This is a genomic window from Paenarthrobacter sp. NPDC057981, assembly GCF_042886835.1.
Classification (GTDB): domain Bacteria; phylum Actinomycetota; class Actinomycetes; order Actinomycetales; family Micrococcaceae; genus Arthrobacter.
Window position 1 is genome coordinate 57,479 of record NZ_JBHVQI010000015.1, and the last position, 54,641, is coordinate 112,119.

A 54,641-nucleotide genomic window follows, 5' to 3' on the forward strand; every position below is an offset into this window, starting at 1 on the left:
CACCCAACACCAGGAAGGACAACGGCACACCGGTCACTCCCGTTACGCCGAAAGTGGTGGTGACTCCCCCAGCCAGAACGGTCAGCGGCGCAGAGGCCGCGATAATCATGAAGGTCACAGCCGGTACGCCCAGCCGCCGCTTGGTGCTGACGGTGCCGGTGGTCCTGCCTTTGACGGGGTTGTCCACGCTCATAGTGTGCTCCTGCTCCTGCCTCGGTGCCGCGGGAGAAGGGCGCGGCACGTAGTGTTTCCGCAATCTTCCACCGCCGGAACACTGCGTGACTTGTCTCACACGGCAGGGTAGTTGTCAGAGCACGCACGCCGTTTCCGACAGGGACGACCGGTGTAGAATCGTGGGCAAGCTCACGAAGGGAGTCCGATGACCGTCACAGCTCACACGGACCCCGCAACCGTTCAAACCATCGTCGCGGAGTCGTTCCAGGAATGGAGCCGGGCCATCTCTGCGTCCTTCGTACCGTTGGCGGCAACCGGCCCCAGGGACTTGTCCTTCCACGGCGTCATGCGTGCCCGCGTGCTGGGCCAGATCTCCGTGGTGGAAGTTACCGCCGGACCGCATACTGTCCTGCGCACTCCGGAGTTGATCGCCGGATCCGCGGGCCGCTTCTTCAAGCTCAGCATCCAACTGGCGGGATCGGGCCGACTGGTCCAGGACGAACGGGAGGCGGTGCTTCGCCCGGGCGATCTGTCCATCTACGACACATCCCGCCCCTACCAGCTAACCTTCGACGACGACTTCCGCACACTGGTGCTGATGTTCCCCCACGTGCTGCTGGACTTACCGGCAGAGGCCATGGGACACGTTACGGCGCTTCGGATACCGGGCGATCAAGGCCTGGGTGAACTCATCAGCCCGTTCCTGGTGAAGCTCGCTGACAACCTTGAAGCCCTGTCCGGAACCAATGGCCTGCGACTGGTTCATAACGCCCTGGACCTGGTTACCACCCTTTTCAACGGCGAACTCGACCAGCTCATCGAAACAGGGCGTGACCCACATCTTTTGCTGCTGGGCCGTATCCACGACTACATCGAAGCCAACCTCGGCGATCCCGAACTCTCCCCGGGGACCATCGCCGCTGCACACTACATCTCCACGCGGCACCTGCACGACCTCTTCCAGGAAATAGGGACCACCGTGGCATCGTCCATCCGGCAGCGGCGCCTTGAACGGTGCCGGCGCGACCTGAGGGACCCGGTGCTGGCGGACCGTCCCGTCACCGCCATCGCCGCACGTTGGGGCTTCACTGATGCCGCCCATTTCAGCAGGATCTTCCGCGCAGCGTTCGGCAACTCCCCCACCGGCTACCGGAACAGCGCTTAACTTCAGTGGACTTCCCGGTTGGTGAGTGCGGCTACGCCTGGGGCCGGCCCTTCATGACCAGCCAGGTGATGGCGCCCAGCAGCAGAAGACCACCGGCTGCGCCCATGGATACCGAGAAGGCCGCTCCTGCCCCTTGGGTCTGAGCGAGTTGGCCCGCCAGGTAGGACCCCAGTGCGGTGCCCGCCACGATCCCGCTGGCCAGTGCTGTCATAACCGTCGCCATTCGACCGACAGGCGCCACCACACCGCCGATGCTGAAAACCGTGACCATCACCGGCCCCACCGGGATTCCGAGGAGCAGCAGAACGAAGACCATCGGCCAGATGCCGGACGGGAGGAACAGCAGCACTGACAGGCCCGTCATGGCCAGCGCGGCGGCAACCCATCGTGACGCCAGGCTGAAGCGCTGTGGCCAGAAGGCCACGGACAAGGCCGCGACAGCTGAGCTAAGGCCCATCACTGCATAAAGGAGTCCGGCGATCTCGGCCGTCGCGTACTGGGCGGAGTAGGCGCTGAGCGCATTCTGGGTGGCACCAAAAAAGGTGCCCATGCAAACCATCGCCACTACGGGTACCGCCACCACGGCCCCGGACCAGCGGTTGCGGCGCGTTGCTGCTGTTGTCTGTTCTGCGGAACTTTCCACGCCGGCACCCGGCACCCGCGGTGCCGGCACCACGGCCAGCTGGCTGGGGTGCACTGCAAAGGCCGGAACCAGTGCAATGGTCATGACGGCCGCCAAGGCGAGCGGCAACCACGGCGCCACGAGGCTTGCGAGCAAACCCACCAAAGCCGGACCCAAGACAAAGGTGATTTCATCAGCGGTGCCCTCGTAGGACAGTGCCGTGTCCAGATCGGCCCTGTTGGAGGCCACGCTCTTGCTGCCACCGCTCGAGGCATGCGAAAGGTTTCTGGTAGTCAACGCCATCCACCGGACACGGGCCATGGGGCCCACCTGCGGGCAGCTGGCACCGGCCAGGAAGGCAGCGATGAGAACTCCCACGGCATCAGACGCCGAGCCGTAGACCGGGGTGAGATAGGCGGTGGTCAAGAGAGCGGCGACGGCGAGGGTGTTGACCACTGCTGCGACAAGAAGCACAATCCGCTGCCCGGCGCGGTCAGCCAGGGAACCAAGGACCGGCGCTCCAAGAGCCGATCCGATGCCGACAGCTCCGGCGGCCGTGCCACCGATGGCATAGGAGTGACTTACTGCCGTGACAAGGGTCAGGGTGCCCACGGTCAGCATGGCAAGTGGCAGGCGGGCAAACAGCCCCAACGGCAGGAATCCAGGTCCGGCCAGTTCGGGGAGCCGGGCAAATCGGCCTGGCAAGCGGGAGGGACGGGGAGCCACGTGTGAATCGGGCTGGGTGGCCACTGTAGATTTTTCCATTAATCCGGGTTCGCTAAAGTGTGCGCATCGTCCCTCCTCCCGATGCGCGAGACCCGGTGTAACGGAACAAGTCTATCGGATGAGGCTCAGACCGGAACAGCTTCCGCGAACCGTATGCTGGAACCGTTGCGCCCCTTGACCACCTGAAGCTGGGAGGTGATGCGCTGCTTCATCTCCGCAACGTGGCTGACCAGGCCAACCACCCTGCCGCCGTCGCGCAGTCCCTCCAAGGCGTCCATCACCTGTTCCAGCGCCTGCTCGTCGAGGCTACCGAAACCTTCGTCCACGAACAGGGTCTCGATGTCCACGCCACCGGCCTCCTGCTGCACCACGTCCGCCAATCCCAGCGCCAACGCCAACGAGGCCATGAAGGACTCCCCTCCGGAGAGGGTGGAGGTGTCACGACGCTGACCGGTCCATTCATCCACGACTTCCAGCCCCAGGCCTGACTTCGCACCCCGGGCAGCTTTGGCATCTGTGTGCTGCAGCGTGTAGCGGCCACCGCTCATGGATACCAGACGTTCGGAGGCCGCGAGGGCGACTTGCTCGAGTCGTGCAGCCAGGACGTAGGTATTCAAGCTCATCCGGTAACCGTTATCTCCCGAACCCCGGGCAGTGTCGGCGAGGCCGGCCAACATCAGGGCGCGCATCCGGGGTTCATTCCCGGCTTCGGCGAGCGCCTCATAGGTGGTACGCAATCGGCGGATGGTTTCGGCCGACTTGGCCGCAAGGCCAGCTGCCAGAGCCGCAGCCTGGGAATCCCCGGCCGCGACTGAGGCCCTACGTTGCGCCTGGTCGAGTTCAGCTGCGGGCAGGGGAAGCTCGCCGATACTTATTTCTTTGGCTGCCAGGACGATGTCCTCGTTGGCAAACAGCTCATCCAGCCGGGCGGTTTCGGCGTCGAAATCTGAAATGTCCTTCTCAAGACCCACCACGTCGGCGGCTGGGAGGATGTCGTGGCGGGCTTCGTCGGCAGACGAGAACCCCGCTGCCAAGAGCGCTTTCTTCAACGACTCCACTGCGTCGAGCCTGGCTTCTGTGGCACGGGTTAGTTCGGATCCGGCATCTGTGGCTTCCTGAAGCAGCGCGCAATCCGCCGACACAGCGTCCAAGCGAGCGCGCAAGCTGCGGTAACCGGACCGCAGCGTCGAAAGCCCAGCCTCGAGGACTTCATGTTGCTCCTGAAGCAGCAGTACGGTCGATGATGCCTGCCCTTCGGCCTGCAAGCACTCTGCTTGTTCCTGTTGCGCAGTGAGAAGCCGCTGGGTGATGCGATCTTGGCGGGCCTTCAGTTCCTCCAGCAGAGTGGCGGCCCGCTGGGCGGCAGAGGCAGCGGCCTCAGCCTTGGACAAACGATCGTCCGCCTCGGCCGGCTCCGTTGCTCCGCCTTGTGCTTGAAGCCCGGCAACCGTTTGGGCAGCCGCAGAGAGCTTTTCTCCCAGCTTCCCCAACGTTTCCTCGCTGGCTTCCAAACGGGCCTTTGCTTCTTCCTCTTCCTGGGCAAGGGAAAGAGCAGTGCGGACAGCCGACGCAGGATTCGGGTGCTCCGTGCTTCCGCAGACGGCGCACGGTTCTCCGCTTTCCAACGCTGCGGCCAGTTCGCCGGCCGCATTGGCGAGCCGCTGTTCCCGCACGTCAAGCCACTGCTCTTTGAAATCCTGGGCGGCGACCCGGGCCTGGAGGTGCCTTTCAGTGAGGTCCTCCAGCTCAGCCGCGGCCACTGTGTGGCGGGAGACGACGGCCACCAGTTCGGCCGCTGCTGTCGCCTCGCGTTCCGCCGCCGCTACGTCGGCGGCAACGGACACCAAGGGTTCCATGCGGGTTTCAAGCTGTGTGGCTTCGTCGCGCAGTTGCGTCAGGGCAGCAGCGACGGACTCGGCCGCAGCCCGCTGACGGGCGACTTCCTTGCGCTCTGCGTCGAGCCTCAGGGCAACTTGCTCGAGGCGTTGCTCATCGGGAACTCTCGCTTCAATGACGGCCATGGAGGCCTTGACACTCTCCAGTGCGGAAGCAGGGTTCTCCGAATTTAGGCCCGATGCTGACAACTTCTCCCGGAGCTGTTGCATCCGGGTCTCCGCAGACGTGTATTTGCGTTCGGCAGCATCGACGGCGTCCAGTTGTCCGCTCAGGACAGCAGCGCGGCGGTGCTTTCCGAGCAGTTCCTTGTTCTCCAGGGCGCGCGGGGCGGCCAGTTCAAGGAGAACTTTTCTTTGGGTCGCTGAGCGCAGCCGTTCGTGCCGTTGCGTTTTCTCCTGCTCCGCGCGGAGTTCGCCGCTCATACGGGTAACCAGGGAATCAGCCACTGCGGCTTCTTCCTGCCGCCGTTTCACTTCGTCGTCCACCTGTGCCTGGACTTCAGCGAGCCACAGGCCGGGATCGGGAGCGGCACTGGTGGGAGTGTCTTCGCCGTCAACCCCGGCTTCCTCCAGCCCAAGCTGATCCAGCTCGGAAGCTGCCTTGTCCAGGAGCATTTTGAGCTCTGAGGCATTCTCCTCCACGGCCTTGGCAGCGTCTGCGGCCTGACGGGCGAGTTCCTGCTCGACGGCCTCGAAGCGCTGGGTACCGAAGAGTTTCTGAAGGAGGTCCAAGCGGTCACCCGCCTTGGATCTCAGGAATGCGGCGAAGTCGCCCTGCGGCAGCATGACTACCCGGGTGAATTGGTCCCTGTCCATACCAAGGACATCGGAAAGCTCAGCGCCGACTTCGTCGTTCCTGGATGATTTTTCTTCCCAATGCCCAGCCACTTTCTCCCGCAAGAGCGTCTTGGCTTGCTGCGTGGTGAAGCCCTTGCGACCACGGGCGCTGGGTCGATCCCATGCCGGGGACCGAGTCACCTCAAAACGCCTGCCGCGCGCGGAAAATTCGCAGACCACGCGAGGCTCGGCGCCGGGAAGGGCATGATCACTGCGCAGCCGTTTGCCTTCCTGCCTGGCCCCGGGCACCGAGCCGTAGAGGGCGAAGCAGATCGCGTCCAGGATGCTCGTTTTGCCTGCACCGGTCGCGCCGTTGAGAAGGAACAGCCCCTGGGCACTCAACAGGTCAAAATCGATGCGCTGCGGGGTGGCAAAGGGACCGAACGCTTCAATGTCCAGCCGATGGATCCTCATAGTTCCGCTTCCTCCAGACGGACAGCCTCAAGGGCTTCGCGAAGGGCAACTACCTCGGACTCAGCGGGGCCCCGATCCCGGACATGTTCGAGGAAGCCGCAACAAACATCCAGATCGTTTTCGGCCTCTGCGAGGCGGTTGCTGTAACTTGTCTGCGGCTTGGATTCGGCGCCTTCCGGGTCAAAGGCAAGAACCAGTGTTTCGGGAAAGCGCGTACGCAACTTCTCCATGGCCTGGGCTGGACGTTCCGCATCCGTCAGGGTGACCTGGCAGTAGGCGTTCTCTGCCCAGGCGTACTCCTGCGAGGCCAACAAATGATCCAGTTTTCCCCTCAGGACCGCGAGCGCTTTGGGCGGCTCCCAGAGGACTTCCTCAACACTGGCGGCTCCGTCGGTTCCAATCTCCAGCAACCACGCGCCCTTGTGGTGCTTGGCCTCGGAGAAGGAGTAGGCCAACGGAGAACCTGAGTATCGGACGTTGGGTGCCAGCTCCTGACGCCCATGAAGGTGGCCCAGTGCCGTGTACGTGAAGCCTTCAAACAGGTCCAGCGGTACCGCCCCCAGGCCGCCAATGCTGATATCCCGCTCGCTTTCGGAGGTGATGCCTCCGCTGGCGAACGTATGCGCCAGGACAACCGGGTGGACGGGGCCGGATTCGCGGCGGCGCTCAACGTCGCGCCGGATCCGTTCAGTCGCCTCCTTCGTGACATCGAAATGGTTGGCGTTACCGACGCCCAGGCGTTCGGCCACCAGTCGGGGCTCAAGGTAGGGGATTCCGTAAATGGCGACCTCTGCGGATGTATCCCCTCCCGGGTCCAGCGGTAAGAGGACCGGCAGGTCCAATTCCTCCACGCGTGTCCGGACATGGACTCCGCCGCGTTCCAGGAGCCGGGACGCAAAGCCCAACCTGATGGCGGAATCGTGATTGCCGCTGGTCGCAACGACGGCCGCGCCAGCCTGGGTCAGACGGACCAAGGCGTCATCGAGCAGCTTCACTACGTCCAGACCGGGCAGCGCGCGGTCGTAGACGTCTCCGGCAATCAACACCACGTCCACTGATTGGGCCTGGACAAAAGCCACGAGCTGGTCCACGAAGCTGCGCTGGGCTTCCAGCATGCCTACACCGTGGAATGACCGGCCCAAATGCCAATCCGATGTATGGAGTAACCGCATATTTCCAAACTAACCGCGGGCACCGACAAAAAAGCGCAGACAAGCCGTCCGCCGTCGTCCCTTAAGGTTCGCTAGCCTTTCTTGCCGTCGAAAAAGTCCCGGGCGTCATCGTGTGCCGGCTTGCTTGGAAGCGGCTGCGGAGCGGCGTCCGTTTCGGAGTCCGACGCCTCCTCAGCAGTGCCGGCGTCGAAGTCGTCATTGATGGCGTCAGAACCGGACTGGGGTTCGGCAGCTGCGTCAGAGCCAGCGGACAAGCCCTGGAAGCCACGGAAAGCCAGCCCCGCCAGCACCGCGCCCATGAGCGGAGCCACCCAGAACAGCCACAGGCCGTCGAGTGCCCACGAGGGGCTGAAGAATGCCTGGGCGGTTGCGCGTGCGGGGTTGAACGGGAGGTTGCCAAGAACCTGGCCGAGCTGCAGCAGCACGGCTACCGAAAGGCCCACTGCGAACGGGGCCAAGGACGGAAGAGCCCGGCGCCCGGCCGTGGCGCCGAGGAACACGGCCACAAGAAGGGCAGAACCAACTACTTCCACCAACAACACGCCGGCCAGCTGGGTTTGTGCCGCTGCGTGCTCGCCGTAGCCGGCTGCGGTGGATCCGAACGCGGCCCGCGCATCCGTGAGTACGGGCACCATGGTGACCACGATGTAGACCAGGGCGGCGCCAATGACGCTGCCAACGATCTGTGCTGCGATGTACGCTACCGCGGCCACAGCCCGGATGCGACCGGCAATGAGGTTGCCCAAAGTGATCACCGGGTTGAAGTGGCCACCGGAGATGTAGCCGAAGGCCACCATGGACACGGTAACTGCCAGGCCGGTCGCCAAAGCGGCAGGCAGCGGCGCACCGGAAGGGTTCGAGAAAATCGAAACGCCCACCGCCACGAGCACAACGAAAAACGATCCCAAGGCTTCGGTCCCCAACCTGGCCAGGAGTCCCGGCTGGGGGTCGGTAGCGGCCTGAACAGAAGAGGTCATGGGGAACGGGTCCTTACGATCGGGGTGGTAGGTGTACGGGTGCCCAAGCAGGGAGGTTCGCTCTGCGCGCGGTGTGAACGCGCCCGGGATCCTTGAGCATTTTGCCAGCCGAATCTGGACAGTTGCTGGGTTAAGGCTGAAGGTGCTGGGACAGGGCTAAGGACGCGAACCTACCCTTGAGCTTATCCGCCCAACGCGATGGCCGCGATCGCGGCTGCGCCCAGTCCCAGGACGGCCAGCGTGCTTGCCAGAATCAGCCTCGCCGAGGACGCTGCGATCCCGGCCTGCAGCTGCCTCGACCGGACCCAGACAACGGAAGCGAGAACAACCGTGGCTGCGGCGGCCATGAGGGCGCAGATTCCTTGATAGTCGAGCCCCGGCAGGCCGTTGATGGTACTGACCGACGATGGCTCGGATGTCAGCCAGCTGCGCCAAATGAACAGATCCACCACCACCAGGGAGATCAAGGTTCTGCGCCACGCCAGAGTGGTTCGTTCCGGCTGCAGCCCGGGATCCCGGGCGGCTTCCGGACCAGGGCTGGTCACAGGTCTTTCCCGCTCACCGGGCCACCAGGATCAGCACCGCGAAGGCGAAAGCCGCCACAGCCACAACGATGGTCATGAACAACATCACGCGGGAGAACGGCAGGGCCTCGTCGTTGCGCATGGCTGCTTCCATACGTCCCCATCTGCGGTAGGACAGGGCCGCAAGGCCGGCCCCCACGAGGGCGAGCAACACGCACAAAACCAGGCGGACCGGCGTCGGAGCGATATTCGGCGCCAACTGATCGACGGCGACCGCGCCGGCAAGCAAGGCAAGCGAGGTGCGGATCCAGGCCAGGAAGGTACGTTCGTTGGCCAGCGAAAACCGGTAGTCAGGAGTCTTGCCCGTTTGTCGCCAAGCAGGTTCACGCACGATGTCTCTCCAGGTTTCTCAGCGACGGACAGCTTCCCCACCATATCAGCGGGGGCGTCCTGGGCACGGTAAGTTACTGGCATGAGTGCTGAAGCTACCTCCCCTGCCGCGCCTTCCTTCACCTCCCGCGTCTACGGCTCCCTGCTGGGTGGCGCCCTGGGCGATTCCCTGGGTTATGCCGTGGAGTTCGACTCCATTGCCGCAATCCGCGCGCACTACGGATCAGAGGGTCTGACCTCATTTGGACAGCTCGACGGCGACAGCCACTTTTCGGACGATACCCAGATGACGCTCTATACGGTGGATGGCCTGGTGGAGGCGCTTGAATGGGCAAACGACGGAGTAGCCGCCGATGAAACCGCCTGCCTCTGGCTCGCCTACCTGCGGTGGCTTGCTACGCAGGACGCGGAAGTTTCCTCCGCTGCGCCCGTCCCGCAGCCCCGGTGGATCGACGCCCAGGACGTACTCCGGCACCGGCGGGCACCAGGCAATGCCTGCCTGAGCGGGCTCGCTTCGGGCGAGATGGGAACAGTGGCGCGTCCGGTCAACCCCGACTCCAAAGGGTGCGGCACGGTCATGCGCTCAGCGCCGTTCGGACTGATCCCCCACATTTCACCGGATGCGGTCTACAAGCTCAGCTCGGATGCGGCTTCACTGACGCACGGTCATCCCTCGGCGCGACTGAGCGCCGCGGCATTCAGCCTGCTGATCCACAACATCGTCGCGGGAAGGAGCATCCGCGAGGCAGCGCAGGAGGCGCTGGCCTACATCGAAGGTGCCGCCACGCAGGCGCCCGAACTTCGTGAGCGGTTGCAGGTGGCTTTGCAGTTGTCACTTCAGCCCGCCCGGCTGGACCCCGAGGAACTCATCACGACGCTGGGTGAAGGGTGGGTAGCCGAAGAAGCCCTCGCCGTCGCCCTTTACGCTGTCCTGTCCACCACGGACGCTGACCCTGCGGAGCATTTCCGCAGGGCGATTGCAGTTGCCATCAACCACAGCGGTGACAGCGACTCCACCGGATCCATCGCCGGAAACATCCTGGGAGCCTACTACGGTGAGGAGTGCCTTCCCACGGACTGGCTCGCCGCGCTGGAAGCACCCGACGTGATCCGCGGTATGGCGGACCGGCTGATTGCCGTCACTGCGGGCTGAGGGTCCCTACGAGCGGCGAAGCGTGATGTTGTTGCAGGCCTCGCAGATGTCCTCGGGAATCAGTCCGCGTCGTTGCAGGAGGCCAAAGATCGCGCAGCCAAGGCAGTAGCCGACGAAAGACTCCAGCGATGCAGCGACGATCAGCAAGGCCAGCACAGCCCAGGCAGCCGGCTGGAAGCCGGTGAAATACAGCACGACGGCGGCGCTCGTCATTGCGGCCCCCATCCCTTGGGCGAAACGCTTGGGAGGACCGGCAACGAGCTTGACGTGTCCAATGCGGGGCGCCAGGACTTTGACCGACAGCAGGGCAAACGGCGAAATGCGCGGACCAAACAGCACGCGGAGCCAGAATCCAACCGCCAGGACCACCAGGCCCCAACCCCAGCCCGTCAGAAGGGTCGCGACAGCCAGCAGCACCACCAGGCCGGCCGTGATACGGGCGGCATACTCGTTGACGGGGTTGGGGAACGCGAAGACAGCCCGCCAATCAATCCCGCTATTCACGCGCGCCCCCGTCTGGCGCACTGGCGTTACAGGAAGGGTTGGCTTTGTCATGCCCCTAGGCTAGGAGCGTCGCCCCGGCTGCCGAAAGCATTGTTGCGGACTATGACCCCAACGCTCTCCCACTTCCCCCGTCCTTTCCCCCAACCGTCAATCACATCCCACCCGCTTGAACCAAGCGCTCGCTCAGCCGGCCGGTAGCAGATCTGCCAACCTTCGATCCGGTATCGCGCCGCCTCCTGACGTTCCCACCCAACCCGGGGGATGTGACGGAGCGTTCCGGGGCGCCCCTAAGCGCCGCCGACCATTTGCAGGAACTCGCCCTCTGACACCACTTCGATCTGCTGGCCCTTGGCGTGCAGCTCCAGAACGCGCTTTGCTTTGCCTGTGAGCCGTCCGGCGCGAAGGTCGCCTGCGACGAATCCGTCGCCAACGATCAAAACAGTGGTCCGTGCCGTAACGCGGCTTTCGGGACGGGCTCCCATGTCAGCGGCCCGCGATTTCGCCTCAGGCCGGGTGATGGCGAGATCGCCCGTGAACACTACAGTCTGTCCAAAGAGCGGATGTCCGGGCTCGGCAGCCGGGTTCGGCAAGGGGTTGGGGCCTTCTTCGGGCCACGCCGACCAGCCCGGGGCTTCCGCAATCCGTGCAGAGCCCGTTGTGAACGCGCTGCCGGTCCGGGCAGCGAGGGCGGACATGGTGGCCTTCGACAACCCGTGAGCGGGATCAAATGCCGGCTGATTGGGCAGGCTCAGGCCTAGGGACAGATAGAGTTCGGCGATGCTGTTGGCGTTGTTCCGCCGAGCGATGTCCACCAGGATTCCGGCACAGGCACGGGCATCCTCCGCCGCATCGTGGTGGTTCACCAGCGGCACGCCCGCTTCCTCGGCGGCATAAGGTAGCGAGTTGGACACCAGCGAATAGCAGCGCCGGGACAACATCACGGTACAGACGTAGTCATAGGCCGGACCGGGAAGCCCTGAGACTTCCAAACCGGACCTGATGACGCCAAGATCAAACGCGGCGTTGTGTGCTGCGAGGATGTCGTCGCCGATGAAGGCGCCGATTTCCGGGAAAATCTCCCCAAACCGGGGCTGTCCAGCGACGTCCTCAGCCCGGATCCCGTGAATGCGGGTGTTGTGGAACTCAAAGTGATCGTGGTTCTTCGGCGGACGCATAAGCCACGAGGCTTCCTCCACGACGACTCCCCCGCGGACCTTGCTCAGCCCCACGGAGCACGGGGAGCCCCTGAAGCCGTTGGCTGTTTCAAAGTCGATCGCCGTAAAGTCCAATGCCACTGCACAAGATTACAGCCGGGAAGGGCCGCGCCTGGCCGATTTCGACGGCGGGGCGGCCCTTCCGGCCTGCATTGTGGGCAACGCTACATTTCCGATATCACGGCGTTGCCCGTCGCAACGTTGCATAGGAGCCGGCCGCGAGCACCACGCAGAGCAAAGCCATCCACCCGCTGATGCTGAGGGGCGTTTGCAGGGCGGCCCAGCTTCCCACCGCACCCCACCAGTCCAGCAGCGTCACCAAGGCAGCAAGACCAATCAGGACAATGCCTGTTCCGAGGGTCGAGACCAACGTTCCGCTGGTGCCCCAGCGCTTGAAGATCGTGGCGAACCAGAATCCGATGATGAACATGAACATCATCACCACGAAGAAGAATGAAGCAGTCGAATACCACGGGCCATCCGTTACCCAGGGGACCTTGAAGTAGTAGCCGTATACGCCCCAACCGTTAGTGGCTCCTTCGATTGCACCGCCCAGCAAATAGAGCGCCGTCATGCCCAGGGCAATCAGGGAGAACAGTCCCAGCGTGCCAAGGTAGAAGGCTTTGCGGCTGATGCTCAGGCCCTGCGAAAACGGGAATACCAGAGTCATGCTTTGGATTCCCAGAATCAGGAAGTACCACATGGGCGCCTGGCTTCCGCCGCCATATTTGCCCTCGTTGACGGGGATGAGCGCGAAAATCGCGAGCGACATCAGGAAGGATGCCGCCAGGATGGTCAAAGGCCACCCGATATAAGTCCACTTGTTGATCAGTTGCATCCGGGCAACTGCTACCGTTCTGCTCATCGCCTTGCCTCCATCGTGTCATCGGCGACGTCCGCACTGCCAGTTCCAATGGCGCCCGACCCGGCCATGGTCTTGCGGACCACCAACTGCTGAAGGGACACGGGCGACAATTCGAGTCCCAGCTCCTGGGCCTCGGACCGCTCCCTGCCGGTGAGTACCTCGTCCACCGTCACCGAGGCCAGCGAACCAAGCGTTTCCCGATGCAGGATCCTGCGGCCCGCCAGGAAGGTGTCCACCTTGTCGGCGGAACCGGAAACGGTTACCGCCGAACCCCGGATGTCCTCCGCATCCGCGTCCATGATGATCCGGCCGCGATCAATGACCACCACGTGCTCCAGAAGGTTGGCAACCTCATCGATCAGGTGCGAGGAGAGGATGATGGTTCGCGGGTGCTCGGCATAGTCCTCCACAAGACGGTCGTAGAACAGCTGGCGGGCCACGGCGTCGAGACCCAGATACGGCTCATCGAAGAACGTCAGTTCCGCCCGTGACGCGAGGCCGATGATGACTCCGACGGCGGACAACTGGCCTCGGGAGAGTTTCTTGATCCGTCGTTTGACGGGAAGCTGGAAGTCTCCTGCCAGCCGGTCCGCGAACCCTTGGTCCCAGTTCTTGTAAAAGAGCGCGGCGGACCGGAAGGCGTGCTGCGGCTGGAAGTCATCCGGATACTTCTGGGATTCACGGATGAAACACATCCGGGACAGCACCGACTCATTCTCGTAGGCGCTGGCACCGAAGACGAGGGCCTCGCCCGAGCAGGCGAAAGCTTGCGCGGTGAGGATGGACATCAATGTCGTCTTGCCTGCGCCGTTACGTCCAAGCAGGCCGTAGATGCGGTTGGCCGACAGGCTCAGGTTGACGTTGTCCAGCGCGGTGAGGTCTTTGTAATGCTTGAACAGGGTACGGGCCTCGACGATGGTGTCGTTCACAGGGCCGCGCTCCTTTCCTTGTCTGTTCCGGACTCCGGCGCGAGTGCGGAACTGCGTTCGATCATGGTGTTCAGCTGCTCCGCCGAGATACCCAGCTTCCGGGCCTCCAGAGTCAGCGGCTTGACATACTGTTCGAAGAATTCCTCGGTGCGGCGCGCGATGACCTGGGCGCGGGCCCCTGTGGCGACGAACATGCCTATCCCCCTGCGTTTGTAGAGAATTCCTGAATCCACCAGCACGTTGACGCCCTTGGCGGCAGTTGCCGGGTTGATGCGATGGAAGGCTGCGAACTCGTTAGTGGAAGGAACTTGCGACTCTTCGGCCATGGTGCCCTCGACTATTCCGTTCTCTATGAGTTCAGCGATCTGCATGAAGATCGGCTTGCTGTCATCGATCATGAGCACCACCGCCTTATTGGTTCATTACTCATGTAACTAACCATATAACCTCTATTACTTCAGTCAAGAGCCCGGCATAGGATTTACGACGGCGGCGGTCCAGTAGGCTTGTTGGGTGATCTTTTCTGCGATGAGCGACCTTGCCGTATCCACTTTCGGCGGCGCAGGCCCCGTGCAGCCGGCCATGGCGTCGTTCCTGCCGGACTGGCTGAACCCCGATGTCTTCCTCCGCGACTCACCGCTGGGACCGTGGGTGGTCCTCCTGGTGTGCGCCATCGTCTTCGCAGAGACCGGGTTGCTGGTGGGGTTCTTCCTGCCTGGCGACTCGATGCTCTTTACTGCCGGGCTGCTGGTCTCCACGGGGGCCATTGAGTTCAACTTGTGGGCCATGTGCGGCCTGATCATCGTCGCGGCCATCCTGGGTAACCAGACCGGCTACCTTATCGGGTCCAAGGCCGGACCTGCGATCTTCAACAAGCCCGATTCCCGCCTCTTCAAGCGGGAAAACGTCGAAAGCGCGCACGCCTTCTTCGAGAAGCATGGCGGCAAGGCGCTGATCCTGGCGCGCTTCGTTCCGATTATCCGCACGTTCGTGCCGGTGATCGTCGGTGTTGCACAGATGGACAAGCGCAAGTTCTTCCTCTACAACGTCATCGGCGCTGTCCTGTGGGGCGGCGGCGTCACCCTTCTGGGTGCCTGGCTCGGCCAGTTTGAGTGGGTGGGCAAGAACATCGACATCATCTTCATCGTGATCGTCCTGATCTCCGTCATTCCGATTCTGGTCGAGGTCGCCCGAGGTTTCGTGGCGAAGCGGAAGGCCGCAGCCGAAGGCACCGACCCTGTGGAGGAATTCATCGACGAACACGAAACCGGAAAACACGGAGAACGCTAGGAAGTACCGAAGCTAAAAGGCACCCCCGCTGTGCGGGGGTGCCTTTTCCTTTGTCGTTGCCTGCCGGGCTAGGACTGACCTGAACCGTTCCCGGATAGCGCCGAAACGATGGCCGGGAGCAAAGCCCTGAACGCTTGTCCGCGGTGGCTGATGGCGTTCTTCTCCTCGGAACTCAACTCCGCACAGCTGCGGTCCATCCCAGCCGGCTGCAGCACGGGGTCGTAGCCGAAACCACCTTCACCCCGGGGCTCACGCAGAAGCGTTCCTTCAAGTTGGCCGTACTCCACGGTCTCGTGGGCAACGCCATCAGGTCCCGGTACCGCCAAGGCCGCGGCACACACGAAGGCTGCCCCGCGGAAGCCGTCCGGCACATCGGAAAGCTGGGCCAGCAGCAGGTTCAGGTTTGCTTCGTCGTCGCCATGCCGGCCGGACCAGCGGGCTGAGAAAATACCCGGTGCGCCGCCCAGAACATCCACCGCCAGCCCGGAATCGTCGGCAATGGCCAACAAGCCGGTCGCCTCTGCTACGGCGCGTGCTTTGAGGAGCGAGTTCTCGGCAAACGTGACTCCGGTTTCCGCAACGTCCGGGGCACCCGCCGCAGCGGCGTCAACCACTTGGGTGTCGACGTCGAGACCTGGCACCTGCCCACGCAGCAGTTCGCGGAGCTCCTTCAATTTGCCCTTGTTGTGGGTAGCGAGAACCAGCAGTGGCGCACCAGCTACGGTTTCGGCGCTCACGGGGCTTCCGCCAGCGTTTCGCGCTGGATGGCAGCGAGCTGGGTGGTGCCCAGGAGGGCGAGGTCCAGCAGGGCGTTCAGTTCGTCACGGTCGAAGGGTGCGCCTTCAGCTGTGCCCTGTACCTCAACAAACTTGCCCGAGCCTGTCACCACGACGTTCATGTCTGTCTCCGCCCGGACGTCTTCGACGTACGGCAGGTCAAGCATCGGAACGCCATCAATGATTCCCACGGAGACTGCCGCAATGGTGTCAACCAGGGGCTCGGCGTTGCGGGCGATGAGCTTGTTCTCGCGGGCAAAGCGGATGGCCTCGGCCAGGGCCACGTAGGCACCGGTAATGGCAGCGGTGCGCGTACCGCCGTCGGCCTGGAGGACATCGCAGTCCAGGACGATGGTGTTCTCGCCGAGCGCTTTGGTGTCGATGATCGAGCGGAGGGAACGGCCGATGAGGCGCGAAATTTCGTGGGTGCGTCCGCCGATCTTGCCCTTCACGGACTCACGGTCCGAGCGGGTGTTCGTCGCGCGGGGAAGCATCGCGTACTCGGCAGTTACCCAGCCGCGGCCCTCGCCCTTGAGCCAGCGGGGCACACCCTCAGTCAGGGAAGCGGTGCACAGAACCCTGGTGTTTCCGAACTCGATCAATGCCGAGCCCTCTGCCTGCTTGGACCAGCCACGGGTGATGCTGATGGGTCGCAGTTGCTCGGGGGTCCGGCCGTCGGCGCGGATGACGGGTGTTGCTGTAGCTTCAGAAGTCATGCTCCAAGCTTAGCGACGATGGCCACCAAGCCCGTGCCGGAGTCCGTTAGATGGTGTAGTGAACTCCCGCTACAGCTACTGCAACGTCCCCCGTGAAAACGGGCTTGGCCTCGGACATCACTTTCGTCTGGGAAGTCCAGACGGGGATGTGGGTCAGCAGCAGCCGCTTGGCGCCGGCGTTCACTGCTGCCTCCGCGGCGCGCTTGCCGGTAAGGTGAACGTCCTTGATGGCGTCATCGCGGCCTTCCTCGAAGGCCGCTTCGCAGAGGAAAAGGTCTGCCCCCTGTGCGGCGTCTTCCAAGCCCTGGCAGGAATCGGTGTCCCCGGAATATGTCAGCACCCGGGTTACCGGCGTACCGTCTTTGCCCGGCTCGGTCGCGGTGACGCGCAAGGCGTAGCACTCCTCCACCGGATGGTTGACGCCATAAGGGGTAACGGTGAACGGTCCCACTGTCACGGGCTTCTGTTCCGCCCAGTTGGTGAAGTCGAACTCCTCATGCATCCCTGGGTCCAGGTCCAGCCCGTAGGCGGTGGCCATGCGGTCCGCAGTGGCTGCGGGACCCCACACCGGAATCCGGTCGCGTCCCCAGCCGCCAGGCTTCCACCGCACAGCTACGTGGAGGCCACAGAGATCCATGCAGTGGTCCGGGTGCAGGTGGGTGAGGAAAATCGCGTCGATGTCCTCAAGATCCGTATACCGCTGGATCGCGCCCAGGGCGCCGCTTCCAAGGTCCATGACGATCTTCCACTCGCGTTCGCCGTCATGGGCTGTCACCAGATAGCACGACGCCGGCGAACCCGGCCCCGGGAATGAACCCGTACACCCCACGATGGTCAGCTTCACAAGCCACGCCCCAAGGCGGCTTCGGCGGGGTTGACGAAGTAGGAGCGACGCGCCAGGCCTGCCCCTGATTTTGCTGCTTCGAGCATTTCGGGGGTGATCCGTGCGAGGCTTCCGGTTGGATACTGCGCTGCCACATGGTCCACGTGCTTCACGGACAGCACTTCAGGTCCCAGGAACCGGCGGGCCAGCGTTTCGAACTGGGCGGCATCACCTGTGGCGATGAATTCGTGGCTGGGAGCAGATGCGCCGGTCCGCTGGATGCCGTGGGTGGCCAGCGCCCGGTAGACGTCCTTGGCTGTTTCTTCGGCGCTGGAGACCAGAGTGACATCTTCACCCATGACGAAGGAAATAACGCCGGTCAGCAGTGGATAGTGCGTGCATCCAAGGACAACGGTGTCCACACCGGCCTCCTTGAGCGGGGCCAAGTACTCGTTGGCGGCTGCCAAAAGTTCAGGGCCGGTGGTAACGCCGGCTTCGACGAAACTGACGAACGCAGGGCAGGCAACGGACGTGATGGTGAGGTCCGGGGCTGCGGCAAAGGTGTCTTCGTAGGCCCGTGAACCCACCGTGGCAGAGGTTCCAATGACCCCGATCCTGCCGGACCGCGTCGCGGAAACGGCACGTCGGACAGCGGGTTGAATGACCTCGATCACCGGTATCCCGTACCTGGCTGTGTATCTTTCCCGGGCGTCGCGGAGCACAGCAGCCGACGCCGAGTTGCAGGCTATGGTCAGCAGCTTGACGCCGGAGTCCACCAGTTCGTCCATCACGCCGAGGGCATTGGCGCGCACTTCGGCGATGGGGAGGGGACCGTACGGGCCGTTGGCGGTGTCGCCTACATACAGGATCGACTCGTTGGGTAGTTGGTCGATGATGGCCCGCGCCACTGTCAATCCGCCTACGCCGGAGTCGAAAATACCGATCGGGCGCGTTCCCACGATCTCCCCCGTGCTGATGGGGGCGCCACTGCCCGGAGCGCCGCTTGGTGAACCCGATGCTGATGTCATGATTATTCGAGAATAAGGCTTCCCAGGGGGTGCGGCCATCAGGTGTGTCCTCCGCCTCGTGTCTTATGTGTCACAGGGGCGGGGCGGCACAGGGCCTCCACGATCAGGATTTCGCCTGTCGGGCAGAGATCATTGCCTGGACCAGGGACTCCTGAAGCCACGTGGTGAAGTTGTAGACCAACGCCAAATAGCTCTCCACGTCTTCGGCCTGGCTCCAGTCCTGCATGCTGTGAATGTGCTCGGCATCCGCCTCATCCCGGATGTCCAAGCGTTCCGCGAGAACCAACCTGACATCATTGAGCGCCATGGACCAGCGCGCAGCCTCTTCCGGTGTCAGGACCAGATCCTGCCTGTCCAAGCCCAATGCCGTGGCCCGCAGCGCCCCGATCTTGTTCTCCCGGACAGAGCGTTCGGTGAGCTGCCGGAACTCGAGCGAGCCGCCGTCGTCGTCCTTCAAAACGTTCGGCAACAACCGCAGCAGGGCCCGGTCGCTTGGCTGCTTGACGTCCATATCCAAGCCGATGAGGGCCGCCAGGGGGTCTTCATCTTCCCGGACTTCGGGGTCGAGCATCGAGATGACGTCATCCAGCAAACCGCGCAGGAGGTCACGCTCGGCCGGCTCAAGGAACCCCGTAATGCCTTTGAGTCCGTATTTGAATGCCTTAGCCACGCTGGCGGCCGCCCTTTCCGGGTGTTTCGTTGCCGCTTGCGGCCTTCTCCACAGTGGCCCACAGGCCAAAACCGTGCATGGCCACAGCGTGCTGCTCCACTTGTTCCTTGCTTCCGAACGCCACGACGGAACGGCCTTTCTTGTGGACCTCCATCATCAACTTGTGTGCCTTCGACTCCGAATAGCCGAAATAGCTCTGGAAAACGTAGCTCACATAGCTCATCAGGTTGACGGGATCGTTCCAGATCACCAGGTTCCAAGGGACATCGGGGGCTGTCAGGACATCGGTGGACGTCTGCTCTGCAGCTTCCGTCCGCTCGTCGATGTCCGTGCCAAACGCAACGCTAGGGCTCATCTGTCCATTCTATGGCGGCTCGCACTAGAGTGAATTCGTGAGTAGAGCCGCGTCGTGGGACCATCCCGCAACTTCCTTGTACACAGACCACTACGAACTGACCATGCTGCAGGCAGCCCTGCACTCGGGCGCCGCGCACCGGCGTTCGGTGTTTGAAGCCTTCGCCCGCCGGCTCCCGGACGGACGCCGGTACGGAGTGGTGGGCGGCACGGGACGCCTGCTTGAAGGTATCGCGGACTTCAGGTTTGGTGACGCCGAACTCGCCTTCCTGGAACAGAACAAGGTGGTCAACAGGGAAACGCTGGACTACCTGGCGGACTACAAGTTCAGCGGCGACATCTGGGGCTACGCAGAAGGGGATGCCTACTTCCCCAACTCCCCCATCCTGATTGTTGAGTCGACGTTCGCTGAGGCCTGCATCCTTGAGACGTTCATCCTCTCTGTCCTCAATCACGACAGCGCCATAGCTTCGGCAGCGTCCCGCATGACCTCGGCGGCCGGAAGCCGTCCTTGCATCGAGATGGGCTCCCGGCGCACCCAGGAGGAATCGGCGACGGCGGCAGCACGCGCCGCTGTCATCGCCGGCTTTGCCAGCACCTCCAACCTTGAGGCCGGCCGGCGCTACGGGATCAAGACGGTCGGCACAGCGGCACACTCCTTCACCCTTCTGCACGACACCGAACGTGAAGCCTTCGAAGCCCAGATCGCAGCCTTCGGCCCTGGGACTTCCCTGTTGGTGGACACCTACGACGTCGAAACGGCGGTGCGGACCGCCGTCGAACTCGCCGGAGACAAACTCGGCGCCGTACGCCTGGACTCCGGCGACCTCGTGGCGCAGGCCCAATGGGTCCGCCAGCTGCTCGATGACCTTGGCAACGTCAACACCCGCATCGTGGTGACATCTGACCTTGACGAGTTCGCCATCGCAGCCCTGCAGTCCGCGCCCGTGGATTCCTACGGGGTGGGGACATCGCTGGTCACAGGCTCGGGGGCCCCAACAGCCAGCATGGTCTACAAGCTCGTCAGCCGCACCAACGACGCCGGCGAATTCATTTCCGTCGCCAAGGCAGCCAAGAACAAAGCAAGTGTTGGTGGCCGCAAGTATGCCCTGCGCAAGCTCAATGAGCGCGGCCGGGCCACCCACGAAGTGGTGGGCATCGGACACCGCCCCGAGGATGACGGCAATGACCGCCCCCTGCTCCACCAGTTCGTCAAGAACGGCGAGGTCCTGCCGGGGTGGACGGGCCCTGAAGGTGTTGTCCGGGCGAAGGAACGCCACGCGGCAACCATGGCCGAGCTACCCCCTGTTGTGAACCGTTTGCAGCGCGGCGAGGCCGCCATCCCCACCGTTTACGAGGAGAACTGATGTCCAGGGCCCTGATCATCGTTGATGTCCAGAACGATTTCTGCGAGGGCGGCACCTTGGCGGTCCAGGGAGGTGCCGATGTTGCCGGCGCCATCACCGAATACGTTGATGCCAACCAGCAGCATTTCGACCACATCGTGGCAACACAGGATTGGCACATTGAGCCGGGCGACCATTTCTCAGACAACCCGGACATGGTGGATTCATGGCCACCGCACTGCCGGGCACGCACCAAAGGTGCCGAGCTTCATGAGGACCTGGACCCCGAGTACATCCAGGCCTACTTCCGCAAGGGACAGTACACGGCTGCCTACTCGGGTTTCGAAGGCGTCCTTGCGCCGGAAGACGATGTTCCTTCAGGAGACCTGAAAGCCGGCGCCACGGTAGCCGAAGTGATCGATGAGGACGCGATTGGACTCGACGACTGGCTCCAGAGCCATGATGTCGAAGATGTGGTGATCGTAGGCATTGCCACCGACTACTGCGTCAAGGCCACCGCATTGGATGCCGTCCAGGCCGGGTACAACACCACCGTGATTGCCGATCTCACGGCCGGGATCTCCGAGGACCTCAGCGACGTCTTCGAGGACTTGGAAGCCGCCGGCGTCGAGGTCGACCACGGCTGAGCCACAAGGCACACAAGGCCACAGGGCGCCGCAACTGCGGCGCCCTGTGGCGTATGAGCTGACATCCGAGCCGGCTACTTCCGGCCGATGAACCAATCCTGGAGCTTCCGGAGGCGTGCCTGCAGTTGCTCCTCATTGGCCTGGGCCACGGCTGGACCACCGCAGACCTCGCGCAGCTTGGTGTGGACCACCCCGTGCGGAGTTCCTGTACGGGCAGCCCACGCGGCAACGTTCTTGGCGAGCTCGTTGCGCAGATCCATGAGCATGCGGTGGTCCGGAACTGCAGGAGACGCCGCGGCGGCCAAGGGCGATTGGCGTTTCTTGCGGGACTGCTGCTCGTGTTGTCGCTGCCGGAGCAGTGTACCCACCTGCTCGGCATCCAGAAGGCCGGGAATGCCAAGGAAGTCCAGTTCCTCGTCCGAGCCGATGTCAGCCCCGGTACCGAACTCACCGCCGTCGAACAGGACACGGTCAAAGGAGGCCTGGGAGTCCAACGCCTCGAACTTGCCCTTGGTGAGCTCGTCAGAAGCTTTGTCTTCCCGGTTGGCCTCGGCCATCAGGTTTTCCTCCGGGCTGAACAGCCCGTCGTCGTCCTTTTCCGGGCGGTCCAGCGCGTGGTCGCGTTCGGCTTCCATGGTGTTGGCGAGGATCATCAACGGCGGTACCGACGGCAGGAAGACCGACGCCGTTTCTCCCCTTTTGCGCGCACGGACAAAACGGCCTACAGCCTGGGCAAAGAACAAGGGAGTGGAGGTGGACGTGGCATAGACACCCACCGACAGGCGGGGAACGTCGACACCTTCGGACACCATGCGCACGGCCACCATCCAGCGCTTGTCCCCTGCCGAGAACTCCTCGATTTTGCTGGAGGCTTTTGAGTCGTCGGAGAGAATCACCGTGGGCGACTGGCCTGTGATTTTCTTCAACTGGCCGGCGTAAGCACGCGCGTCATCGTGGTCGGTAGCGATCACCAGGCCACCGGCGTCCGGAACCGTCCGACGCACCTCGCTGAGGCGCTTGTCCGCAGCTGCCAGAACCGCTGGGATCCACTCGCCGGTGGGATTGAGCGCCGTCCGCCAAGCCTGGGAGGTGATGTCCTTGGTCACGGCGGCTTCGCCCAGGGAGGCCGCCATTTCGTCACCTGCACTGGTGCGCCACCGCATCTGGCCGGAGTACGCCATGAACAGCACAGGCCGGACTACATGGTCCCGCAGCGCGTTGCCATAGCCGTAGGTGTAGTCGGCCTTGGACCTGCGGATCCCGTCCCGGTCCTCAGCGTATTCAACAAACGGGATGGGCGAAGTGTCCGAGCGGAACGGCGTTCCTGTCAGGGAGAGGCGGCGGGCAGCAGGATCAAAAGCCTCGCGCAGCCCATCACCCCAGGACAGCGCTTCACCGCCGTGGTGGATCTCGTCAAGGATCACCAGGGTCCGGGCCGCTTCGGTCTTGGCCCGGTGCAGCATCGGCTTGCTGGCCACCTGAGCGTAGGTGACAGCGACGCCGACGAAGCCTCTGCCGTGCTGGCCGTCGGAGTTCTTGAAGTTGGGATCGATGGCGATCCCTACCCTGGCCGCGGCGTCAGCCCACTGCCTTTTGAGGTGGTCGGTTGGTGCCACGATGGTGACGCGGTTGACCACCCCGCTGTCCAGCAGCGTGGTGGCAATACGCAGGGCGAAGGTGGTCTTACCGGCGCCGGGCGTTGCCACAGCGAGGAAGTCCTTCGGGTTGCGGGTCATGTAGAGGTCAAGTGCCTCCTGCTGCCAGGCACGCAGCTTGGGGGCCGTACCCCAGGCAGCGCGTTCCGGGTATGCGGGAGGCAGGGAGGGACCACCGAAAAGTGTTTCTGTCATGCTGACTCCCCCGGCCTGATGGCAGTTGCAGTTACGGCACTGTCTTCGGGCACGCCAAAGCGGACCGCACAGCGGTGTCGTTCAGAAGGGGCCTGTGTTCTCTTCCCACCCACTACTTGGAGTTGCCCGGACCGTCGCCGTTTCCACCGTCGTTGCCGGGGCGGAGGCCCTCATAGATCTCTTTGCACTCCGGGCAGACCGGGAACTTCTGGGGATCCCGGCCCGGGGTCCAGACTTTTCCGCACAAAGCAATGACGGGTTCGCCGGTCATTGCCGATTCCATGATCTTTTCCTTGCGGACGTAGTGCGCAAACCGCTCACGGTCGCCGGGTTCCACTTCCTGGCGTGTTTCTTCACGCTCGATGGTGGAGGTGGACGTTCCGGCTCCGGAAAGTTCGCGCATGGGGTCGTTTTCGAATGGATCCGGAGGAAGCGTAGTCATGCCAAACATCTTACCGTCTACAGACCCTGCCACTTCGGCTTGTTGTCGTAGGTGTGCCGGTAGTAGTCGGCCAGCTTCAGCGACGACGCGGCGGCTTCATCCACCAGGATGGTGGCGTGGGGGTGCATCTGGAGGATGGACGCGGCGCAGATGGCCGCCACGGGCCCTTCCACGAAGTCCCGGACCGCCTGGGCCTTCTGGGCTCCCGTCGCCACAAGCACCACATGCTTTGCATCCATGATGGTACCCAGCCCCTGGGTCACCACATGGTGCGGAACGTCGTCAATGCTGTCAAAGAAGCGTGCGTTGTCCTTGCGGGTTTGCTCAATCAGGGTTTTGATCCGCGTCCGGGAAGCCAGCGAGGAACCCGGTTCGTTGAAACCGATGTGCCCATCCGTTCCCACGCCCAGGATCTGGAGGTCCACGCCGCCAACGGCCTTGATGGCGTCCTCGTAGGCCTGGCACGCTGCTTCGAGGTCGTCAGCAGCGCCGTCCGGACCATGGACATTTTCGGGCTTGATGTTGACCCGGTTGGTGAATTCCCGTCGGATGACTTCGCGGTAGGACTCCGGGTGCCCGGCCTCCAAGCCAACGTACTCATCCAGGGCGAAGCCGTGGGCCTGGCTGAAGTCCAGGTCCCCGGCTTCGTAGCGGCTCGCCAATTCATCGTAGATGGGCAGGGGTGAAGAGCCCGTGGCGAGGCCCAGCACAGCATTCGGCTTGCGCCGCACCAATGCCTCGATGGCATCGGCAGCCAGCGCACCAATCTGCTTGGTGCCAGGGAGAATGACAACTTCCATCGTCACGGCCTTTCTTTCTGAGGATCATCTACTGTCACAGAGGTTATCCCATGTCCCACCTATAGGGCCACGGTAATCACACTTGTTACGGGACTAGCGGTTGACACTGAGCTGGGCGAACATCTCCGGGCCACGCGCGTCCAGCCACTTACCCCCAAGTCGAACGCCGACGATAAAGAGGATCCCGCCAAGCAGTGGACCGACCACCAGGTTGATCCATCCTGCTTCCGGACCGCCGCTAACGGCCTGGACAACCATCAAAGCAAGTTCCGGAACCAACAGCAGAGCCAGCACCACCATTCCGACTCCCTGCACGGCGAGCGTTTGGGCTACGTTTCCCGGTGGCTTCTTGAACGGGCTGTCGCCGGGCAGCGGTACGGCAATGTTATACCGGGCCGAGATCACAGAGGACAGGCCCAGTCCGGTGAAGAGAGTTCCGAGAGACAAGCCCAAAAGATTGGGAAGCCACTGCCATTCCCCGGTGAGGAACAACGGCGCCACAGTGAAGACCAGGACCACGGGAAGCGATATCGCCAGGCAGGCCAAGGCGCGCCCCAAGCGGTCATCCACACCCCGGACACCGGCGGCCAGGTGGAGCGCAAAGGCTGTGTTGTCGTAGGAAACATCGGCACAGATGGACCACGCCATAACGAATGCGGTGAGCGGCCCCAGGATCATGAAGAGCCCGTGGCTGCCACTTTGTGAACTGCCGAAGAAGAAGAGCACAGGGAACAGTGGGACGATGACCAAGGACGCTGCATAGCGCGGATCCTTCATCCAGTAGACCAGCGCCCGAGCCATGACGGCTCCGGCCGGCGTCCCGGGAAGGCGGCCAAAAAGGCCAAGCTTTCCGCCCTTCCTCGCCGAGGCGCCGGAATAAGTGGGCGTCACCAAGGCGCGCCGCAGGAGTAGGTGCCAGCACAACAGCAGCGCACCAATCGTAGCTGCCGCAATCAGGAACTTCAGACCGGCGGCGGCTGCCTGGCCAGATTCCAGGTCCCCACCCAGCGACCACGCCGCTCCGAGGGGCGTCCAGGACAAAGTACGTGCCAGCCCGGGAAGGTAGTCGGCGCTGTTGCGGACCCCCTCCACGATCCCCATCATGATGGGCCCCAGCAGGACCAGGGGGATGAAGACAACGATGCTGCTTACATCCTTGAACCGCCGGGACGCGGCAAGGCCGGCAGTCGCCGTCGTGACAACCTTGGACAACACGACGCAGGTCAGCGTCCCCAGGACGGCACCGAGCAATGCGCCAAGAGCCGACGGAACACTCCGCCACCAAGTGCCAACGGTTCCCAAGGCCGCAATCAGCGTCGCAAGGCCGGGAATTCCGATCAGCCCGGCAAGCGCCAGACCAGCGAGCAGTTGCTTCGGCGGGATCGCGAACGTGGTGAAACGTGCAGGATCCAGCGTCATGTCCGCCGCCGAAGCTACCAGGGGGATGACCGCCCACCCCAGAACAGTGGCCACTCCACCCAATACCACCACGGTGTGGGAGATCTCGGGATCTGCCCACCGCAGTGCTATGAGGCCTCCAACAAGGAGGACCAGCATTCCCAGGGCGTAGAGCAATCCCAACGCCATGCCAACCAATTGCCACGGACTGCGCTTGAAGCCGTTAAGAAGCAGCTGCCACTTCAGGCCTAGAAGGTGCGCAACCATTCCAGCCCCTCCGTCCGGTGTCCGCCGCCCACCAACTGCACGAAGCGCTCTTCGAGGGTGGAACCGTTGCGTACCTCGTCCACAGAGCCCGCTGCCAGGACCCGGCCGCCGGCAACGACAGCTACGTGGCTGCACATGCGCTGTACGAGATCCATGACGTGGCTGGAAACAATAACCGTTCCTCCGGATGCCACATAGCTCTCCAGGATGCCCCGGATATTTGCTGCCGATACCGGGTCCACCGACTCAAAAGGCTCATCCAGGACAAGGAGCCGGGGCGCATGGATCAGGGCAGATGCCAAGGCTATTTTCTTGGTCATGCCGGCCGAATAGTCGACCACCAGGGATCCGGCATCACCTTCGAGGTCAAGGGCGGCCAGCAGCTCCGACACCCGCGTACCTACAACATCCCTGTCCATGCCGCGCAACAGGCCGGAGTAGGTGACCAGTTGCTCGCCCGTCAGCCGGTCGAACAGGCGGACGCCATCGGGCAGCACGCCCATGAGTTTCTTGGCCGCCAGCGGCTGTGCCCAGACGTCGACTCCATGGACCACGGCGGTTCCGAAGTCAGGACGCAGCAGGCCGGTCGCCATGGACAGCGTTGTAGTCTTGCCGGCACCGTTGGGTCCCACCATCCCGTAAAAGGAGCCGGCAGGTACTTCCAGGTTGATTCCGTCGACCGCGATCTTGTCGCCAAAACGCTTTGCCAGGCCCCGGATGGACAGCGCAGACAAGGGGGCTTCTGCCGGGGGTGCCGGCTGCGGTGCCTCTTGCGGTGTTTGGCTGGCACCCGTAGCGGTCGACGGCGGGGACTCGGACGCCGGGGCAGGGGTGGATAAGGGCAAGGATTCATGGCGTGGTTCCGTCATGGAACCAGCCTAGCCTCGCGGGCGCGGGCTGGCTGGGGTTCTAGAAACCGTGGCGGGGCACAGCGCGCTGATACTGCGGAACCCACGGCAGATTGTGCCCAAGCTCGTAGGCTGCGCGCAGCCACCAGTGTGGATCGCGCAGGGCGGCCCGCGCCATGAACACGGCGTCAGCACGGCCGTTGGCCACGATGTCCTCAACCTGGGCGGGACTGGTCAGCAGTCCCACAGCGGCGGTGGGGACACCGGCGTCGCGCTTTACCTGCTCGGCGAAGCCGGCCTGGTAACCGGGCACCGCGTTGATCTTCTGATGGGCCACAGCACCACCGCTGGAGACATCTACCAAATCGACGCCGAGGCCGGCGGCAGCGCGCGCCAACCTGGCCGAGGCGTCCACGTCCACACCTCGTTCTGCCCAGTCGGAGGCCGAGATCCGAAGCAGCAGCGGCATGGAGTCGGGGATGACCGCCCTGACCGCCTCCACTACCGTGAGCATGAGCCGGTTCCTGCCTTCCTCGCTCCCGCCCCAGCCGTCCGTGCGCGTATTGATCAGAGGGCTCTGGAACTGGTGCAGGAGGTACCCGTGCGCACCGTGGATCTCCACAGTGTCAAAGCCGACATCTACGGCACGGGAAGCAGCGGCGGCGAAATCTGCCACAACGGCCTGGATGTCCTCTTCGCTCATGGCCGCTGGCGCCGCGTAGCCGTCGAAGGGCTCCTGCGTCGGGCCAACGGTGGGCCAACCGCCATCGGACTCCGGAACCGAACCTGAGTGGTCGGCAAAAGGCCAGTAGGTGGAGGCCTTCCGCCCCGCATGTGCCAGTTGGGCGCCGATCCTGCAATCCACTGCGCCGTGCCGGTGCACGAAATGGACTATGCGTTCCCAAGCGGCAGCCTGTTCATCGGTGTAGAGTCCTGCGTCCCGCGGGCTGATCCGGCCCACCGGGTTCACCGCCGCAGCCTCACTCATGATCAGCGCGGCACCCCCGGCGGCGAAGGAACCCAAATGCATCAGGTGCCAGTCGTTCGGGACGCCCTCCCCCGCGTCCGGATGGCAACTGTACTGGCACATCGGCGAGACCCAACCCCGATGCGGAATCGTGAGCGAACGAAGCTTGAGCGGGGAAAAGAGCGCCGACGTCACTAGAAGAGAACCCTTGCCAAGCCCTGCCGGGCCTTGGCCACACGCTCGTCCTTGATGCCCACGACTTCGAAGAGCTCAAGGAGACGCACGCGGGCCGTCTCCCGCTCGGGACCGAAGTTCCTGCCAATGAAGCCGATGATCCGGTTGAAGGCATCGTCAATGTGGCCGCCCGAGACATCGAGGTCGGCGACGCCCAATTGTGCCCGGAGATTGTCGGGTTCCCTGGCAGCGAGGTCGCGGAGAGCCTCGGCTTCGGGGGCGGTGAGCTTTTCCAGCCTGGCCATCAATTCAACCTGGGCGAGGCCTGCTTTGGCTTCAGCATCCGCGGGCTGCTCCAGAAGGGCCTGCTTGTAAGCGGCCACCGCAGCGTCGTAGTCGCCGGCCTCGATGGCATCCACGGCGGCCTGGTGCAGCGGCGGCAATGGTGCGGGTTCGGCGTTGTCTGCCTGTCCGGCATCGCCAATGCTTCCGGTGACGCCATTGGCGGCGGCTACCTTCAGGAGTTCCTCGATAAGGTTACGTATCTGCGCGTCGTCGGCCGGGCCTTGGAACAGCGGCACGGGCTGGCCTTTGATCACGGCGACGGCGGTGGGGACGGCCTCCACTTGGAAGGCCTGGGCCAATTGCGGGAAGGCATCCACGTCCGCTGCGGCGAGCACCAGGCGGCCACCGTAGCTTTCAACAACGCGCTGTGCGGTATCAAGGACGCCGGGCGATTCTGCCGCATATCGCGACCAGAGCAGGAACAGCACGGGAATCTGGGCGGACAACTGCACCAGATCCTGGAAGTTTGTTTCCGTGGCATCCACGCGAAGAGGGGCATTGCCTGTGCCACCGCTTTGGGGTGCCTCTCCATCCGCGGACACCGGAGCCGGTGGCCCCTGCGGTGGAGTGGGGCGGCGCAACGACGAGAGGTCGACGGCGCCGCGCAGGTTGAGCTGGCTGGCAGCGGCTGGAGTGGGTCGGTATCCGGGCGAACTCATACCGTCCACTCTAGCCGCTGCCTGCCTGCCGGTCGGGCTACTTGAAGCTGGCTCCAACCAAACCGCGGGTGGCAGCCACCAGCTTCATGGGATCGGATGATCCCGCCGGTGGGATGTACACGGCAACCGATTCAGCGAAGTTCAACACCATGCCGGTGGTTGTCTCCTTACCGCCGGCAAAGACAGCGGAGTCGTCCTCCAGGATCAGCTTGTCACCTGCTGCCTTTGGAGTTCCCTCAAAGGAGAAGTCCAGGCGTCCCACTACCAACGCTCCGCCGTCGGCTGTCTTCAACACAACGGTCTGGTTGGTGACGGGCGTGTGGGTGAACTTGAAGTTGGCGCTGCTTCCGTTCTTCACGGTATCGGCTTGGTAAGCGAGCGCGCCTGCGATGTACGGGGACGATTGGCCGTCTGCGAGCTTGCTCCGGTTGGGCGAATCCGGGTTGGTGAGCATTTCACTCAGGATCTCCAACGCCTGGTTGCCGCTGTAGGCCAAGCCGTCCTTGTCGCTGGCAGGAACAGGCGTGGTGCCCTTGCGCGGTACCGGGAACGACGGGAAGTTGGTGCCGGGCTGCAGAGGCGCAGTGCCCCACAGCTTGTAGTTTTCGCGCGGCGACAGCTGCACAAGTGTCAGGACCTGCGGGACAACATTTCCCTCACCCTGCGTCAGGGCGTACACCGTCCTCGGCCAGTCCTTCTTGGTGCTGATGACGCTGCTCTGGAGCTTGGTGGCCCGGACCGGCATGCGTGGCTCGTATGCCGAGACAGTGGACCGGATCTTGTAGTTCTGCGTCCGGATTTGAAGTTCCATCTTGTCCACGCGCGGGGCAAGCTTGGCAGCATCCTTCGCGGCATCGGCCGCGTCAACGGTGCTGGCGACCTGCTCGAGGATGCGCTGAAGCTGGGATTCGAGCATGACCGGGGTTCCGCCGTCGCCACCGGCAGCCGGGGTCGACGACGCCGAGGGGGTGGCATCCGGGGACGACGTCGCCTGGGCGGCCACCGCCGTCCCGCCTACCATGACAGCTGCAAGGGCGGCAGCTACGGCAGTGACACGCAGTGCGGGGCCTTCGGCACCTCCGGTACGACGCCGGCCCTCATCACCTGCGGGCGACTGGACGGGCAGCGTTGTGGTTGCCTCGCCGTCGTGCGGGCCATCGCCCTCGCCGTTGTTACGGCGGCTGCTCAATGCTTTGGCGATGAACGGCAGGGCCGCTCCCACCAGGATGATGATGATGCCGAGAACGATCAGCGGCACAGCCCAGGGCGTGGTTGCTTTGTTCGGGAAGGTCATCGAGATGGCTGTCGGTGCGGGCTTCGTGCCGTCGGCTGCCACCAGGAGCGACCATTCGCCGTCAGCGGGAGCGTTCCAGGTGTATTCGAAGTCGCCGCTTGCATCCTCCGTGCTCACCCAGAGATCGGATCCGGCCGGGGACGGCGCTGTTGCTTCGCCGTCTGCGGAGGTCACTTCAAGCGACTTCTGGTCTGCGGAGACACCAGTCAGCGTGGTGTGGGCTGTTTTCCCAACCCAGGCGTCAACATCGTCCGGGCGGCCGGTGGCAATGGTGTAGTTGCCCTCGCCCTGGATCTTGATCTTCACGGGTCCGTCGTGGAGGTCGATCAGCTTTTGATCGATCACGGTCAGAGGGGAAGCTTTGGTATCGCCGGGAACCGAAGCCGTCACGGTTTCAGCGGGGGCCCAGAAAGTCAGCTGGCCAATGCCGGCCAGCATCGTCAGCAGGCCCAGCAGCACCAGCAAGGCTGCAGTCTTCAAACGCACAGGATCACCTATCATCAGCGGTCGTTGAACTTCAAGGGTAACCGTTTTGTTATCAATGAGTCAGATCGGGGTGACGCCGATGACACCCTGAAAAGCCTGCCGTGGCGCCGCAGCAGCCCGATTCCGCGCTCCTGATAGTGTGGCGATGATCATGATATCCGGGCAGTAGATAGCCTGAATTGACCCTGCACCACCAATGAAAAGGCTGTACAACCCCGTGAAAGACCACATGGAGTCCCGTCCCGTCGATGAGCCAGCGTCAGCTGCGGGCTCGGCTGCGGTGGATGCCTCGTCCGAAGGGTCTGCCGCCGCTGTTCCAGTCCGGACCGGACGGCTTGCCGCCATCAGCCGCCGACTCAGGCAACCCATCCCCGGCGCCCGCAACCGCGTCCGCTTCGAGATGCCGCCGGAAGATGTCAGCGAAGGCGAGCGGGAGGGCTTCCGACCCGAGGACGATCATGGTTTCGGCGCTCCCGGCCCCCGGATGTCATCACAGCACCCGCTCTATGTCGGCTTCATGGGAACCGCCGGCGTGGGAGTGGCCCTTGCCGTGTTCTACATTGCCAGCAACACGACCCAGCTGATCCTGTGGATTGTGGCCGCCCTCTTTATTGCCCTTGGACTTGATCCCGTCGTCCGTTGGCTGGAGGCGCACAGGGTCCCGCGACCAGCCGGCATCCTGATCTCCGTCTCCGCACTGGTATTGGCGGTGGCGGGCTTCTTCGCAACCCTGATTCCTACGATCGTTGAACAGGTATCGGAGATCGTCCGGCAGGCTCCGGACTGGATCCGCAACTTCCTCGACTCGGACTTCTTCCGCACCGTGGACAGCCAATTCGGCGTGCGCGACCGGATCACCACAGAGCTGGACAAGTTCGTCAAGGATCCCGAAACCATGGGAGGCATCTTTGGCGGTGTCGTCGGATTCGGCTCCACCGTTGCCAACGGCTTGTTCGGATCTCTGATCGTCCTTGTCCTCAGCCTCTATTTCCTGGCAGCGCTGCCGTCCATGAAGAAGTGGGCTTACCGCCTCGCTCCCCGTTCACGCCGCCTCAGGGTTGAAGCCCTGTCCGAGGCCATTACCGATTCCGTGGGCAACTACGTGATCGGCCAGGCATGTGTCGCCCTGCTGAACGCTGTCTTCGCCTTCATCGTCATGACCATCCTGGGCATCCCGTTCAGCGTCCTGCTGGCCTTCGTCGTAGCTCTGTTGGCCTTTATCCCCTTGGTGGGCGGAATGATCGCGGCGGTGGTCGTCATCCTGGTAGCCCTCACAGCAGGCTGGCAGACCGCCGTCATCTACGCGATCGCCTACTTCGCCTATCTCCAATTCGAGGCCTACTTCATATCTCCCCGCATCATGCAGCGGGCCGTGGCCGTGCCCGGCGCCGTTGCGGTCATCTCCGTCATTGCCGGCGGCAGCCTCCTGGGCGTGCTGGGAGCGCTCATTGCCATTCCAACCGCCGCGGCCATCATGTTGCTGATCAAGGAAGTCTTCATCGTCCGACAGGACAGACACTGACCTGCCCTCCCCCTCCTCCCCGGGGTGCGGGTTGGGCAGTGGCTACCGGTCAGGCACCCGCTACCGGTCAGGCACTCGCTACCGGCCCCGCCCACCGGCGCGGCAGGCCGTCGACGCCGGCACCTGCGGGAGTTACGTCGTCGACGATTTCGTCCAGGACCCGCGCTGCGTACTTCTCCCCCACCCACAGGTGCTTCGCACCGTCGACGCCGACAACCCGCGCCTGCGGGACCAGGCTGAACCGCCGGGAGGCTTCCTCAGGCTGCAGGTAATCGTCCTGTTCGGGCACCAAAACCGTTAGCGGCTTGCCGGAGCCGGCCCATTCCTTGAGGTGGACGTCCGTAGCCCGGTGCAGCGGCGGTGACAGGAGAACTGCTCCTTCAATCTGGCTTGCCACAGGCTCCACAGCGCCATACATCAACGCAAGTTCCGTTCCGAAAGACCATCCCACCAGCCAGCGGTTGGGCAGGCCACGTTCAACAGCGAAGCGCACAGCTGCCTCAACGTCGTAGCGCTCACCGATGCCCTCTTCGAAGTGCCCATCGCTGGTCCCGCGAGGAGATGACGTGCCCCTGGTATTGAAACGAAGGACAGCGACGCCGGAGAGTGCGGGGAGCCTGTAGGACGCCTTCCGGTACACGTGGGAGTCCATGAATCCGCCGTGGGTCGGCAGAGGGTGGAGGGTGATCAGGGTTGCCGTGACCTCACCCGACTCGGGAAGCGCAAGCTCGCCCAGCAGGACCTTGCCGTCCTCCGTGATGATCTCCACATTCTCGCGTTTGGCCGGGAGCACCGTTGAGGCACGGATCTCCGAGGGCGCGTCCTGTGGGGTGAAAACGAACGAGGCGGGGTCGAAAGTCATGCTTCCTAGCCTAAGCGCTTCAGCGGTACCGGTACGTCCGCGATGTCCAGCAGTTGGTGTGCCAATGGCGACGCTCGGCCAATCCGGCAGCCGGCCCAAACAGGTGGTTGTCGGACCACACCACCAGATGCGCGATGCCCGGCAGGATGGCCGTCGAGCAACCCGGGCAGATGTATTGTTTCTCGGCCTTCTTGGCCGTCATGGTCCGGACCATCCAGTCGCCGTCCGGAGCGCTCTCCCGGCGGGCAATTCCTGCACGGGTCCGTTCCAGGTCAAGCTCGGGCACCGGTTCTGTCCATTTGCCGCCAGCGTTGCCTGAGCGTGCGCTGGACGCATTGCGGCGAGGACGGTTGGAGCGGGGCATACCTCCATTCTGCCCCAAACCACCGCGCCCAGACGGTAATGTGGGGCGGGTGCGACTCGTGATAGCCCGTTGTTCTGTTGATTATGTAGGCCGGCTCAAGGCCCACCTCCCCCTCGCCACCAGGCTGCTGCTGGTCAAAGCGGACGGCTCGGTGCTGGTGCACTCCGATGGCGGCTCATACAAGCCGTTGAACTGGATGAGCCCGCCTGCCACCTTGCGGGTGACCACCCCCGAAGAGACCGACGTCGAAGAGGGCGTGGTGGAACAGTGGACAGTCCAATCGGCGAAGACCGATGACCGCCTCATTATCAACATCTACGAACAACTCCACGACACCTCCCATGATCTCGGCGTCGACCCCGGACTGATCAAGGATGGAGTGGAAGCGGACCTTCAGCGCCTCCTGGCCGAGCAAATCGAGACCCTCGGAGCGGGCTACTCCCTGATCCGCCGCGAGTACTTCACAGCCATCGGCCCCGTGGATATCCTGGCCCGTGACGCCAGCGGCGCCACTGTCGCCGTCGAGCTCAAGCGCCGTGGTGACATCGACGGCGTTGAACAACTCACCCGTTACCTGGAGTTGTTGAACCGTGACCCCCTGCTGGCGCCGGTACGGGGTATTTTCGCAGCACAGCAGATCAAGCCTCAGGCCAAGGTCCTGGCAAATGACCGCGGAATCGATTGCGTCACCCTGGATTATGACGCCATGCGCGGAGTGGATGACAGCGAGTCCCGCCTCTTCTGAGGCTACCGGCGGCCAGTGTGCCGCAGGCCACTAGAATCAGAAACATGACTGCCCCAACCCGTTTCGCTTCCTCGTCCGCGCCAAGCCATCAGATCATCAAAGGAACGCTTGTCACCGACGGCGAGGTGGTGGAAGACGGACTGCTGGCCATCGACGGCGACCGGATTGCCTACGCGGGTCCTGCCGAGGACTTCGACCTCGACGCCTTCGACGACTTCGAGGGGGCAATCCGTCTCGGGGTGCCGAGCGGGAGCTACTTGATCCCAGGGCTGGTGGACGTGCACTGCCACGGCGGCAATGGAGGCGACTTCCCCGGTGGTGAAGAGGCCTCCGCGCGCAAGGCCGTCGAGTTCCTGCACCGCTCCGGCACCACCACCTTCCTCGCCAGCATGGTCACCGCTCCCCGGGAAGACCTCCTCCGAGGCATAGAGCTTTACGTGAAGCTGGTGGAAGAAGGACTCGTAGCCGGAATCCATCTTGAGGGCCCGTTCCTCTCCCATGCCCGCTGCGGGGCGCAGAATCCGGAGTACCTGCTGGAGCCGGATCTGGACCTCATGACCGAATTGGTCGGCGCCGCCGGGGGCAAGCTGGCCACCATGACGTACGCACCCGAACTCCCGGGCGCCGCTGCCCTGGTGGACCTCATGACCTCCCATGGCGTGACGCCCTCGTTGGGCCACACCGATTGCGATGACGCCACGGCGGCCGCGTCGCTGGCTGCCGCTCGCGAAGGACTTGAGTCAGCGGGGTTCGACGGCGTGAGCTCACTTCCTACGGTCACCCACCTTTTCAATGGGATGCCTCCGATGCACCACCGCTCGCCCGGGCCTGTCGCCGCCTGCTTGCGCATGGCGCAGGAAGGCAAAGCGGTAGTGGAACTCATTGCGGATGGAACCCATTTGGCACCCAGCACGGTCGCCACCGTCTTCCAGTTGGTCGGAGCAAGCAACATCGTCCTGGTGACCGATTCCATGGCCGCGGCCGGCTTGTCTGACGGCAACTACATGCTGGGTCCTTCTCCCGTGACCGTGAGCAATGGTGTAGCCACACTGGACGCCACAGGTTCGATCGCAGGCGGTACCGATACCCTCCTGGACGTTGTCCGCAAAACGGTAGCTGCCGGCGTCGCACTTCCCGACGTCGTTTGCTCGGCTACAGCGGTTCCCGCAGCCGTTCTTGGCCTTTCCGACGAAATAGGCGGACTGCGGCGCGGACTTCGCGCCGACCTCGTTGTTACCAATGAAGACCTGGAGCTCACCGGCGTGATGCGCAATGGGCAATGGCTGTCCTAGGCATGCACTTGCGCAATTGGGGGCAGCGCCGCGTTACCTTCTTTTTACCTAAATTTTTCTCGAATTGCCCAAAACACCGTTGACCTCCGGCAGAGCACATGAAAGTGTTGTAGCAGTCTTTGTGTAGGTGGTTTTCATGCTCGCAAGACGAGTTGCGAGCGTGAAGCTCCTGCGAATCCAACCAGGTCAACTGGAAGGGAATTCAGGTCTTCTCGCGGAGTAACAAGGCCGGTACGAAGTGTATCGGACTGAAGTTCCATAATGAGGAGATATACATGGCACTGGGAACCGTAAAGTGGTTCAACGCTGAAAAGGGCTTCGGCTTCATTACCCCGGACGACTCGGATGGGGACGTCTTCGTTCACTACTCCGAAATCCAGACCGGTGGCTTCAAGACCCTCGATGAGAACCAGCGCGTTCAGTTCGAGATCGGCCAGGGTGCCAAGGGCCCCCAGGCCACCGGCGTTACCGTCGTCTAGTCTTACCCGTTGATTCTGCGTTGATTCGAGTTGGCGCAGAAGCCACAAACACCTTGACCCCGGCTTCCCAGCCGGGGTCAAGGTGTTTAAGGCCGAGAAGATCGTTTATGCCGTTGATTCTGTCATATCCAGATTGTGACTGTTACTAAACGTGAAGAAATGCATGCTCATAAAAGCATTGACAATTCAACCAACCAAAGTCCGAAGCAGCCTGGCGGAATGACGAACTGACAGCCCCGGGAGGTATGCGCGACTGAGAGCGCGTCCCATTGCCGGAAGATGCAGGGGATCCTGGTAATACATGTACAGCGTCCGGTACTCGGGTTGGAAGCGCGACTTAAAGGACGCCAAGGACCTAAAACCATAAACGGGTTCCAAGGCCTGGCCCACGACATCGAGCAACCCCGCCAAGCCCTTGGCTTGCTGTTCGATCTCACCCTTCTCCTGGGCCAACGGCGAACCCGATAACGAGATGACCTCCACGGATTCCCGCAGATGAAGAACAGCCGAGGCGATCAGGAACTCCATCACCCCGGGGAACCCATCCCCACGCCGCCGCATGAAGTCCAGGGTCCAGCTGACCACCTTGCCGTCTTCGAAGACCGGGAGCCAGCTGGTCACGCCATGGACAAAGCCGGCATCATCGACTGCTACACCGCACAACACCTCGTCGTCGTCGAGTTCGTCCAGGCCGCCGAGAGTAAAGCCCATCTCCGGAATCGTTTTCTGCGCTGCCCATTCTTCCGAGACCTCACTGATCTGGGCACGTATTCCATGCGGCAGCCCGGAGAACGTGCCCCATCGTGCCCTCACGCCCAGCTTTGCCGCACGGTTCAGGGACGTTCTGACGTTCTGCCATTCCTTGCCCCTGAATTCCAGGCCGCGGATGCGTAGGCGGGTCTCCTGGGCTACTGCCACGCGGCGGAATCCCCGCCCGTGCAGCATTGGCCACAGTTCATCCGTGCAGGAGTACAAACACGGGATCAGCGCATGTTCGGAGCAATACCCAAGGAATCCGGCGGCTGTTGCCACGTGATGATCAGCCGGCCCGAAAGGACCCGCCATTGTCAGTGCTACATGCCCGTGCTGCTGGTATGCCACTGCTCCGGCGTGATCCGGGGCGAACCAGTACTTGTTCGGCTCCCACAGCGCCATCCAGGATAAAGAGTCGCCTCCGGACTTCACCAGGCCGCGGGCGCGCTCACGCGCTTGGTGATCCCTGCCTCCTGTGTGGTGCCCGCGGATGAAAAGTACCCATACGCCCACCAATGCCACCAGCCAGAACACCGTTCCGGAGTAGGAGAAGAGGAAGCCTTCAAGAACATCGCGCTCTGCAAAGACCTTCCGGTACGAGCCCGGAAGCGGAACAGGGAGGTACTGCCGGGCAAGTTCCGCAGCGAGGCCGAGCAGGCCGCCGTCCCTCGACATTCCACCGGAGGAGAACCAGACAATGCAGTAGGCGAGGCCAAGGCTTAAACCCGTCAGGCCAACAAGCCAAAACACCCTTCGGCGAAGACGGTCCGAAGAGACAACCCGGAAATGCCCCCGGTAGACAAAGAGCAGTACCGCCAGGACCAGGGGAACCAGCACCAGTGGAATGAGGTGGACCACGGCCGAGTTCATCATCCCCTCGTGGGAACGCCCCTGCGGCCTGGGGATGTTGGCAAAAAGGCCAAGGTAGATGGCCGAGAGAGCGACCACCACCAGCTGCACACCAATGGCGATCCCCAGAGCGAGCCGACGCCCCCTCCGCATTCCATCGGCGCAGATCAGGAGAAGTACCACCGGCACCACGGCAAGAGCCAGGCCGAACGGACCGGTGTACCCCTGTCGTCCGACCTCCAGGCATGAGACATCAATGCTGCCGCCGCAGTTGCTCTCAAGCTGGCCCAACGTGGGAATTGGATTCAGAATGACGTCCCGCAGCAAAGCGAGCGGACCGGACGGGCTCTTCGCAGCGGCCGTAACGATCGGGCCCACCGCGAAAATCGCCATGGTTAGGGACAACAGATTCCGCACTTCCCTGCCTGTGGACCTGTGCAGGCGGAGATGGCCCTGGCTGCTTTGTGTCCACCAACCGGCCGCCAAGCCGATCAATGCCCCAAGGAAGCCCACCACCGTCTCCGCGTGGCCCACGTACAGCAGCAAGAGCAGGGAGACCGACAACGCCACTGTGCGCAGTCGGCGTTGCCACAGCGTAGGCAGGAGCGCGCTGGCCGCCAGGCACGTCGAGAGGATGGCGGCGTACGGCCCAATCAGGCGGGTATCGCCCATGCGGGCCAGCCAGCCGTCGTCGGACGTTTGCGCTACCTGGGTGACCAACAGGAATGCCGAGACTGCGGCGAACTGGCTGCCAAAGAATACGGCGGCTGTCCTCAGGGAGCCGAAGCGCCGTTCGGCCAGGCCCAGAAGAAACAGGATCATCAGCACGGCGGTGACATAGGCCAAAGGGTTGGTGGTAAAGAACAGCGATGTCCAAATGGACCACCAGTCGCCGGACTTCAGACCGGACAGGCTCACACCAGCCACCCGCAGCCATCCATCTGGAGGCCCGGCGACAAAACTGCCGGAGATGATGGACAGGGCAACGAACAAAACAAGAATGCCGGCCGTGAAGGGGGTGGACCGCACGTGTTGTCCGGTTTGCCTCAAGGCGGGCAGGACAACACCCTTTACGGCAAGGCTCATTTCGGAAGCCCCCATCGACCGGCAAGGAAATCGAGGCCTTCCGGCATGCCCTTCACCACGGCATCCCAGGAATGCCCGGCCTTCCGGATCGTGTGCTCTTCGGTCTGGAAGCCGGCGTTCTTGGCGGCTTCGCCGAGCTCGTGCATGTAATTAATGAATTCGTTGTCCGTCTCGCCGGCGGCGAAGTAGACGCCACTGCCTGCGAAATCGCGGTCCCGCATCAACACCAACGGCGTTCTTGATTCGAAGGCTGCGACGTCGCCGTCGAACGAGTCCCCAATGGTTTTGTTCCTGTCCTTGGCCAAGGCAGGTTCGCGCTCTGCGGAAAAGGCCAGCACCGAGGGAAAGATGTCGGGGTGCGCGGTTCCCATCTGCAGCGCACACGTACCACCAAAGGAGAAGCCACCCACAGCCCATTGCTTGTGATCGGTGGAGACGTCCAGGGTGTCCGAGATCCACGCTGGGACGTCTTGGGAAAGATAGGTGTCGGCCGGGGCGATCCGGCTGTCCATGCACAAGGTATTGGCGTTGCCGGATCCGTTCGGATCCACTACCACCGTGACTGGCGCAATACCGCCATGGGCCTCTGCGAAACGGTCGAGTTGGGCGCGGAGTCTTCCTCCGGTCAACCAGTCGGCTGGTGCTCCGGGTTGCCCTGCAAAAAGCACCAACACCGGCAAGCTGGGCCGGAGCTCAGTCTGATATGCCGGCGGGAAGTAGATGAACGCATCCCGGGAAGTGAAACCGGAGACGGTCCCGGGGATCGTGGCTTTTCGCAGAATGCCATATTGCGGCATGGAATCTGGCGCTTTCCACGCCGACGGCAGTGGAGCCGGCGCGGCCTTAGCAGAGCGCTTGAGGCTCTGCTCAAGCGGCTGGATTCGTGCCACAGCGGTCCCTAGAAGGTCAGCAACCGTGTTGTTCAATCCGAAATACAGGTTCACTTGGACCATGCAGAGCAGGATCACTCCCAGCATGGACGTCACGCTCAGCACGCGCCCTTTGGCGGAATTGCGGGGAATACGTGCAGCGCTGAGCACAATGGCGGCTACTGCCGGCACGGTCCACGCCACCGTCTCGAACGGCAGGTTCTCCGAGAAGACGGCCATGAGATCCACCAGGATCCAGTGCACCAAGGCGACAACGGCGATGGCTATCAGCAAGGAGCCCACAACCACCAGCAACCAGGACAGTCGTCGTCGCCAGAGCAGGTAGGCTCCCCCAACGATCCCGCAGGCAATGCTGAACCAGAGGAACGGCCCAGACACAAGACTGACGTCCGAAAGGAAGTCCATGACGCCTAACGCCAGGTACCGACGCCGATAACCGGGCCGGCCTCCAGCCAGGAGGAGAGCCCTGCATAGGCATCGAAGTTCATGGCCAGCATGAACTTCCTGCCTTCGTACTGCAGTTCAACCACCACGACGCCGGGCTGCACCCGGACCAGCTCTTCCTCTGTCGGTTGGCGGCGGCCCAGCAATTCCAGCGAGCTGCGTTTGAACTTGTGCTTGGGAACAACGCTCAGCGACATCAAGCGGAACCACTCAAGATCATTGTCCTGATAACGACAAACCCCCATCTGCCAGCTGTTCCCAGCCGTGCAAATGGAGGCGTCGATCGTGCCAAGGGCGCGCCGCAGATTGAAGCGGCGCACCCCCAGAAGGCACAGTGAAATGATCAGCAACGTGAACGCTGTTGCCAAGGCGATGAACGGAATAAGGGAATCGTCCATCAAGGTCGTGCTATCGGATCCCCGCTGTAGCCGCTTCGCCCAATTTGGCGTTGTCAGCAACAATGACCACGCGATCGTTGTCCACGGAGAAGAACCCGCCGTCAACAACTACTGCAATCCGGTCACCGGAAACCGGCTGGATTGCCAGCTCGCCCCCAGCCATGATGGCCAGAAGGGGCGAGTGGCCCGGCAGGATTCCGATTTCACCATCGCTGGTGCGGGCCTTCACCATCTTGGCCGCTCCGGACCACACGAAGTGGTCCGCCGCGACAATCTCAACCTCGAGCTCAGCCATACTACTTGGTCTGTTCCTGGATCTTGGCCCAGTTGCGCTCGACGTCATCCAGGCCGCCGACGTTGAAGAACGCCTGCTCTGCGATGTGGTCCAGCTCGCCGTCGCAGATAGCGGTGAAGCCTTCGACGGTGTCCTTGATGGACACGGTGGAGCCTTCGACGCCGGTGAACTGCTTTGCGGTGTAGGTGTTCTGGGAGAGGAACTGCTGGATACGACGTGCACGCGACACGACGATCTTGTCTTCTTCAGAGAGTTCATCGACACCGAGGATGGCGATGATGTCCTGGAGTTCCTTGTTCTTCTGCAGGATCTGCTTAACACGAACAGCCGTGTTGTAGTGATCCTTGCCGATGTACTGGGGGTCCAGGATACGGGAAGTCGACGTCAGCGGGTCAACGGCCGGGTACAGACCACGGGAGGCGATTTCACGGGAAAGTTCCGTGGTCGCGTCGAGGTGTGCGAAGGTCGTGGCCGGAGCCGGGTCGGTGTAGTCATCAGCAGGCACGTAGATGGCCTGCATCGACGTGATGGAGTGACCCTTGGTGGAGGTGATGCGCTCCTGGAGCAGACCCATCTCGTCAGCAAGGTTGGGCTGGTAGCCCACGGCGGACGGCATGCGGCCGAGCAGCGTGGAAACTTCCGAACCTGCCTGCGTGAAGCGGAAGATGTTGTCGATGAAGAGCAGCACGTCCTGGTTCTGGACATCGCGGAAGTACTCCGCCATGGTCAGGGCCGACAGGGCCACGCGCAGACGCGTTCCCGGCGGCTCGTCCATCTGGCCGAAGACAAGGGCGGTGTCCTTCAGAACGCCGGCCTCTTCCATTTCAACCCAGAGGTCGTTGCCTTCACGGGTACGCTCGCCAACGCCGGCGAATACCGAAGTACCACCGAAGTTACGGGCAACACGGGTGATCATTTCCTGGATCAGAACGGTCTTGCCAACGCCGGCGCCGCCGAACAGGCCGATCTTTCCACCCTTGATGTAGGGGGTGAGAAGGTCGATGACCTTGATGCCGGTCTCGAGCATCTCCGTGGAGCCCTCGAGGGAAGCAAAGTTCGGAGCCTTGCGGTGGATCGGCCAGTAGGCGTCAGCCTTGATCTCGGACTCTTCGACGTCGAGCGGCTTGCCGAGGACGTTGAAGATGTGGCCCTTGACGCCGTCGCCGACGGGCACGGAGATCGGAGCGCCGGTGTCCTGCACGGTGGTACCACGGACAAGTCCGTCAGTTGCCTGCAGGGAGATGGCGCGGACGAGGTTGTCACCCAGGTGCTGGGAGGTCTCGAACGTGATGGTCTTGGTCTGGCCGTTGAGGGTGATCTCAGTGGTCAGGGCGTTGTAAATCGAGGGGATTGCGTCAGCCGGGAATTCGACGTCGACAACCGGACCAATAACACGGGCAATGCGGCCGGTGGCACCGGCCGTTGCTACGTGTTCGGTAGCAGTGGCAGTCATCTCTCTCACTTCACTCAGTAGATGGCGTGGGGTTAAGTTTATCTGTTGTTCAGGTGCGGCTTTGAACCGAATCGGTGCAGGCTAGGACGCGAGTGCGTCGGCGCCGGCCACGATTTCGGAAAGCTCCTGCGTGATCTCGGCCTGGCGGGCCGTGTTGCGAAGGCGCGTGTACTTCTTGATCAGTTCCGTAGCGTTGTCACCGGCCGACTTCATGGCACGCTGGCGGGCTGCGAGCTCGGAAGCAGCAGCCTGCAGCATCGCCGCGAAGATGCGGGACTCGATGTAACGCGGAAGCAGGGCGTCGAGAACCTGCTCCGTTTCCGGTTCGAATTCGTACAACGGCAGCAGCTCGGTTTCCGAGGCAGCTTCCTCTTCGACGACCTCAAGCGGGAGCAAACGGATTACCGTGGGCTCCTGCGTCACCATGGACTTGAAGCGGGTGTAAACGACGTGGATTTCGTCCACGCCACCCTCTTCATAGTCGGTGGAGAAGTCTTCGAGAAGAGCAGCTCCGACTTCCTGCGCGGTTTCGAATTCCGGTGCGTCCGTGCCGCCGGTCCATACGCGGGCGTAGGACCGGTTCCGGAAATCGAAGTACGCCTGCGCCTTGCGGCCAACAAGGTACGCCTTGACTTCCTTGCCTTCTGCGTGAAGAAGCTCGGTGAGACCTTCAGCCTGCTTGAGCACACTGGCCGAGTAGGATCCTGCAAGGCCGCGGTCCGAGGTGATGATCAGGACTGCGGCGCGACGGATCTGCTCCGGCTCGGTGGTCAGCGGGTGGTCGATTTCGCTCTGAGTTGCGACAGCAGAAACGGCGCGGGTAATCGCGTTTGCGTAGGGCAGTGAAGCTGCTACGCGGGCGCGGGCCTTACCAATGCGCGAGGTAGCGATCAGTTCCATCGCCTTGAAGATCTTGCGCATCGACGTCGTCGAGCTGATCTTCTGACGGTAGACCCGAATCTGGGCTCCCATACTTATCCTTTCCTAAGTTCCCGATGTGCTGCCCTGCCGGGGCCCTTGCGGACCCCGGCAGGGCAGGTTGTCGGAACTAGCGCTTCTGCTTGACGATCTTTTCCTGGTCGACGTCGCCGCCGGAGATCGCTGCGTGCTCTTCGTGGCCGGCGCCAACCAGGCGGTTGTCACCTTCGCCGAAGAAGCCCTTCTTGAAGGAGACGATTGCTTCCTTCAAGGCTGCAACGGTGTCGTCATCCAGGACGTTGGTCTGTGCCAGCGTGGTCAGGATGGAGGACTTGTGCGTGAGGTGCTCCAGGAACTCGGACTCGAAACGGCTGATGTCCTCAACCGGAACGTCGTCCAGGTAACCGTTGGTACCGGCCCAGATGGAAACGACCTGGTTCTCGACGGGGAACGGCGAGTACTGGCCCTGCTTCAGCAGTTCCATCAGGCGTGCGCCACGGGTCAGCTGCTGACGGGAAGCAGCATCGAGGTCGGAGGCGAACATGGCGAAGGCCTGCATGTCGCGGTACTGGGCCAGGTCCAGCTTCAAGGTACCGGAGACCTTCTTCATGGACTTGACCTGTGCAGCGCCACCAACGCGGGAGACGGACACACCAACGTCAACAGCAGGACGCTGGTTGGCGTTGAAGAGGTCCGACTGGAGGAAGATCTGGCCATCGGTAATGGAGATCACGTTGGTCGGGATGTAGGCGGAAACGTCGTTTGCCTTGGTCTCGACGATCGGCAGACCGGTCATCGAGCCTGCACCGAGCTCGTCGGAGAGCTTGGCACAACGCTCCAGCAGACGGGAGTGCAAGTAGAAGACGTCGCCCGGGTATGCTTCACGTCCCGGCGGACGGCGCAGCAACAGGGACACGGCACGGTAGGCTTCAGCCTGCTTGGACAGGTCATCGAAGATCACCAGAACGTGCTTGCCGCCGTACATCCAGTGCTGGCCAATGGCCGAACCGGCGTACGGTGCCAGGTACTTGAAGCCGGCGGGGTCAGAAGCCGGAGACGCCACGATGGTGGTGTACTCCAGTGCGCCGTGGTCCTCAAGGGTCTGGCGGACGGCTGCGATGGTGGAAGCCTTCTGGCCGACACCAACGTAGACGCAACGAACCTGCTTGGTGACATCTCCCGAAGCCCAGTTGGCCTTCTGGTTGATGATGGTGTCGACGGCGATTGCGGTCTTACCGGTCTGACGGTCACCAATGATCAGCTGACGCTGGCCACGGCCGATCGGGATCATGGCGTCGATAGCCTTGAGGCCGGTCTGCATCGGTTCGTGGACCGACTTGCGTTCGGTAACGCCCGGAGCCTGGAGTTCCAGTGCACGGGTGGTTTCGGCCTTGATCTCGCCAAGGTCGTCGATGGGCTGGCCCAAGGGGTCAACAACGCGACCCAGGAAGGCGTCGCCCACCGGAACGGACAGGATCTCACCAGTACGGTGAACTTCCTGGCCTTCTTCAATACCGGTGAAGTCACCGAGGATAATGACACCGATCTCGCGGACGTCAAGGTTCTGGGCCAGGCCCAGCGTGCCATCTTCGAAGCGAAGCAGCTCGTTCGCCATGACCGAGGGAAGACCCTCAACACGGGCGATGCCGTCACTTGCGGTGGTCACACGACCAACCTCTACGCGCTCTGCGTTACCGGGTTCGTAGGACGCCGCGAACTCGTTCAACGCATTACGGACGTCGTCGGCGTTGATGGTCAATTCGGCCATCTGCAGTCCCTGCTCTCCTGTTTCGTGATCATCGTTGCTCACGATGACCGGGTTTTATATCAGTTAAGTTGTGCTATGTCTTCGCTAGCCGGCAAGCTGGCGGCGGAGCTCGGTCAGGCGGGCGATGACCGAAGCATCGAGTACTTCGTCGCCTATCTGAACGCGGATACCACCGATAAGTGCCGGATCAACGTTGACGTTGACCTTCAGCTCGCGACCGTACAGGGCATCAAGCCCGGCCTGCAGACGGCTGGCCTGCGTTTCCGTCAACGGACGGGTAACGCTGACAGTTGCAATCCAGCGCTGCTGACGCTTGGCTGCAAGCTTGGCGAAAGATTCGACGAGCTTGCTCGGCTTGACACCGCGCGGCTGCGTCACTGCCTGGCTGATGAGAATCTTGGCTTCCTCGCTGATGCCAGGAACCAGTTTCTCGGCCAGTGCGATCTTCGCCGCAGGGGAAGCCTGCGGCTCAGACAAAGCACGTTGTACTTCGTGGCTGGAGGCGACGGCCTGGTTGAAGGCAAACAGATCGTTTTCCAGCTCTTCCAGCCCCGTGATACCGGAGGCAGAAACGGCCGACTTGTTTTCAGCTACGGCAATGACCACCGTGGCGGCAAGGGTCTCGAGTGCATCGCCGATATCGCGTGCCGACGCCCAGCGTGAACTGGCCAATCCGCCCGCGATTTCAGCTGCATCAGCGGAGACTTTCCCGCCAACCAGCTGCTTGACCAGCGCCGACTTCTCGTCTCCGGTACGGGACGGGTCAGTCAGGGCGCGGCGCAAGCCAGCCGAGCTGTCCACCGTTCCCAGGATTCCGAAGAGGTCCTTAGCCAACTGCAGCGAGGCCAGGGGAAGCTTGGCTTCCAACTGCGCCAGTGCTGTGGTCAGCGATTCGCTCGATATACCTGCCATTACTTAGCTGCACCTGCGCTCTGGGTCTCCAGATCGGCCAGGAAGCGGTCAACAACGCGGGCAGCGCGCTCGTCGTCGGTGAGTGCTTCGCCAACGATGCGGCCAGCCAGCGTGGTGGCCAGGGTACCGACCTCGGAACGAAGCGAGACAACAGCTGCCTGGCGCTCCGATTCGATGGCGGCGTGTGCCTGCTCGGTGATGCGTGCAGACTCGGCTGCAGCCTTTGCCTTCAGGTCCGCGAGGATCTGGGCGCCTTCGGCGCGTGCTTCTTCACGGATGCGGTTGGCTTCGGCACGGGCATCGGTGAGCTGCTGCTTGTACTCTTCAAGAGCCGCAGAAGCTTCTGCCTGAGCCGCTTCGGCCTTTGCAATGCCACCTTCGATTGCTTCGGCACGCTCTGCGAAGGTCTTCTCGAACATCGGGACAACAAACTTGACCACGATGTACATGAGGACCGCAAAGCCGACGAGGACAACGCCCATTTCCCAAATATTGGGAACAAGCGGGTTCGCGGCCGCTTCGCCTTCAGTGGCGGCTGAGATGATCAGCTGATTCATATTTCACCCGTCCTATCTACTCGTGCTTGGATTCGCTTGGTTCTTAGGACTAGGAAAGAACGAAAGCGAAGACCAGGCCGAGGATGGCAAGAGCTTCAGTCAGTGCCAGACCAAGGAACGCGATCGGCTGCAGCACACGCTGAGCTTCCGGCTGACGTGCAACACCGTTGATGTAAGCGGCGAACACGAGACCCACACCGATACCACCGCCGATGGCCGAAAGACCGTAGCCGATGAGGTTGAGGGAGCCGTTGATGGTGCCTTCCATTTTTTCTTCCTTTCAAGATGCCGCCCGTGCGGCAGGTTGTTTGGGTTGCTTCATCCCCGCGAGGGGAAGTGTTGGGAGCCTTAGTGGCTGTCGGCGTGCAGGGCGCCTTCGATGTAGATCGCGGTCAGCAGGGTGAACACGTAGGCCTGCAGGGCCATGATCAGCGCTTCAAGCATGTACATGGCGATGGCACCGACGAGGACCAGGACCGACGCACCCTTGAGGAGCACGTTTTCCTGCATGACCAGGAACTCGATGCCGGAACCGGCGAGCATCACGATCAAGTGGCCGGCCAGCATGGTCGCGAACAGACGGAGGCTGTGCGTGACAGGGCGGACCAGGAAGTTGGAGATGATTTCGATCGGAACAACGATCGGAAGGATGTACCACGGCACGCCGGACGGAACCGTCGCGAGCTTGAAGTACTTGAGACCGTTCTTCTTCAGGCCGATCGCGATCCAGGTGACGTACACGATGCCTGCCATCACGTAGGCGCCGCCTACGTGGGAGAAGCTCGGAAGCTGGATCAACGGAATGGCGCCGTAGATGTTGTTCACAAGGATGAAGAAGAACAGGCTGAACAACAGCGGGACGTACTTGATGAAGTCCTTGCCGCCGATGATGTCCTTGGCGATGCTGTTGCGGACGAAGCCGTAAGCCATCTCACCGGCGAACTGCAGCTTGCCGGGAACCAGCTGCTGCTTGCGTGCAGCGAGGATGAAGAATGTAGCGATAATGACGACCGAAAGGATCACCAGCAGCATCTGCTTGGAGAATCCGTCGTGCGCACCCCAAGGCAGGATTGCCGGCAGGTGCATTTCGTCGATTCCGGGTGGGGTGAAGGACCCCGAATCCTGGGCGGGGAGCGCAAGCGCGATCAACGCGTTTCCTCTCTGCTGTGTCCATCATTGGGCATTGGTTGAAATCCGGAAGCGGTGAACGCATCCACATTCCATGTGAAATTATTTGGCATTACTGTCCCCGTCCGTGGACGGACCGCTGTCTGCGTTGCTCTCGCCAGAAGAGGAGCTTTGCCTGGTGAGGCCGTGCATATGGGAAAGATAGAACCCTCCTGCGGCTCCCAGCAGAGCGCCAAGGAGCACAATCCAGCGGGTCCCCCACAGATTATCCAGACCCCAGCCTATCAAACTCCAGACAATGATCCCGCCAATGATGTAGCTGAAGACAGCGATACCGGCGTTGTAGCCGCCGTCGTTTCCGGCTTCAGCGGAGTCATTGAGGTTGGCGGGCTGCTGGCCACCGAGGGACGGGCGCGAATAACGCTTACGCGGGGACATCCGGACCACCCTTCGGTTCGGAAGGATCGTTGTAGATCTGGAGGCGTGCCTTGCTGAAACCGTAGATTTCCGCGGCTTGCCAGAAGACCACCGTGACGACTGCCCCGATGAGGAACCACCGGGCGTGCAGCCACTCCGGCGCTCCGAGCACAAACAGCACTACAGCGAAGCCGACAACCTTGATGAAGTACGTGGCCACAAAAAGGCCTACGGCACCGGAGGGGTTGTTCCGGCCGACAAAGTGACCGATCAGGAGGCTGATTCCAAAGAAGAGCATGACCAGCGCTGCACCGAACGCGGCCGAGAGCGCGCCTTGCCCGCCATTCATGAAGGCTGCAATCACGCAAGTGACCGCCGTTGCAGCAGTTGCCGCCGCAGCGCTGAGGCCAAGCAGCCTTAGCCACAGCGAGGACCGGCCACCCACAGATCCAACAACACGTTTGCCGGACGGGCGTCCGGAATCGGCGTTGGATGTCATGGGGATACCAATCCTCGTGGCACAGGTGCCATATTCTCAAAGTGGGGTTACGGGCGAGTGACTGTCCGCAGTAAGAATTCTACATGAGATAGAACTGGGACGATAACCGGCCGTCATCTATTGCTCCCCCGGCCCGGCTGTTTTCCGGGTGAAGTACGGCCACGCCGTCACCGCGGCCATGACCAGCGCGGCGGCAATGACCACGATCAGCACCACCTGCCAGGGGAAGACGGCAAAAGCCACGCCGCCGAAGGCCAGGATCGACGTCCAGACATACAACATCACGACGGCGGTGCGGTGCGAGTACCCGAGGTCCACCAGCTTGTGGTGGAGGTGCCCACGGTCAGCAGACCACGGGGACTGGCCCCGCGCGGTCCTCCGGACAACTGCCATGCCCAGATCCAGCAGGGGAAGGGAAAGCACCGCGAAGGGCAGCAGGATCGGAACGATCGTGGGGATGCCGTTGGCACGGTCGTACAGTCCTGAACCGATTTGTCCCGTGGCCACCACACCTGCAGAGGCCATGAGCAATCCGATGAGCATTGCTCCGGAATCACCCATGAAGATTTTGGCTGGGAACCAGTTATGGGGCAGGAAGCCGATGCAACTGCCCACGAGGATAGCCATCAAGAGTGTCGCGAGGTCCGAGTTATCCGTGGACGGGTTGTTTCGGTGGACCCAGTAGGCGGTCAGGAAGAACGCTCCCCCACCGATAATGGCCACTCCAGCAGCCAGACCGTCCAATCCGTCAATGAAGTTCACGGCATTCATGGTGGTCACGATCAAACCCGCCGTCAGCACGATCTGGACTACCTCGGAGCTGAGGACGATGGGCTCCGGAATGAAGGGCACCACGGACATCCGCACGCCCCAAATCGCCACGATGAAGGCCGCTGCCCCCTGCCCCAGGAGTTTGATCCACCACCGGATATCCAGGATGTCGTCGGCAACCCCCACCGCGACAATGACAACGGCGCCGGCCAGGATCCCCCAAGGGGCATCGTTGTGCCTGAAGATGTCCTTCACGAAGAACGAGTTGGAAGCCACTACCAGCGCAGCGAAAAAGCCTACGAAGATGCCCAGGCCCCCAAGCTTGGAGATCAAGGCGGAATGCATGTCACGGCTTCGGATGGGTTGGTACAAGCGGAGCTTGTTTCCGAGCACGCGGGCTCCCCAGGTTCCCCCGTAAGCCACTACGGCAGCCGTAAGAGCCATCAGCAGATACATGATCATGAGGCGACTCCCTGGACCGGCCGCTGGGCCGACGCGGACACCACAACCGGTGCACGCCGCCCGGGCGCTGCAATGAGGGGCACCTCAGGGCAGCTCAGGGTGTGGAATTCTGTCAGTGGATAAATGGAACTACTCCGTCGCCATGCCTGCACCGGCTGTGCCGAATAATGCGGGATTTTTCGTGGACTCTAGTCACGATACTAATGCCAATGGCCGTGACCACCCTGTGACACAGCCGCAGGGCCGCAGCTTGTTTTCGCTGGGCCCGGGCTGTCCGGCTGTTACCGGACAGGCTCCTTTACGTCCCGCAGGGCGTAGATTCCGTCCAGTACTTGCGCATTGGAACGCGGTGCCTTCAGGCTGTGGCGCAGGCCCTTGAGAAGCCCCGTCAACAGCACCTTGCGGTTGGAGGAGGCAGCAATCGTCCGAGTCCAGTTACGCAGGGAAGCTCCCGTGAACAGGATCTTCTCCCAGGGCGCCAGAGCGTTCGAGCGGGTGTAGACCCAGAGCTTGTTCCGAACCTCGTAATAGAACCGCGGGCCCGGATCCGCTCCGGCGTCGCCAAAGACTTTCGTATGGTGGTTGGCTACGGAAGCCTCGGTGGTCAGGGCTGTGCCGTTACGGGAAATCCTGGCTGTGTACTCCAAATCGTCATTCCAGATGAAGTAGTCCGCGATGGGAAGGCCGTGCTGCTTGATCTCTTCGGCGCGGATCAGCACCGAGACGAAGGAGGCACTGCGGATCTGGGTTGCGCCGATCCGGGCAGCAGTGCTGCGTGCGGCCTCGCTTGCGCCCAGCCGCGGGCGCATCCTGTTCATCGGGTGGTCGCGGCCATCGGTCCACACAACACGACTCGCAATGAACGCCGGTGCTTCCCCCGTTTCCCGCCGGTAGGCCTCGGAAACCACCAAGGCTTCACCAAGGGCGGCCGGCTGTGGCTCTGTGTCGTCGTCCATGATCCACACATGGTCCGCGTGGTGGTCCAACATGGCACGCTCCATGCCAACGACGAATCCGCCAGCACCGCCCACGTTGGTGTTCAGACGAACGACGTCGGTGGTCACCGGAGCTTGGTATTGCTCCAGGAACGCCGCGGTGTCGTCGGTGGAGGCGTTGTCCACGACGACGATCGCGTCCGGTACGCAGGTGCCTGCGGTGATGCCCTCCAAAGTGGTCTGGAGGAGTTCACGCCGGTTGAAGGTCACTACGACAGCGACCACGACAGCTTTCGATGACATTTAGTTGCCTTTGGTCTTGGATGGTTGGAAACGGCGCCGCAGCAGCAGGCCGGCCAGCTTCCACGGTTCAACGAAAACCCTGTAGGCGACCCTGCCCGGGTGCAGTACCAGGCGCCAGGCCCATTCAAGCCCCAAGCGGCCCAACCACCGCGGAGCCAGCTTTTGGATACCGGCCACCTGTTCTATCGCTCCCCCGACGGCGCAGTAAACAGCGGGAGGAAGTTGCTCGAGCCTTCGGTGCAGGACCGTTTCCTGAAGGGGCATGCCCAGGCCCAACAGGACCAGTTGGGGACCGAACGTGGCCAGCCAGTCCACCACCGCGCTTTCCAAGGCTCCATCCCATCCTTCGCCGGGGATACCGTCCACTGTCGCTCCTGGAACGATGGATCGAAGGCGGGCAATTGCCTTGGTATTGGCCTCGCGTCCGGCCCCGATGACGGCAATTCGTTGCAGCCCGGGAATCTTGCCAAGCTCCGGGATCCAATCCATGGAACCGAGCCTGTAGGCCATGGTCCCTTGGCCGGCCGGCTGCAGTTGCCGTTGATGGGCGAGTCCCCACAACATCGCCACCGGAGCACCGTCCAGCAGGACGATGGAGCTGTTCTCGTAGACGGAACGCACGTCGGGACGCGAATGCACCAAGGTAACACTGTGGAGGTTGTGCCCCACCACAGTGCTGGTGGTTCCGGCCTCAATGAGGCCGGTCATCGCGTCCAGAAGCTCCTGGACGCGCATTGGAGTGGCGTCCACGTCAAGTACGGGGACGCGTTGGCGTGCAGGAATCATTCGGGCTGGTTTTCGCTTGCGGGCAGGGTTTCGCCCGCGGGCTGGTTTTCGCCGTCGCTCCCGGGCTTGGCCGTTTCGGAACCGGCGACCGGTTCGGCCGCAGTCACTGTTTCGCCAATGCCGAGGATGGACGGCACGATTTCGCGGAGGCGTTCCAGCTCAATGGCCCCCTGCCGCACCACGCGGAAGGGAGTGGACGTGGCATCAACAATCGTGGACGGAAGTGCTGCGGTCCCCTTGACCGGGCGGAAGCCGCCCTCCAGGTACACCTCAACCGAGTCGGCCAGTTGCAGGCGTGCTTCCGACGCCGTCTGAGCTGCTTCCTGCCCGGTACGGTTGGCTGACGAAACAGCCAACGGACCTGTCATACCCAGGAGGTCCAAGGCAAGGTGGTCATCAGGCATGCGCAGGGCCACGGTCCCCTTGGTGTCGCCAAGATCCCAATCAAGTGACGGCTGTGCATGAAGAATCAACGTCAGACCGCCAGGCCAGAACGCCTGCGCCAAGGCCCGCGCATCAGCAGGCACATCAGTTGCCAGCCCGTCCAAGGCGTTGATCCGTGGAATCAACACAGGAGGGGGCATCTGACGGCTGCGTCCCTTGGAAGCCAGCAACATGGTCACCGCCAGTGGCGAAAAGGCATCGGCAGCAATGCCGTAGACGGTGTCTGTGGGCATCACGATGCACTTCTTTTCACTGATGGCGCGCTGGGCATGCTGAAGCCCTTCAGTGCGCTGGTCCTCGGAAGTGCAGTTGTAGGTTGTCGTCACAGCGCTATTCTTTCACTCATCAGGCGCGACACTGGCCAGTATCGCGCTGGTTGCACGTTCTTTGCCGTTCAGATCAAAGTGCGTGGTGATGTCTTTCCAACGTCCCATGCGTTGCAACATGCCGGCGATCCATTCTGCCTGGACTTCGGCGTGTTCCATCACGAAGTAGCCACCCGGTTTCAAGAGCCGGGCCGCAGAGGCAGCTGCCGCCGTCGGGAGTTCCATGCCGTCCGCTCCCCCGCCATACAAGGCCTCCGGGGGATCGTGCAGGGCTACTTCGGGCTCGGAAGGAATCGCCTCGGCGGGAATGTACGGCGGATTTGAGACGACGACGTCGAAGGTTCCGTTGTGCTCGGGCAGGGCATCCCGGAGATCGCCCTGGACAAGCGACACGCCCAGGGGTTCAAGGTTCCGCCCGGCCCAGGCGTGGGCAAAGGCGCTGTATTCCACGGCATGGACCTCAGCTCCGGGCACCTCGCGGGCGATGGAGCCTGCAATGGCGCCGGAGCCTGTACCGAGGTCCACCACTTTGGGTTCATGCATTCCGGCCACCTTGTCGATGACCAGCTGGACCACCGACTCCGTCTCCGGACGCGGAATGAAAACGCCAGGGCCCACGCGCAGTTCAAGATGCCGGAAATAGGCGACGCCGGTGATGTGCTGTAAGGGAACGCGCTTTGCCCTTTCCAGCACCAGTTCTTCGTATCCGTCGGGAGCGGGAGCATCACCGAGCAGCATTGCGCGCAAGCGGCCCAACCCGACGCCCAGCAAATGGTCGGCCAGGAGTTCCGCGTCCACACGCGCGCTCGGGACACCAGCCTCAGACAACACGGCAGTCGCCTCGCGGACAGCGTCCGCGAGGCTTTGGCCTGGGTAAAACGTCATGGATTGCCTTGCTTGCTGAAGGTAAAAAGGCCTTGCCGGGCGGCTATTCGCCAATAGCATCCAGCCGTGCTTGCTCGTCCATCTCGATGGCCGACTGGATGACCGGCTCAAGATCACCGTTCATCACGGCGTCCAGGTTGTAGGCCTTGTACCCGGTGCGGTGATCCGCAATGCGGTTCTCCGGGAAGTTGTACGTACGGATGCGCTCCGAACGGTCCATGGTACGGATCTGCGACTTGCGCTGCTCAGAGTTGGCGGCATCAATCTGTTCCTGCTGGTGCGCCAGAAGGCGGGCACGGAGAACGCGCATGCCGGCTTCACGGTTCTGCAGCTGTGACTTCTCGTTCTGCATGGCCACCACGATGCCCGTGGGCAAGTGGGTGATGCGGACAGCGGAGTCAGTGGTGTTCACGGACTGCCCGCCGGGACCGGATGAGCGGTAGACGTCAATCTTGAGGTCGTTCTGGTTGATTTCCAGTTCTTCCGGCTCATCGACTTCGGGAAGCACCAGGACGCCAGCGGCCGAGGTGTGGATCCGGCCCTGTGACTCGGTCACGGGAACACGCTGCACGCGGTGTACGCCTCCTTCAAACTTCAACCGCGCAAAAACACCCTGCGCGGGGTCATTCGAGTTGCCCTTGATGGCAACGGACACGTCCTTGTAGCCGCCAAGGTCCGACTCCGTGGCTGAGATCATCTCGGTCTTCCAGCCGCGCGATTCCGCGTAGCGCATGTACATGCGCAGAAGGTCACCGGCGAACAAGGCAGCTTCGTCGCCACCCTCGCCACCCTTCACTTCAAGGATGACGTTGCGGGCATCATCGGGATCGCGCGGGATCAGCAAACGGCGCAAGCGCTCCTGGGCGGCAGGGATCTGTTCCTCGAGCTGCTCCACTTCCGCGGCAAACTCGGGATCCTCGTCAGCCATCTCCTTGGCCGCTTCGAGGTCATCGTTGAGCCCACGCCACTTGTTGTACGCCTCCACGATGCCCTGAAGTTCGGCAGAGCGCCGCCCCAACTTCCTGGCAGCAGACTGGTCGGCATAAACAGCAGGATCACTCAACTGCGCCTGAATAGCAGCATGCTCATCAAGCAATCCCTGTACGGACTCAAACATTTTCAAACCTCTTTCGACTTGTACAAGTCTAATAACTGCGTCGTGTGGCCATGTACGGCCCATTTGCGGGCCCGGATGGGCCTTGTGACCTCACGTGGTGTCGGGTCAAGGATTCCGTTAAACAAGGACCGCTCAAAATATGCCGGCCAGGGCGAAGAAGGGGACGAATGCGATGCCTCGCTCGCCACAGATTCGCAGGACGTCATCCGTGTCCGCGCTGGGCGTATCGAGGCCGTAGCG

Annotated in this window: 56 protein-coding genes (1 of these 56 cut by a window edge); 9 read left to right on the forward strand and 47 right to left on the reverse strand. The window is 62.7% G+C overall.

Annotated features, from left to right (window positions below):
- Positions 1-193: the 5' portion of an APC family permease gene (locus ACFVSI_RS14405; protein ID WP_387824793.1), read on the reverse strand. 1,283 nt of this gene lie to the left of the window's left edge; only the first 193 of its 1,476 coding nucleotides appear in the window; it begins with the start codon at positions 191-193; its stop codon lies beyond the left edge, outside the window.
- Between the two features lie 186 nt (positions 194-379).
- Between ACFVSI_RS14405 and ACFVSI_RS14410 the strand changes: the two genes are divergently transcribed.
- Positions 380-1,339 carry a helix-turn-helix domain-containing protein gene (locus ACFVSI_RS14410; protein ID WP_387824796.1) on the forward strand — a complete coding sequence of 320 codons (960 nt, stop codon included), beginning with the start codon at positions 380-382 and terminating at the stop codon, positions 1,337-1,339.
- Positions 1,340-1,370: 31 nt separating this feature from the next.
- Here ACFVSI_RS14410 and ACFVSI_RS14415 read toward each other — a convergent pair whose 3' ends face one another.
- The 6 genes from ACFVSI_RS14415 to ACFVSI_RS14440 form a co-directional block, all read right to left on the reverse strand.
- Positions 1,371-2,726, reverse strand: coding sequence for an MFS transporter (locus tag ACFVSI_RS14415; protein WP_387824799.1), 1,356 nt, complete (start codon positions 2,724-2,726; stop codon positions 1,371-1,373).
- An 86-nt stretch (positions 2,727-2,812) separates the two neighbouring features.
- On the reverse strand, positions 2,813-5,833 hold the full coding sequence (locus ACFVSI_RS14420) for an AAA family ATPase (RefSeq protein ID WP_387824802.1): 3,021 nt from the start codon (positions 5,831-5,833) through the stop codon (positions 2,813-2,815).
- Positions 5,830-7,005: an exonuclease SbcCD subunit D gene (locus tag ACFVSI_RS14425; RefSeq protein WP_387824805.1), complete on the reverse strand. Its 1,176-nt coding sequence runs from the start codon at positions 7,003-7,005 to the stop codon at positions 5,830-5,832. The genes ACFVSI_RS14420 and ACFVSI_RS14425 overlap by 4 nt, the downstream gene beginning before the upstream one ends.
- Positions 7,006-7,076: 71 nt before the next feature.
- The gene (locus ACFVSI_RS14430; RefSeq protein ID WP_387824808.1) at positions 7,077-7,982 is read right to left on the reverse strand and encodes an MIP/aquaporin family protein; all 906 of its coding nucleotides are present in this window, start codon (positions 7,980-7,982) and stop codon (positions 7,077-7,079) included.
- A gap of 182 nt (positions 7,983-8,164) precedes the next feature.
- Positions 8,165-8,527: a DUF202 domain-containing protein gene (locus tag ACFVSI_RS14435; RefSeq protein WP_387824811.1), complete on the reverse strand. Its 363-nt coding sequence runs from the start codon at positions 8,525-8,527 to the stop codon at positions 8,165-8,167.
- Positions 8,528-8,540: 13 nt separating this feature from the next.
- Positions 8,541-8,897: a YidH family protein gene (locus ACFVSI_RS14440; protein ID WP_186313527.1), complete on the reverse strand. Its 357-nt coding sequence runs from the start codon at positions 8,895-8,897 to the stop codon at positions 8,541-8,543.
- 81 nt (positions 8,898-8,978) lie between these two features.
- Between ACFVSI_RS14440 and ACFVSI_RS14445 the strand changes: the two genes are divergently transcribed.
- Positions 8,979-10,049 (forward strand): ADP-ribosylglycohydrolase family protein, encoded by a 1,071-nt coding sequence (locus ACFVSI_RS14445; protein ID WP_387824814.1) that lies wholly within the window; start codon positions 8,979-8,981, stop codon positions 10,047-10,049.
- 6 nt (positions 10,050-10,055) lie between these two features.
- Here the strand turns inward: ACFVSI_RS14445 and ACFVSI_RS14450 are convergent, their stop codons facing one another.
- From ACFVSI_RS14450 to ACFVSI_RS14470, 5 genes are all read right to left on the reverse strand, one after another.
- Positions 10,056-10,604 carry a DUF4395 domain-containing protein gene (locus tag ACFVSI_RS14450; protein ID WP_387824817.1) on the reverse strand — a complete coding sequence of 183 codons (549 nt, stop codon included), beginning with the start codon at positions 10,602-10,604 and terminating at the stop codon, positions 10,056-10,058.
- A gap of 236 nt (positions 10,605-10,840) precedes the next feature.
- Positions 10,841-11,848 carry an exonuclease domain-containing protein gene (locus ACFVSI_RS14455; RefSeq protein WP_387824820.1) on the reverse strand — a complete coding sequence of 336 codons (1,008 nt, stop codon included), beginning with the start codon at positions 11,846-11,848 and terminating at the stop codon, positions 10,841-10,843.
- A 97-nt stretch (positions 11,849-11,945) separates the two neighbouring features.
- Positions 11,946-12,632 carry a hypothetical protein gene (locus ACFVSI_RS14460; RefSeq protein ID WP_387824823.1) on the reverse strand — a complete coding sequence of 229 codons (687 nt, stop codon included), beginning with the start codon at positions 12,630-12,632 and terminating at the stop codon, positions 11,946-11,948.
- Positions 12,629-13,561 carry an ATP-binding cassette domain-containing protein gene (locus ACFVSI_RS14465; protein WP_387824826.1) on the reverse strand — a complete coding sequence of 311 codons (933 nt, stop codon included), beginning with the start codon at positions 13,559-13,561 and terminating at the stop codon, positions 12,629-12,631. The genes ACFVSI_RS14460 and ACFVSI_RS14465 overlap by 4 nt, the downstream gene beginning before the upstream one ends.
- A complete protein-coding gene (locus ACFVSI_RS14470; protein WP_387824829.1) occupies positions 13,558-13,959 on the reverse strand; it encodes a GntR family transcriptional regulator in 402 nt (133 codons plus the stop codon). The genes ACFVSI_RS14465 and ACFVSI_RS14470 overlap by 4 nt, the downstream gene beginning before the upstream one ends.
- Positions 13,960-14,089: 130 nt before the next feature.
- On the opposite strand from ACFVSI_RS14470, the gene ACFVSI_RS14475 reads away from it, so the two are divergent.
- Positions 14,090-14,851, forward strand: a complete 762-nt coding sequence (locus ACFVSI_RS14475) for a DedA family protein (RefSeq protein WP_387824928.1) — start codon at positions 14,090-14,092, stop codon at positions 14,849-14,851.
- A gap of 68 nt (positions 14,852-14,919) precedes the next feature.
- Here the strand turns inward: ACFVSI_RS14475 and rdgB are convergent, their stop codons facing one another.
- The 6 genes from rdgB to clpS all read right to left on the reverse strand — a co-directional run bounded on the left by rdgB (position 14,920) and on the right by clpS (position 19,219).
- A complete protein-coding gene (gene rdgB / locus ACFVSI_RS14480; RefSeq protein WP_387824833.1) occupies positions 14,920-15,588 on the reverse strand; it encodes an RdgB/HAM1 family non-canonical purine NTP pyrophosphatase in 669 nt (222 codons plus the stop codon).
- Positions 15,585-16,343 (reverse strand): ribonuclease PH, encoded by a 759-nt coding sequence (gene rph, locus ACFVSI_RS14485; protein ID WP_144659893.1) that lies wholly within the window; start codon positions 16,341-16,343, stop codon positions 15,585-15,587. The genes rdgB and rph overlap by 4 nt, the downstream gene beginning before the upstream one ends.
- A 46-nt stretch (positions 16,344-16,389) precedes the next feature.
- Positions 16,390-17,187, reverse strand: coding sequence for an MBL fold metallo-hydrolase (locus ACFVSI_RS14490; protein ID WP_387824836.1), 798 nt, complete (start codon positions 17,185-17,187; stop codon positions 16,390-16,392).
- Positions 17,184-18,233 carry a glutamate racemase gene (murI, locus tag ACFVSI_RS14495; protein WP_387824839.1) on the reverse strand — a complete coding sequence of 350 codons (1,050 nt, stop codon included), beginning with the start codon at positions 18,231-18,233 and terminating at the stop codon, positions 17,184-17,186. The genes ACFVSI_RS14490 and murI overlap by 4 nt, the downstream gene beginning before the upstream one ends.
- 64 nt (positions 18,234-18,297) lie before the next feature.
- A complete protein-coding gene (locus ACFVSI_RS14500; protein ID WP_387824842.1) occupies positions 18,298-18,864 on the reverse strand; it encodes a DUF2017 domain-containing protein in 567 nt (188 codons plus the stop codon).
- Complete coding sequence (gene clpS / locus ACFVSI_RS14505) at positions 18,857-19,219, reverse strand: ATP-dependent Clp protease adapter ClpS (protein ID WP_387824845.1); 363 nt, start codon at positions 19,217-19,219, stop codon at positions 18,857-18,859. The genes ACFVSI_RS14500 and clpS overlap by 8 nt, the downstream gene beginning before the upstream one ends.
- 37 nt (positions 19,220-19,256) lie before the next feature.
- Between clpS and ACFVSI_RS14510 the strand changes: the two genes are divergently transcribed.
- Together ACFVSI_RS14510 and ACFVSI_RS14515 are read left to right on the forward strand one after the other, a co-directional pair.
- The gene (locus ACFVSI_RS14510; RefSeq protein WP_144659889.1) at positions 19,257-20,585 is read left to right on the forward strand and encodes a nicotinate phosphoribosyltransferase; all 1,329 of its coding nucleotides are present in this window, start codon (positions 19,257-19,259) and stop codon (positions 20,583-20,585) included.
- Positions 20,585-21,211: an isochorismatase family protein gene (locus ACFVSI_RS14515; RefSeq protein ID WP_387824849.1), complete on the forward strand. Its 627-nt coding sequence runs from the start codon at positions 20,585-20,587 to the stop codon at positions 21,209-21,211. The genes ACFVSI_RS14510 and ACFVSI_RS14515 overlap by 1 nt, the downstream gene beginning before the upstream one ends.
- A 74-nt stretch (positions 21,212-21,285) precedes the next feature.
- On the opposite strand, the gene ACFVSI_RS14520 is transcribed toward ACFVSI_RS14515, so the two are convergent.
- From ACFVSI_RS14520 to ACFVSI_RS14555, 8 genes are all read right to left on the reverse strand, one after another.
- On the reverse strand, positions 21,286-23,061 hold the full coding sequence (locus ACFVSI_RS14520; RefSeq protein WP_387824852.1) for a DEAD/DEAH box helicase: 1,776 nt from the start codon (positions 23,059-23,061) through the stop codon (positions 21,286-21,288).
- 112 nt (positions 23,062-23,173) lie between these two features.
- Positions 23,174-23,512, reverse strand: a complete 339-nt coding sequence (locus ACFVSI_RS14525) for a DUF3039 domain-containing protein (RefSeq protein ID WP_144659886.1) — start codon at positions 23,510-23,512, stop codon at positions 23,174-23,176.
- A gap of 8 nt (positions 23,513-23,520) precedes the next feature.
- Positions 23,521-24,303 (reverse strand): glucosamine-6-phosphate deaminase, encoded by a 783-nt coding sequence (gene nagB, locus ACFVSI_RS14530; RefSeq protein ID WP_387824931.1) that lies wholly within the window; start codon positions 24,301-24,303, stop codon positions 23,521-23,523.
- A 93-nt stretch (positions 24,304-24,396) separates the two neighbouring features.
- A complete protein-coding gene (locus ACFVSI_RS14535; RefSeq protein ID WP_387824856.1) occupies positions 24,397-25,968 on the reverse strand; it encodes a transporter in 1,572 nt (523 codons plus the stop codon).
- Entirely contained in the window at positions 25,950-26,837 is an 888-nt protein-coding gene (locus tag ACFVSI_RS14540; RefSeq protein ID WP_387824859.1) for an ABC transporter ATP-binding protein, read from the reverse strand. Before ACFVSI_RS14540 ends, ACFVSI_RS14535 begins: the two co-directional genes overlap by 19 nt.
- Before the next feature lie 40 nt (positions 26,838-26,877).
- Complete coding sequence (locus ACFVSI_RS14545; protein WP_387824862.1) at positions 26,878-27,978, reverse strand: NADH:flavin oxidoreductase/NADH oxidase; 1,101 nt, start codon at positions 27,976-27,978, stop codon at positions 26,878-26,880.
- Positions 27,978-28,961 carry a tetratricopeptide repeat protein gene (locus ACFVSI_RS14550; protein ID WP_387824865.1) on the reverse strand — a complete coding sequence of 328 codons (984 nt, stop codon included), beginning with the start codon at positions 28,959-28,961 and terminating at the stop codon, positions 27,978-27,980. The genes ACFVSI_RS14545 and ACFVSI_RS14550 overlap by 1 nt, the downstream gene beginning before the upstream one ends.
- A gap of 37 nt (positions 28,962-28,998) precedes the next feature.
- Positions 28,999-30,756, reverse strand: coding sequence for a hypothetical protein (locus tag ACFVSI_RS14555; RefSeq protein WP_387824868.1), 1,758 nt, complete (start codon positions 30,754-30,756; stop codon positions 28,999-29,001).
- Between the two features lie 202 nt (positions 30,757-30,958).
- On the opposite strand from ACFVSI_RS14555, the gene ACFVSI_RS14560 reads away from it, so the two are divergent.
- On the forward strand, positions 30,959-32,263 hold the full coding sequence (locus ACFVSI_RS14560; RefSeq protein WP_387824871.1) for an AI-2E family transporter: 1,305 nt from the start codon (positions 30,959-30,961) through the stop codon (positions 32,261-32,263).
- Positions 32,264-32,330: 67 nt separating this feature from the next.
- Here the strand turns inward: ACFVSI_RS14560 and ACFVSI_RS14565 are convergent, their stop codons facing one another.
- Together ACFVSI_RS14565 and ACFVSI_RS14570 are read right to left on the reverse strand one after the other, a co-directional pair.
- Positions 32,331-33,125, reverse strand: a complete 795-nt coding sequence (locus ACFVSI_RS14565; protein WP_387824874.1) for an alpha/beta hydrolase — start codon at positions 33,123-33,125, stop codon at positions 32,331-32,333.
- 19 nt (positions 33,126-33,144) lie between these two features.
- Positions 33,145-33,489, reverse strand: coding sequence for an ATP/GTP-binding protein (locus ACFVSI_RS14570; protein WP_387824877.1), 345 nt, complete (start codon positions 33,487-33,489; stop codon positions 33,145-33,147).
- A 49-nt stretch (positions 33,490-33,538) separates the two neighbouring features.
- Between ACFVSI_RS14570 and nucS the strand changes: the two genes are divergently transcribed.
- The 3 genes from nucS (at position 33,539) to ACFVSI_RS14585 (ending at position 36,005) form a co-directional block, all read left to right on the forward strand.
- The gene (gene nucS, locus ACFVSI_RS14575; protein ID WP_387824880.1) at positions 33,539-34,234 is read left to right on the forward strand and encodes an endonuclease NucS; all 696 of its coding nucleotides are present in this window, start codon (positions 33,539-33,541) and stop codon (positions 34,232-34,234) included.
- A gap of 44 nt (positions 34,235-34,278) precedes the next feature.
- On the forward strand, positions 34,279-35,526 hold the full coding sequence (gene nagA, locus ACFVSI_RS14580) for an N-acetylglucosamine-6-phosphate deacetylase (RefSeq protein ID WP_387824883.1): 1,248 nt from the start codon (positions 34,279-34,281) through the stop codon (positions 35,524-35,526).
- 275 nt (positions 35,527-35,801) lie between these two features.
- Positions 35,802-36,005 carry a cold-shock protein gene (locus tag ACFVSI_RS14585; protein ID WP_018776337.1) on the forward strand — a complete coding sequence of 68 codons (204 nt, stop codon included), beginning with the start codon at positions 35,802-35,804 and terminating at the stop codon, positions 36,003-36,005.
- A 186-nt stretch (positions 36,006-36,191) separates the two neighbouring features.
- Here ACFVSI_RS14585 and ACFVSI_RS14590 read toward each other — a convergent pair whose 3' ends face one another.
- The 19 genes from ACFVSI_RS14590 to prfA form a co-directional block, all read right to left on the reverse strand.
- The gene (locus tag ACFVSI_RS14590; protein ID WP_387824886.1) at positions 36,192-38,693 is read right to left on the reverse strand and encodes a bifunctional lysylphosphatidylglycerol flippase/synthetase MprF; all 2,502 of its coding nucleotides are present in this window, start codon (positions 38,691-38,693) and stop codon (positions 36,192-36,194) included.
- Positions 38,690-39,988 (reverse strand): alpha/beta hydrolase, encoded by a 1,299-nt coding sequence (locus ACFVSI_RS14595; RefSeq protein WP_387824889.1) that lies wholly within the window; start codon positions 39,986-39,988, stop codon positions 38,690-38,692. Before ACFVSI_RS14595 ends, ACFVSI_RS14590 begins: the two co-directional genes overlap by 4 nt.
- Positions 39,989-39,993: 5 nt before the next feature.
- On the reverse strand, positions 39,994-40,425 hold the full coding sequence (locus ACFVSI_RS14600; RefSeq protein WP_144659873.1) for a DUF2550 domain-containing protein: 432 nt from the start codon (positions 40,423-40,425) through the stop codon (positions 39,994-39,996).
- A 10-nt stretch (positions 40,426-40,435) separates the two neighbouring features.
- The gene (locus tag ACFVSI_RS14605) at positions 40,436-40,720 is read right to left on the reverse strand and encodes a F0F1 ATP synthase subunit epsilon (RefSeq protein WP_144659872.1); all 285 of its coding nucleotides are present in this window, start codon (positions 40,718-40,720) and stop codon (positions 40,436-40,438) included.
- Between the two features lies 1 nt (position 40,721).
- Complete coding sequence (atpD, locus tag ACFVSI_RS14610; protein WP_144659871.1) at positions 40,722-42,173, reverse strand: F0F1 ATP synthase subunit beta; 1,452 nt, start codon at positions 42,171-42,173, stop codon at positions 40,722-40,724.
- Positions 42,174-42,254: 81 nt separating this feature from the next.
- Positions 42,255-43,145 carry a F0F1 ATP synthase subunit gamma gene (locus ACFVSI_RS14615; protein ID WP_262275353.1) on the reverse strand — a complete coding sequence of 297 codons (891 nt, stop codon included), beginning with the start codon at positions 43,143-43,145 and terminating at the stop codon, positions 42,255-42,257.
- A gap of 76 nt (positions 43,146-43,221) precedes the next feature.
- Positions 43,222-44,859: a F0F1 ATP synthase subunit alpha gene (gene atpA, locus ACFVSI_RS14620; RefSeq protein WP_144660016.1), complete on the reverse strand. Its 1,638-nt coding sequence runs from the start codon at positions 44,857-44,859 to the stop codon at positions 43,222-43,224.
- 84 nt (positions 44,860-44,943) lie between these two features.
- Positions 44,944-45,771, reverse strand: a complete 828-nt coding sequence (locus ACFVSI_RS14625) for a F0F1 ATP synthase subunit delta (RefSeq protein ID WP_387824894.1) — start codon at positions 45,769-45,771, stop codon at positions 44,944-44,946.
- Positions 45,771-46,328, reverse strand: coding sequence for a F0F1 ATP synthase subunit B (locus ACFVSI_RS14630; RefSeq protein WP_262275355.1), 558 nt, complete (start codon positions 46,326-46,328; stop codon positions 45,771-45,773). Before ACFVSI_RS14630 ends, ACFVSI_RS14625 begins: the two co-directional genes overlap by 1 nt.
- Before the next feature lie 49 nt (positions 46,329-46,377).
- Positions 46,378-46,596, reverse strand: coding sequence for an ATP synthase F0 subunit C (gene atpE / locus ACFVSI_RS14635; RefSeq protein ID WP_011775261.1), 219 nt, complete (start codon positions 46,594-46,596; stop codon positions 46,378-46,380).
- Between the two features lie 80 nt (positions 46,597-46,676).
- Positions 46,677-47,477, reverse strand: coding sequence for a F0F1 ATP synthase subunit A (gene atpB, locus ACFVSI_RS14640; RefSeq protein ID WP_144659867.1), 801 nt, complete (start codon positions 47,475-47,477; stop codon positions 46,677-46,679).
- An 81-nt stretch (positions 47,478-47,558) separates the two neighbouring features.
- Positions 47,559-47,894: a hypothetical protein gene (locus tag ACFVSI_RS14645; RefSeq protein ID WP_387824899.1), complete on the reverse strand. Its 336-nt coding sequence runs from the start codon at positions 47,892-47,894 to the stop codon at positions 47,559-47,561.
- A complete protein-coding gene (locus ACFVSI_RS14650) occupies positions 47,881-48,372 on the reverse strand; it encodes a hypothetical protein (protein WP_387824902.1) in 492 nt (163 codons plus the stop codon). The genes ACFVSI_RS14645 and ACFVSI_RS14650 overlap by 14 nt, the downstream gene beginning before the upstream one ends.
- 117 nt (positions 48,373-48,489) lie before the next feature.
- The gene (locus tag ACFVSI_RS14655) at positions 48,490-49,605 is read right to left on the reverse strand and encodes an MraY family glycosyltransferase (protein ID WP_387824905.1); all 1,116 of its coding nucleotides are present in this window, start codon (positions 49,603-49,605) and stop codon (positions 48,490-48,492) included.
- Between the two features lie 281 nt (positions 49,606-49,886).
- Positions 49,887-50,843, reverse strand: a complete 957-nt coding sequence (locus ACFVSI_RS14660; protein ID WP_387824908.1) for a glycosyltransferase — start codon at positions 50,841-50,843, stop codon at positions 49,887-49,889.
- Positions 50,844-51,629: a WecB/TagA/CpsF family glycosyltransferase gene (locus tag ACFVSI_RS14665; RefSeq protein WP_387824911.1), complete on the reverse strand. Its 786-nt coding sequence runs from the start codon at positions 51,627-51,629 to the stop codon at positions 50,844-50,846.
- On the reverse strand, positions 51,626-52,399 hold the full coding sequence (locus ACFVSI_RS14670; RefSeq protein WP_387824914.1) for an L-threonylcarbamoyladenylate synthase: 774 nt from the start codon (positions 52,397-52,399) through the stop codon (positions 51,626-51,628). Before ACFVSI_RS14670 ends, ACFVSI_RS14665 begins: the two co-directional genes overlap by 4 nt.
- A gap of 12 nt (positions 52,400-52,411) precedes the next feature.
- Positions 52,412-53,284, reverse strand: coding sequence for a peptide chain release factor N(5)-glutamine methyltransferase (prmC, locus tag ACFVSI_RS14675; protein WP_387824917.1), 873 nt, complete (start codon positions 53,282-53,284; stop codon positions 52,412-52,414).
- Between the two features lie 43 nt (positions 53,285-53,327).
- The gene (gene prfA, locus ACFVSI_RS14680; RefSeq protein ID WP_144659859.1) at positions 53,328-54,401 is read right to left on the reverse strand and encodes a peptide chain release factor 1; all 1,074 of its coding nucleotides are present in this window, start codon (positions 54,399-54,401) and stop codon (positions 53,328-53,330) included.
- Positions 54,402-54,641: the final 240 nt, after the last annotated feature.

Bases quoted from the DNA above. Each gene is read 5' to 3' on its own strand.
- ACFVSI_RS14660 (WP_387824908.1), bottom strand. From the start codon at position 50,843: ATGTCATCGAAAGCTGTCGTGGTCGCTGTCGTAGTGACCTTCAACCGG.
- atpA (WP_144660016.1), bottom strand. From the start codon at position 44,859: ATGGCCGAATTGACCATCAACGCCGACGACGTCCGTAATGCGTTGAAC.
- ACFVSI_RS14625 (WP_387824894.1), bottom strand. From the start codon at position 45,771: ATGGCAGGTATATCGAGCGAATCGCTGACCACAGCACTGGCGCAGTTG.
- ACFVSI_RS14550 (WP_387824865.1), bottom strand. From the start codon at position 28,961: ATGAGTTCGCCCGGATACCGACCCACTCCAGCCGCTGCCAGCCAGCTC.
- ACFVSI_RS14525 (WP_144659886.1), bottom strand. From the start codon at position 23,512: ATGTTTGGCATGACTACGCTTCCTCCGGATCCATTCGAAAACGACCCC.
- ACFVSI_RS14420 (WP_387824802.1), bottom strand. From the start codon at position 5,833: ATGAGGATCCATCGGCTGGACATTGAAGCGTTCGGTCCCTTTGCCACC.
- ACFVSI_RS14605 (WP_144659872.1), bottom strand. From the start codon at position 40,720: ATGGCTGAGCTCGAGGTTGAGATTGTCGCGGCGGACCACTTCGTGTGG.
- ACFVSI_RS14415 (WP_387824799.1), bottom strand. From the start codon at position 2,726: ATGGAAAAATCTACAGTGGCCACCCAGCCCGATTCACACGTGGCTCCC.
- ACFVSI_RS14570 (WP_387824877.1), bottom strand. From the start codon at position 33,489: ATGCCCCGCTCCAACCGTCCTCGCCGCAATGCGTCCAGCGCACGCTCA.
- ACFVSI_RS14645 (WP_387824899.1), bottom strand. From the start codon at position 47,894: ATGTCCCCGCGTAAGCGTTATTCGCGCCCGTCCCTCGGTGGCCAGCAG.
- ACFVSI_RS14470 (WP_387824829.1), bottom strand. From the start codon at position 13,959: ATGATCGATGACAGCAAGCCGATCTTCATGCAGATCGCTGAACTCATA.
- ACFVSI_RS14615 (WP_262275353.1), bottom strand. From the start codon at position 43,145: ATGGGAGCCCAGATTCGGGTCTACCGTCAGAAGATCAGCTCGACGACG.
- nagA (WP_387824883.1), top strand. From the start codon at position 34,279: ATGACTGCCCCAACCCGTTTCGCTTCCTCGTCCGCGCCAAGCCATCAG.
- clpS (WP_387824845.1), bottom strand. From the start codon at position 19,219: ATGAGCCCTAGCGTTGCGTTTGGCACGGACATCGACGAGCGGACGGAA.
- ACFVSI_RS14655 (WP_387824905.1), bottom strand. From the start codon at position 49,605: ATGATCATGTATCTGCTGATGGCTCTTACGGCTGCCGTAGTGGCTTAC.
- ACFVSI_RS14590 (WP_387824886.1), bottom strand. From the start codon at position 38,693: ATGAGCCTTGCCGTAAAGGGTGTTGTCCTGCCCGCCTTGAGGCAAACC.
- ACFVSI_RS14540 (WP_387824859.1), bottom strand. From the start codon at position 26,837: ATGACGGAACCACGCCATGAATCCTTGCCCTTATCCACCCCTGCCCCG.
- ACFVSI_RS14595 (WP_387824889.1), bottom strand. From the start codon at position 39,988: ATGGACTTCCTTTCGGACGTCAGTCTTGTGTCTGGGCCGTTCCTCTGG.
- ACFVSI_RS14515 (WP_387824849.1), top strand. From the start codon at position 20,585: ATGTCCAGGGCCCTGATCATCGTTGATGTCCAGAACGATTTCTGCGAG.
- ACFVSI_RS14430 (WP_387824808.1), bottom strand. From the start codon at position 7,982: ATGACCTCTTCTGTTCAGGCCGCTACCGACCCCCAGCCGGGACTCCTG.
- ACFVSI_RS14565 (WP_387824874.1), bottom strand. From the start codon at position 33,125: ATGACTTTCGACCCCGCCTCGTTCGTTTTCACCCCACAGGACGCGCCC.
- ACFVSI_RS14665 (WP_387824911.1), bottom strand. From the start codon at position 51,629: ATGATTCCTGCACGCCAACGCGTCCCCGTACTTGACGTGGACGCCACT.
- ACFVSI_RS14425 (WP_387824805.1), bottom strand. From the start codon at position 7,005: ATGCGGTTACTCCATACATCGGATTGGCATTTGGGCCGGTCATTCCAC.
- ACFVSI_RS14630 (WP_262275355.1), bottom strand. From the start codon at position 46,328: ATGAATCAGCTGATCATCTCAGCCGCCACTGAAGGCGAAGCGGCCGCG.
- ACFVSI_RS14650 (WP_387824902.1), bottom strand. From the start codon at position 48,372: ATGACATCCAACGCCGATTCCGGACGCCCGTCCGGCAAACGTGTTGTT.
- ACFVSI_RS14410 (WP_387824796.1), top strand. From the start codon at position 380: ATGACCGTCACAGCTCACACGGACCCCGCAACCGTTCAAACCATCGTC.
- murI (WP_387824839.1), bottom strand. From the start codon at position 18,233: ATGGCCGCACCCCCTGGGAAGCCTTATTCTCGAATAATCATGACATCA.
- rph (WP_144659893.1), bottom strand. From the start codon at position 16,343: ATGACTTCTGAAGCTACAGCAACACCCGTCATCCGCGCCGACGGCCGG.
- atpE (WP_011775261.1), bottom strand. From the start codon at position 46,596: ATGGAAGGCACCATCAACGGCTCCCTCAACCTCATCGGCTACGGTCTT.
- ACFVSI_RS14600 (WP_144659873.1), bottom strand. From the start codon at position 40,425: ATGGACGATTCCCTTATTCCGTTCATCGCCTTGGCAACAGCGTTCACG.
- ACFVSI_RS14460 (WP_387824823.1), bottom strand. From the start codon at position 12,632: ATGAGCAGAACGGTAGCAGTTGCCCGGATGCAACTGATCAACAAGTGG.
- nagB (WP_387824931.1), bottom strand. From the start codon at position 24,303: ATGGAAGTTGTCATTCTCCCTGGCACCAAGCAGATTGGTGCGCTGGCT.
- prmC (WP_387824917.1), bottom strand. From the start codon at position 53,284: ATGACGTTTTACCCAGGCCAAAGCCTCGCGGACGCTGTCCGCGAGGCG.
- atpD (WP_144659871.1), bottom strand. From the start codon at position 42,173: ATGACTGCCACTGCTACCGAACACGTAGCAACGGCCGGTGCCACCGGC.
- ACFVSI_RS14475 (WP_387824928.1), top strand. From the start codon at position 14,090: ATGAGCGACCTTGCCGTATCCACTTTCGGCGGCGCAGGCCCCGTGCAG.
- prfA (WP_144659859.1), bottom strand. From the start codon at position 54,401: ATGTTTGAGTCCGTACAGGGATTGCTTGATGAGCATGCTGCTATTCAG.
- ACFVSI_RS14445 (WP_387824814.1), top strand. From the start codon at position 8,979: ATGAGTGCTGAAGCTACCTCCCCTGCCGCGCCTTCCTTCACCTCCCGC.
- ACFVSI_RS14450 (WP_387824817.1), bottom strand. From the start codon at position 10,604: ATGACAAAGCCAACCCTTCCTGTAACGCCAGTGCGCCAGACGGGGGCG.
- ACFVSI_RS14520 (WP_387824852.1), bottom strand. From the start codon at position 23,061: ATGACAGAAACACTTTTCGGTGGTCCCTCCCTGCCTCCCGCATACCCG.
- ACFVSI_RS14555 (WP_387824868.1), bottom strand. From the start codon at position 30,756: ATGATAGGTGATCCTGTGCGTTTGAAGACTGCAGCCTTGCTGGTGCTG.
- ACFVSI_RS14585 (WP_018776337.1), top strand. From the start codon at position 35,802: ATGGCACTGGGAACCGTAAAGTGGTTCAACGCTGAAAAGGGCTTCGGC.
- ACFVSI_RS14535 (WP_387824856.1), bottom strand. From the start codon at position 25,968: ATGGTTGCGCACCTTCTAGGCCTGAAGTGGCAGCTGCTTCTTAACGGC.